Genomic DNA, 56,417 nt, shown 5'->3' with positions numbered 1-56,417 from the left:
GTCACCGTGAACACCGACAACCGTTTGATGAGCGGTACGAGCATGAGCCGGGAATTCGAGCGGCTGACCGAGACCTTCGGATACACGCTCGACGACATGCAGTGGTTCACCGTCAATGCGATGAAATCAGCGTTCATTCCTTTCGATGAACGTCTGGCGATGATCAATGATGTGGTGAAGCCCGGATATGCGGAGCTGAAATCCGAGTGGCTGTTTCGTCAGACAGCTGTGACCAGTGCTTCCTCTTCCATGGCGGGCTGAACAGGGTGATTTCTCGGCGGCCGGGAGCGCGTGCTCCCGGCCGTTTTCCGTGTCGCCGCGTGTTTGCGGGAGAAGCGTCGGGCTGACTACGTTGCAGAGCCGCTCCCATCCCTCTCCCCAAGGATGAATTTCACATGAAGCAGTCTGCTGTCAGGACCCTCGGTGTCGCCGCTCTCGGTGCCGCTTTCGCCGCCGTCGGTGCCGGAAGCGCCTCCGCCGTCGCGGTGCCCGTCGACGCCCTGGCCGGAGGCCTGCCCTCCAACATCGCCCTCGACTCGGTCACGGAGGCGCTGCCCGCGGTCCAGGAGGCCGCCGGAAGCGCTCTCGACCAGCAGCAGCAGCGCGGTGGCAGCGACCTCTCCGCCCCCGGTACCAACCTGCTCGGCGGGATGCCCGCCGGCGGCCTGACCGGTGTGCTCCCGATCGGCGGCTGACCGGCGGCACACAGTTGGGGCGCACACCCGGACCGGGTGTGCGCCCCACTGCTCTGTCCCCGTGATCCCCCCGGTCACCAGGCCGTCGTGGCCGGGCTCTTCCGGGAGGGGAGAAGGACCCACAGCGCCAGATAGAGCAGGAACTGCGGTCCGGGAAGCAGGCACGACGCCAGGAAGATGACGCGCATCGTCCCGGCGGAGGTGCCGAAGCGGTGTGCCAGCGCCGCGCACACCCCACCGATCATGCGTCCTTCGCTCGGGCGGACAAGTGCGGCCATGGGAAGCTCCTTCGTGAACGGTCCGGGGAGCCGCTCCGTCGCGCTCCCGGTACGTCCATGGTGGCTCCGGGAAGCGGGGCGAAGCGTCGCTCTACGGGGCGATGCCGACCCTGGAAATCGTCGGGGTGGCCCCCTGAGACGCCTCTCGCCGGGACAGCGGGACCCCACCGCCCGGATGCGACAGATCGCCGGCACCCGCCCGGTTGCCCCGGCGCAGCCGCGCCCGCGACAACGGCACGACCAGCAGATGGGCCAGCGCCACACCCACGGTGTTGAGGAGCAACGAGTCGACGTCGACTACCTGGCCGGGTACACCGGTCTGCGCCAGCTCGATGGCCATCGAGATCAGGGCACCGGCGGCGACCGTACGGGCCAGGGAGGCCCAGGGCGAGACGAGCAGCCGGCCCCCGGCCATCGGCAGCAGTATCCCCAGGGGCGCCAGCAGGACCAGGCCCTCACCGATCCGGCGCCCCGCCTCGGCGGGGCCCAGCGCGAGGTCCGCCTTGATGCCGTCCAGCGGATGGAGGTTCGCGGCCGTCATCCAGGGGACGTCCAGCGGGCGCAGCGTCAGCCAGCCGACGAACAGGAGATGCGCGACGAGGAGGAGTACTCCCGCCGCACGGAAGCGGATGACGGCATGGCCGTCCGAACTGTGGCGCACGTGCACCAAGACGCCACGACCGGCAGGATCGGTTCCGCGCGGTCGTGCCGCAGCGCTGTGACCCGCCCCACGGGCATCCCGCCGGGAGCGCGCGTGGGCGCGGCGCCCGGTCGCGGGCTCAGCGGGACCGAGCGCCGGGGGCGCGAAAACGCCGAGGTCCCGAGCGCCGGGGGCCGGAAAACGCGGAGGTCCCGAGTGCCGGAGCCCGGGACATCGAGGTCCGGAACGCCGGGGCCCGGGACATCGGAGCCCGGAGCCCGGGGGGCTCGTGGGCGCGGCGCCCTCAGGGCTGCTCCTCCGTCCCGAGCGTCGGCACGTCCGAGGGCCGGCTCTTCGTCTCCGATGTGCAGAGGTACCCGCGAGGGGCGTAGTTCCCCGGACCGCCGAGCGTCACGGACCCGCCGGAGCCGAGGGTGTCGCTGTCCCCGTACGTGCACACCACCTGGGCCAGCGCCTCGGGGGGCAGGTCGTCCGGCTGCTCGCTGAGGCGCAGCGTGCCCTCCGGATCCCCCTTGCGGGCATCCGAGACCCGCAGCCCCATCGGCACGTTCGTGGAGAACCCGGCCCGCCGCTCCGCGCCGTCCGGCTCCCGCTGGAGCTCGCTCAGCAGCGTCTGCGCGACCAGCAGCCGGTCGGACCGTGTCTCGTCCACCTCGACGGACCGTTCCACGGTGACCAGCTGCGAGGCGCACGACAGGTAGATCCGCAGCGGGACGGTGTCCGCCGGGGCCGTCGCCCGGGCCGGTGCGGTCCGGCACGGCATCCTGGACGGCGCCGCCCCGGCGTCGACGGGGACCGAGGTGGTGCGGATTCCGCACCCGGACAGCAGCGCCGCGCCCGTCGCGAGGGCCGCCAGCGCGACGACCGCCCGCCACGGGGCCCGCGCGGCCCGGGCCCGTTCGCCGGACATCACTTCGCGTCGCCCCTCTCGTCGCCGTTCCCGTCCTCGTCCCTGCCGTCCGGGGAGCCGGCCAGAGCCTCCGCGTCCCGGGGGAGACGCAGCACGAACACCGCGCCCTGGCCGTCCGGCAGGTTGGAGGCGGTGATGTCACCACCGTGGATGTGGGCGTTCTCCACCGCGATGGAGAGGCCGAGACCGCTGCCGTCGGAACGCGGTCGCGACGCGCTGGCCTTGTAGAAGCGGTCGAACACGTGGGGCAGGACCTCCTCGGGGATGCCCGGGCCGTGGTCGCGCACCTCGATGACGAGCTCGTCCTCGTCGGTCCGCACGGACACCCGCACCGGTGAACCTCCGTGCTTGAGGGCGTTGCCGATCAGGTTGGCGAGGATCACGTCGAGCCGGCGCGGATCCAGCCGCACCATGATTCCGCGCTCCGCGTCCAGGTCCACCGCGTCCAGCCAGGCACGGGCGTCGATGCAGGCCGTCACCTGGTCCGCCACGTCGACCGTGTCCAGGACGAGCCGGGCCGTCCCCGCGTCGAAGCGGGTGACCTCCATCAGATTCTCGACCAGGTCGTTCAGCCGCCGCGTCTCGCTCACCACCAGGTGCACCGCGGGGGCGATCATCGGATCCAGGCTGTCCGCCTCGTCCTCCAGCACCTCGGCGACCGCGGTGATCGCGGTCAGCGGGGTGCGCAGCTCGTGCGACATGTCGGCGACGAACCTCCGGCTCGACTCCTCCCGGGCGCTCATGTCCGCGACCTTCTTCTCCAGGGAGCTCGCGGCCTTGTTGAACGTATGGGAGAGGTCGGCGAGTTCGTCGTTCCCGGAGACCACGAGCCGGGTGTCCAGCTTGCCCTCGCCGAGCTTGCGGGCCGCGTCGCCCAGCCGCTGCACCGGCCGCAGCACGGTCGTCGCCGACGCCTGGGCGAGCAGTGCGGAACCGACGAGCGCCAGGGCCGTGGCGATGCCCAGGGACCAGGCCAGCGAGCTGAGGTCCTCGCGTTCCTGTTCCAGGGACTTCAGCATGTACCCGGCCGGGCCGCCGCCGATGATCTTCGTCCCGGCCACCAGGTAGGGGGTGCCGCCACGGGCCGTGCGCTGCCAGAACAGGTGGTACTCAAAGGTGTTGCCGGAGGTGAGCGGCTGCTTCTTGTTCACCTGCCGCTGCAGCGAGGACGGTACGTCCACCTTGGTGAAGGCGTCGATGTCGGAGGACCCGGTGACGGGCTTGCCGTCATGGGTGCCGATCAGCAGCACGTGGTACCCCGGGCTGCTGTCCGACATCTGCTCGGCCGTCTCCCGCAGTTCGGCCGCGGTGGGCTGCAACGGCAGTGACGCCGCCCGGGTCTGCATCTGACGGCGGAAGTCGCCGAGCGCCGCGTCCTGCGTACGGGTCAGCACGGCCTCGCGGTTGAGCCAGTAGGCGATGCCCGACGCGGAGACCGCGGCGGTCAGGGCCACCAGCGCGAACACGATCAGCAGGCGCAGCCGCAGACTGGTCCAGCGAAGCCCCGCGAGTACGGAGCGCTTCGCGGTACGGCTCACTGAGGCGAGTCCAGCCGGTAGCCCACACCGCGCACGGTACGGATCAGCGTCGGCGAGGACGGTACGTCCTCGACCTTCGCCCGCAGCCGCTGCACGCAGGCGTCCACCAGGCGCGAGTCCCCGAGATAGTCGTGCTCCCACACCAGGCGCAGCAACTGCTGCCGGGACAGGGCCTGTCCGGGCCTGCGGCTCAGTTCGAGGAGGAGCCGCAGCTCGGTCGGGGTGAGCTGCAGGTCCTCGCCGTTCTTGGTGACGGTCATGGCCGACCGGTCGATGACCACGCTCCCGAACGTCGCCGAGTCGGTCGACTCCCTCTCGCCGCGGCGCAGGACCGCCCGGATGCGGGCGTCGAGCACCCGGCCCTGCACGGGCTTGACGACGTAGTCGTCCGCGCCCGACTCCAGGCCCACCACGACGTCGATGTCGTCGCTGCGCGCGGTCAGCAGGATGATCGGCAGCTGATCGGTGCGGCGGATGCGGCGGCACACCTCGAAACCGTCGATCCCGGGCAGCATCACGTCCAGCACCACCAGATCCGGGCGCTGCTCCCGGAGCAGTTCCAGGCCGTCCTCACCCGTCGCCGCGGTGGCCACACGATGGCCCTGGCGCGACAGCGAGAGTTCCAGGGCCGTGCGGATGGCGTCGTCGTCCTCGATCAGCAACAGGAAAGGCACGGAGGTCATTCTGGCCCATGGTGGTGCCACGTTTCGACCTTCCGTCCGACTTGATCGGCCGACATGCCCTGTGACAGGCCTGTGACAGTCGGGGGACAGGGCCATGAAACTGCCCCGGCAAGCTCGTTGGCACACGGAACGAACGGACTCCACCGATGGGGGGCGCCACATGAACGCACTGCACAGCACGACCTCAAGCGCAGTTGTCACGCGGCTCCACGACCTCGGGCGGAGCACGGAGAAGTCCGGTGCCGGGACGCGGGGGAGAGTGCGTGGCGCGAGCCGGTCGCACGCGTCGTTCCTGGCGATGGTCGGCCCGCGCACGGGGGACGACGGGGGAAGCGCGTACGGGGAGGTACCGGGGGCGCGGAAGCCCCTGGACGACGCGGAGGACGCCGAAGCGGCGTTCACCGCCTACGTCCAGGAGCGCCGTGCCTCCCTGTACGCGACCGCCTACCACCTGACCGGTGACCGGTACGAGGCCGAGGACCTGCTGCAGAGCGCCCTCTTCTCGACGTACCGCGCCTGGGACAGGATCAGCGACAAGGCGGCGGTCGGCGGCTACCTCCGCCGCACCATGACCAACCTGCACATCAGCGCGTGGCGCAGGCGCAAGCTCAACGAGTACCCGACCGAGGAGCTGCCGGAGACGGCGGGCGACACGGACGCGATGCGGGGCACGGAACTGCGGGCGGTGCTCTGGCAGGCGCTCGCACGGCTCCCGGAACTCCAGCGGACCATGCTGGTGCTCCGCTACTACGAGGGCCGTACGGACCCGGAGATCGCATCCATACTCGACATCAGTGTCGGCACGGTGAAGTCGAGCATCTGGCGGTCGCTCCGCCGGCTGCGCGAGGACGAGGTCCTCAGCTTCGGCCGTGACGAGGAGGAGTCCTTCGGCGAGCTGGTGGCCTGAGGTCTACGGGGGACACGGGGGAACAGAGGGGGGTACGGGGGAAGGGCCGCGGCTTCGGGGGAGGCTGCGGCGCGGGGGGAACACGTGGCGGGGGCGGACGGGCCGGGGGGTCTTGTCCGCCCCCGCTCGTCGTGTCCGGCCCACCCGTCGTCGCCCCGCCGGCGGCGTCGGGCCGGAGCCGCGGCTTCCGGCGGCGGCCGACCGCACCTGAGGCGCGGACCCGTCCCCGGTGGCGGCCCGCTCCGGTGCCGGGGCTCCCGTGGGAGCGACGGCCGGCCTACTTCGTGACCGCGGCGCCCGCCGGTACCCTGCGGCAGCGTCCCGCCGCCGCGGCGGCCAGCCGGCCGAGGGCCTCCTGCCGGCCGCAGGGATACGCGCCGAGCGCGGTCTGGCGGGCCACGATGCCCCGCTCGGCCCGCATGAGCCGCCAGCCCCGTCGCACCAGGAAGGGCACGGACTTCCGGCCCTCGCGCAGATCCCGCATCAGTCGCCGCCGGAAGGTCGTCGAGGGCCTGCCTCGCAGACACAGGGCGTCCGCGAGGAGCCCCAGTTCCTGGCAGCGCTCCACTATGTCCGCCGCGAAGATGCCCTCCGCGACGAACAGGGGCGTGCGCTCGATGGCGAACGTCTCGCGGCCCGTCCTCGAACTGGTCGCGATGTCGTACACGGGTATCGTCGTCCGCCCCGTGCGGCAGAGCTCCGCGACGGCCGCGACCGCGCCGTCCGCGTCCCAGGAGAGTGCCGAGTCCCAGTCGATGTCCGCGCTGCCGGTGACCCGGGGCAGTGTCGGATCGTTGCCCTCCTTGTAGAAGTCGTCCAGACGCAGCACCGGCAGACCGCTGAGGGCCGCGAGGGACGACTTGCCGGAGCCGGACGGACCGGCGAGCAGTACGACGCGCGTGGGGATCGCTTGGGAACTCACAGAACAGAAGTGTGAGGCATTGACCCGCGTAGGGGATCCCCGGGAGGTCCTGTGGTATCCAGCATCACACCTCAACTACTCTGCGCGCACGGATGATTACCCGACACGTCCCGATCAGGTGGGAAAACATGGCACGTCATGCACTGACCAAGCCCCGGCGCCGCGCCCTGCTGCGCGCCGGGCTCACCCTCACCGCGCTCGGAGCGGCGCTCGGCGCCGGAGGTGCCGCCGCGCAGGCGGCGACGCTCCCGGCCGCGCCCGCCACCGGCTCGGACACCGCGGACAGCACGCTGGGGGCGGTCGGTGAAGCCGCGGCGCCCGCGCTGACGAGCGCGCTCGGTTACGGCCTCGCCGGTGCGGTCAAGCCCATCACCGACCTGCAGATCGACCCGCTGGCCGGGACGGGCGTGGACCCGCTGGACAACGCCGTGGGTGCCCAGATCGCCGACTTCAAGCCGGTGACCACGGCGCTGGTCACCGACCCGCTGACCAGCGGGGCCGCGCTCGGCGACCTGCCCGTGATCGGACAGGTGACCGGTCTGATCACGCCCGATCTTCCGTGACGCGCCCGTGGGGCCGCCCGGCGGCGGCCCCACGGATGCCGGGTGTCAGTACGAGGAGCCGGAGGCTCCCAGTGCGCCCGTCGGGTGCCAGACCGTCTTGGTCTCCAGGAAGGCCGTCAGGCGCCGCGTGCCCGGGTCGGCCGTCCAGTCCTCGTCCACACCCTGTGGGCGCAGGACCCGCTTGAGGTTGTCGGCCGCCGAGACCTCCAGTTCCCCGGCGAGCGCGGGGTCGCCCGCCGCGCCCGTGAGGTCGATGGCGTTGACGTCCTGGTGGGCGGCGAGCGGCGCCGACAGCTCGGCCGTCGCACCCGACAGGACGTTGACCACACCTCCCGGCACGTCGGACGTCGCGAGTACCTCACCGAGCGACAGCGCCGGCAGCGGAGCGGCCTCCGAGGCGACGACCACAGCCGTGTTGCCCGCGGCGATCACCGGGGCGACCACCGACACCAGCCCCAGGAACGACGACCCCTGCGGCGCCAGGACCGCGACCACGCCGGTCGGTTCCGGGGTGGAGAGGTTGAAGAACGGGCCCGCCACCGGGTTGGCCCCGCCCGTCACCTGGGCGATCTTGTCGGTCCAGCCCGCGTACCAGACCCACCGGTCGACCGCCGCGTCGACCACGGCCGCGGCCTTGGACTTCGAGAGCCCCTCGGCGTCCGCGACCTCCCGGACGAACTGCTCCCTGCGGCCCTCCAGCATCTCCGCGACGCGGTACAGGACCTGGCCGCGGTTGTACGCCGTCGCCCCCGACCAGCCGCCGAACGCCTTACGTGCGGCGACGACCGCGTCGCGGGCGTCCTTGCGGGAGGACCGCGGCGCGTTCGCGAGCCACCTGCCCTTGGAGTCCGTCACCTCGTACACCCGGCCGCTCTCGGAGCGGGGGAACTTGCCCCCGACGTACAGCTTGTAGGTCTTGAATACGCTCAGACGCCGCTCGGCGGAGCCGTTGGTCGATTCGCGCTCAGACATCGAGGTACGCCTCCAGGCCGTGGCGGCCGCCCTCGCGGCCGAAGCCCGACTCCTTGTACCCGCCGAACGGCGAGGCCGGGTCGAACTTGTTGAACGTGTTGGCCCAGACGACACCCGCGCGGAGCTTGTTCGCCACCGCGAGGATGCGGGAGCCCTTCTCCGTCCAGATGCCGGCCGAGAGGCCGTACTGACTGTTGTTGGCCTTCGCCACGGCCTCGTCGGGCGTGCGGAAGGTGAGCACCGAGAGCACCGGGCCGAAGATCTCGTCCCGGGCCACGGTGTGGGCCTGACTGACCCCGGTGAAGAGTGTCGGAGCGAACCAGTATCCGGAGGAGGGGAGTTCGCACGGGGCCGTCCAGCGCTCCGCTCCCTCCGCCTCGCCGGTCTCCACGAGCGCGCTGATCCGGGCCAGCTGCTCCCCGGAGTTGATCGCGCCGATGTCGGTGTTCTTGTCCAGCGGGTCGCCCAGCCGGAGCGTGGACAGCCTGCGCTTGAGCGCGTGCAGGACCTCCTCCTCCACGGACTCCTGGACCAGGAGGCGTGAACCCGCGCAGCAGACCTGGCCCTGGTTGAAGAAGATGCCGGTGACGATGCCCTCGACGGCCTGGTCGACCGGGGCGTCGTCGAAGACGATGTTGGCGCCCTTGCCGCCGAGCTCCAGCGTGGCCCGCTTGCCCGTGCCCGCGATCTGACGGGCGATGGCCTTGCCGACGGCGGTGGAACCGGTGAAGGCGACCTTGTTCACGTCCGGGTGCTCGACGAGCGCCGAGCCCGCGTCGCCGTACCCCGTCAGGATGTTGACGACGCCCTTGGGCAGGCCCGCCTGCCGGCAGATGTCCGCGAAGAACAGCGCGGACAGCGGCGTGGTCTCCGCGGGCTTCAGCACCACGGTGTTGCCGGTGGCGAGCGCCGGGGCGATCTTCCAGGCGAGCATCAGCAGCGGGAAGTTCCACGGGATGATCTGGCCCGCCACACCGAGCGGGCGCGGGTTCGCCCCGTACCCCGCGTGACCGAGCTTGTCCGCCCAGCCCGCGTAGTAGAAGAAGTGCGCGGCGACCAGCGGCAGATCCGCGTCACGGGTCTCCCGGATGGGCTTGCCGTTGTCCAGCGTCTCCAGGACGGCGAGCTCGCGTGAGCGCTCCTGGATGATGCGGGCGATCCGGAAGAGGTACTTGGCGCGCTCGGAGCCGGGCAGCGCCGACCACTTCTCGAAGGCCTTGCGGGCCGCCTTCACGGCGCGGTCGACGTCCTCGGCGCCGGCCCTGGCGACCTCGGAGAGGACCTCCTCGGTCGACGGGCTGACGGTCTTGAAGACCTTGCCGTCGGCGGCCTCGGTGAACTCGCCGTCGATGAACAGCCCGTACGAAGGGGCGATGTCGACGACGGAGCGGGACTCCGGCGCCGGTGCGTAGTCGAATGCGGATGCCATGGCGTATCAGTCCACCGTCACGTAATCGGGGCCGGAGTAGCGGCCTGTGCTGAGCTTCTGGCGCTGCATCAGCAGGTCGTTCAGCAGGCTGGAGGCGCCGAAGCGGAACCAGTGGTTGTCCAGCCAGTCCTCACCCGCCGTCTCGTTGACCAGGACGAGGAACTTGACCGCGTCCTTCGAGGTGCGGATCCCGCCGGCGGGCTTCACGCCGACCTGCACGCCGGTCTGCTCGCGGAAGTCGCGTACGGCCTCCAGCATGAGCAGGGTGTTCGCCGGGGTGGCGTTCGTGCCGACCTTGCCTGTCGAGGTCTTGATGAAGTCCGCCCCCGCCAGCATCCCGAGCCAGGACGCCCGCCGGATGTTGTCGTAGGTGGAGAGCTCGCCGGTCTCGAAGATCAACTTGAGCCGGGCGGAGCCGCACTCGGCCTTCACGGCGACGATCTCCTCGTACACCTTGAGATAGCGCCCGGAGAGGAAGGCGCCCCGGTCGATGACCATGTCGATCTCGTCGGCCCCGGCCGCCACGGCGTCGCGCACGTCCGCGAGCTTGACGTCCAGCGCGGCGCGTCCGGCCGGGAAGGCCGTCGCGACGGACGCCACCTTCACCCCGGAGCCGGCCAGGGCGGCGACGGCGGTCGCGGCCATGTCGGGGTAGACGCAGACGGCCGCAGTGCGCGGGGTCGTGCGGTCGGTGGGATCAGGGTTGACCGCCTTGGCGGCCAGGGCCCGGACCTTGCCAGGGGTGTCCGCGCCTTCCAGCGTCGTCAGGTCGATCATCGAGATGGCCAGGTCGATGGCGTACGCCTTGGCGGTCGTCTTGATCGACCGGGTACCGAGGGAGGCGGCACGCGCTTCGAGGCCGACGGGGTCGACGCCCGGCAACCCGTGCAGGAAGCGGCGCAGCGCCCCGTCGGACGCGGTGGCGTCGGCGAATGAGGGAGCAGTGGTGGGCATGGTCACCAGGTGAGCATATCTACGCGCGTAGCGACCTGTACAGGGCCCCGTTCGTTCCGGGTCCTTCACCGACCGCGTGAGGCCGCGCCCCGCCGTGGGCGCCGCTTCAGGCAGAATCGGGACCATGACGAGCCCCACGCCCCCCGCCGAGCCCGCCCACGCCGAACGAACCTACCGGTCGGGTGCCGGGCTGGCCGGCGGCGCGCTGCTCCTCCTGCTCGTCGGCTGGATCGGTGTCGACGCGGTGATCCAGGGTGAGGGGCGGACGCCGTGGCTCGCCCTCGCGGCACTGCTCCTCGTCGTCCCGCTGGTCGTGGCGTTCACGCTGCGGCCGGCGGTCTTCGCCGACGAGGCGCGGATCAGGATCCGCAACCCGTTCCGCACGATCGTGCTGCCCTGGACGGACGTCTCCACGGTGCGGGCCGCCTACTCGAGCGAGGTCTTCACCCACGACGGCGCCAAGTACCAGCTGTGGGCCGTCCCCGTCTCGCTCCGCGAGCGCAAGCGCGCCGCCCGAAAGGCGACCCAGCAGGCCCACGACGACCCCTACGGCCGGGCCTCCGTGCACGCCGACGTCCGCGACTCCCAGGCCCGGGCCGCGGCGGCCGACCGTACGGTGGGCGACCTGCGGGAGCTGGCCGAGCGGGCGGAGGCCCGCAAGGACGCGGGCGCGGGCGCGGCCTCGGTGCGCTGGGCCTACGAGCTCATCGCCCCCGCGGTCGTCGGCGCCGTGCTCCTCGTGGTCCTGCTGGCGATCGGCTGACACGGGCGGCAGGACCCTCCCGTCCGCGTCCGGGGTGGGGCCGGTCGCGTGCCCGGGCCGGATCCTCCAGGCCCCCCGCCCGGCAGCGGGGAAACGCTCCTCCCGCCCGGACGCACCGGCACCGCCCGGATGTACGGGGTGTGCCCAAGGGGCTACATCCCGATGAAAACAGACCGCCTGGCCTGTTCGTCCCCCCGCCGTTCACAGCTGTCTCCATAGATTGCGCTTGCCGCCCCGACGTCCGGACGGGGCGCGGGGGTGGGGGCGAACATGACGGATGCCGACGACGGCGGAGCGGGCGCCACGGGCGTGCGCTGCCGGATAGACATGGACGCGGAAGGCCGTTACGGGTGGCGGGTGATCGCCCAGAACGGGCGTGCCGTCGCGGTCTCCCCGCGTGCGTTCGGTGCGTACGCGGACTGCCGGGCCGCGTTCGACGACCTGAGGAAGGAGTTCACCGGGCAGACGGGAGTGGTGCAGCACACCGCGACCGGCAACGGCTGGGTGTGGCTGCTGCGACGCGCGGACGGCCGCCCGACGGCGATCTCGGCGCGTGCGTACGAACGCCGTTCGACCTGTCAGGCGGCCTTCGAGCGCTTCCTCCGGCTCCTCCGCGAGGCGGGGGAGGTCACCGGAAGTTGCCTTTAGGGTGCCCCTCGTTCACATCACCGGGCGCAGCGGTTCATCGCTCACCGTGAGCGTCGTCCGCGTGATGATGCGAACAGGAGAGCGGACGTCGCCCGCCGAGGCGGCCGGTGCCGCATCCGACGCCCCCCGGCGACTGCATGCGGACCCCGGCATACCGGACCGGGTGTTCCGTACGGTGGCCCGGGGCGGCGGGGGGCTGGTGCTGGCGGTGATGCTGCTGGTCGGCGGATTCCTCCTCTTCAGGGCCTGGCAGGCGCTGGAGAGGGCGGGCTGGTCCTTCCTGACGACCGAGGCGTGGGAACCCGACGCCGGACGGTTCGGAATCGCCGCCGTGCTCATCGGCACGATCCTCATCGCCCTGACGGCGATCGTGGTGGCCGTGCCGCTGGCGCTGGGCTCCGCCCTCTACATCTCCGAGTACGCGCCGCCCGGGCTGCGCCGGACGCTGGTCAGCGTCGTCGACCTGATGGCGGCCGTACCGTCCGTGGTCTACGGACTCTGGGGCCTCTTCTTCTTCGAGGGCGCGATCCTGCCCACCGCACGGTGGATCGCCACCTACCTGGGCTGGATCCCGCTCTTCGCGGTGGACGGGGCGGACCCGAGCGACCCGCTCGCACCCGAGACCGTCTACACGTCGTCGACCCTGGTGGCCGGCATCGTCGTCGCCCTCATGGTCGCGCCGATCATCTGCTCGATCATGCGGGAGGTCTTCTCCCAGGCACCCGCCGGTGAACGCGAGGGCGCCTACGCCCTCGGCGCGACCCGCTGGGGCATGATCCGAAGCGTCGTCCTGCCCTTCGGCAAGGGCGGCATGATCGGCGGCACCATGCTCGGCCTCGGCCGGGCGCTCGGCGAGACCATCGCCGTCTACCTGATCATCTCGCCCGTCTTCGAGATCCAGTGGCACGTCCTGCAGAACGGCGCCAGCTCGGTGTCCGCGCTGATCGCGCTGCGCTACGGCGAGTCCAGTGCCTTCGGGATGTCGGCCCTGATGGCCGCCGGCCTCGCGCTCTTCCTCATGACCCTCGTCGTCAACTTCGCCGCCTCGTCGTTCGTCGCCCGCAGCCGCTCCGGCGCCTCCACGTAGGGCCTGTGCGGAGTGGCGGGCGGGCTCACGACGCCCCGCCACCCCCGCGCCGGCTCCAGGGCCCCGGCCGCCCAGCACCCCGATCCGCCTGCCACGTCCCAGGGACACCGCCTGCCATGACACTTGCCCCCGAACCACCGCCGAAGACCGACGGCGCCCGTACCCCTCCCGCGTGGAACGCCGCGCCCGGGCCGGGCGGCACCACCCCTCCGGCCGCACCGGCGCGCCCCGCCTCGCGCACCGTGCTGCCCGCCCTCGGCGGCCGCCCCACCGGGCCCGCCGGTGAGGAGCGGCGCACCCTGGCGGCCACCCGGATCTCGGACCGGTTCGCCCTGCTGGGCGCCGCCGCGGCGGCGCTGAGCGTGACCGGGCTGCTCTTCGGGCGGATCCTGCCCTTCGACGGCACGGTCGGGTTCGTCGTCGTGGCGTACGTCCTGTTCCTCGGCGTCTACGCCCTGCTGGTCTCCTTCGACGAGGACGGGCCCACGATCGTGGACCGGGTGGCCGGCGTCGTCGTGCGCACCATGGGCCTGATCCTGCTGGCCGCCCTGGTGTTCGTGGTCGTCTTCACCCTCTGGCGGGGCCGCGAGGCGCTGCCGCACGCCAACTTCTTCACCCAGGACATGCAGTTGGCGGGCCCGCTCGACGGACTCGGCGTCGGCGGGGTGCTGCACGCGGTCGTCGGCACCCTCCAGCAGATCTCGCTGGCCCTCGTCGTCACCGTCCCGGCCGGCCTGATCTGCGCCGTCTTCCTGAACGAGGTCCCGGGCCGCTTCGCGCGGCTGGTCCGCACCATCGTCGAGGCGATGACCGCGCTCCCCTCGATCGTGGCCGGCCTCTTCGTCTACGCCACCGTCATCCTGGCCCTCGGCCTCGACAAGTCCGGTCTGGCGGCCTCCCTCGCGCTGGCCGTGATGATGCTCCCCATCATCATCCGGGCGTCCGACGTCGTGATCCGCCTCGTCCCGGGCAACCTGCGCGAGGCGTCGTACGCGCTGGGCACCTCGCGCTGGCGCACCGTCTGGCACGTCGTCCTGCCCACCGCGCGTTCCGGGCTCACCACCTCCGTCATCCTCGGCACCGCGCGCGGGGTCGGCGAGACGTCGCCGGTCCTGCTCACCGCCGGTTTCACCGCCGAGCTCAACGCCGACCCGGTCTCCGGCCCCCAGGTGTCGCTGCCGCTGGCCACCTTCGAATTCGTCAAGTCACCCGAACCCGACATGATCGCCCGCGGATTCGGCACGGCCGCCACCCTCATGGCCCTCGTCCTGCTGCTCTTCGTGATCGCCCGGGTCATCGGCGGACGCGACCCGGGACAGCTCACCAAGGGGCAGACGCACCGCCGGGTGCTCGCCTCCCGCCGCGACGCCGAGCGCTTCGACAGCCGTGCCGCCGCCCGCACACCCTCCTCACCGCCGCACGCCGACACCACCATCACCAGGAGTACCCCGTGAGACCCGTGACCGTGTCCCGCCTGGCCATGGGGCTGGCCGCGCTGCTGTGCGCGCTGCCGGCCGCCGGCCAGCCGACCGCGCAGGCAGCCTCGTACAGCAAGATCACCGGTGCGGGCTCCACCTGGAGCTCCAACGCCCTGGACCAGTGGCGCCGCAACGTCGCCTCCAACTTCGGGATGACCGTCAACTTCGCGGCCACCGGCTCCTCCAACGGCCGCGAGCAGTTCAAGAACGGCACCGTCGACTTCGCCGTCTCCGAGATCCCCTACGGGCTCACCGAGGGCGGCGTCCGGGACGCCCCGCCCAAGCGCGGCTACGGCTACATGCCGATCGTCGCCGGCGGTACGGCCTTCATGTACAACCTGAAGATAGGCGGCAAGCGCGTCACCAACCTGCGCCTGTCCGGCGACGTGCTCGCCAAGATCTTCACCGGCAGGATCACCCGGTGGAACGCCCCGGAGATCAAGGCCGACAACCCCGGGCTGACGCTTCCCAGCCGGGCGGTCATCCCCGTCGTGCGTTCCGACGGATCGGGCACCTCGGCCCAGTTCACCACCTGGCTGGCCAAGGAACACGCCTCCACCTGGAACGACTTCTGCCGCCGGGCCGGCCGGTCCACACCGTGCGGGATGACCTCCTACTTCCCGAACGTCCCGGGCTCCGCCCAGATCTCCAAGTCCGGCTCCCTGGGGGTCTCCGGCTACGTCCGGCAGAACCACGCCGAGGGCGCCATCACCTACGTCGAGTACTCCTACGCCCTGAAGGCGGGCTTCCCCGTCGCGAAGGTGCTCAACGCCGCGAACTACTACGTCGAGCCGACGGCATCCAGTGTCGCCGTCGGCCTGCTGGGGGCGCGGATCAACAACGACAGGAACTCCGCCGACTACCTCACGCAGATCCTCGACGGCGTGTACCGGTCGAAGGACCGCCGGACCTACCCGCTGTCCAGCTACAGCTACATGATCGTGCCCACGTCGCTCGACGGCGCCGACAACCCGATGAACGAGGCGAAGGGCGCGGCGCTCGCCACCTTCTCCAACTACTTCCTCTGCGACGGCCAGCAGCAGGCCGAGGAACTCGGCTACTCACCGCTGCCCAAGAACCTCGTGCAGGCCGGGTTCGAGCAGGTGCGCCGCATCCCCGGAGCACCCGCCGGCAAGGTGAACATCAACGACTGCCGCAACCCCACCTTCTCCTCCGACGGCACCAACACCCTCGCCAGGAACGCGCCCCAGCCGAAGGACTGCGACAGGAAGGGCACCACGCAGTGCGCGACGGGCACCGCGGGCGCCAAGCAGACCACCCCGGTCAGCCGGAACGCCGACGGCGGCTCCGGCAGCGGCACCGGGACCTCGGGCGGCGGCAGCGGACCGGCCACGGGCGGCTCCGGCGGCCGGGGAGGTGCCGGCAATTCCGGCGGCACCGACACCGACGGTGACGGCACCCCCGACGCCCAGCAGGCCGGGACCGGCGCCGGGGGCGCCACCGGCGGTGTGATCGACCCGGACACCGGCGAACTGATCGGCGACGGCTCGGGCGGCGACTCCTCGGTCGTCGCGAGTCCCGTCAGCCTCGCCGCCGACGACGCCCTCGGGCTGAGAGGCGCCCTGATGATCCTCTCCGCCCTGCTGCTGGTCGGTGTGGTCGTCGGCCCACCGCTCACCGCCCGCGCCCTGGCCGCACGGTCCGGCCGCCGCAAAGGAGACCTGACATGAGAGGCATACGCGGCCTCCTGGGCGCCCGCCGCACCGGAACCCGCCCCGCGCGACGCGTCACGGCCGGCGTCACGGCGCTCCTCGCCGCCCTCGTCGTCGCCCTCGTGCCGCTGCCGCGGGGACTGGACCGCGCGCAGGCCGCCGAGGCGGACAGCTCGGCGATGACGCTCTCCGGCACGAAGGGCCCCTACGACGACTTCTCCGGCCTGGAGGTGACCGTCCACCAGACGAAGCACCTGCGCCAGCAGGGCCTCGAGGTGAGCTGGACGGGAGGGAAGGAGACACCGCTCGGCACCAAGTTCGTCAACTTCCTCCAGATCATGCAGTGCTGGGGGGACGACCCGGCGGGCCCGGAACGCGAGCAGTGCGTCTTCGGAGGCACCGCGCCGGGCGGATTCCTCGTGGACACGTGGAGCCGCCAGCTGGTGGCGGGGACGGACCCCGGGGAGACCGAGTACACCGAGGCGGACGGCTTCGACAGCCCCTTCGTCCCGTTCAGGCCGGTCGAGGGGGAACCCACCGACAGCGCGTACGACACCACCTACTTCGGTCCGAACGACTCCAACGCCGAACCGATGCGCAAGACGCAGGCCGACGGCACCGGTGAGGCGGTCTTCGAGGTGCAGACCGCGCTCCAGGCCCCTCACCTGGGCTGCGGAGCCGTGGACGCCGGTGGCGACCCGCGCGGCTGCTGGCTCGTCGTCGTACCGCGCGGAGACCACGAGATCGAGCCGCATCACGACGGAAGGCTCGACACCTCGCCGCTGAGCCGGACGAACTGGGACCGGCGCATGGTGTTCCCCCTGGACTTCGACCCCGTGGGTGACACCTGTGAGCCGGACAAGGCCGAGCGCCGGGTCATCGGCTCGGAACTCCTGACCGACGCCATGTCGTCCTGGCAGACGGTCCTGTGCTCCGGCGCGGCGACCCGCTTCAGCTTCACCCAGGCGGGTGAGGAGCGTGCCCGCGAGGCCGTCACCCGGCCCACCGGCACCTCACCCGGCCTCGCCGTCACCGTCGAGCCCGTCGAGGCGGCCGAGGACGGGCCACCCGTGGTGCACGCCCCCCTGGCGGTGAGCGGGCTCGCCATCGGCTTCCTCTGGGAGGTCGACGGACGGCCCGAGCCCTGGGTGCGAGATCTGAGACTGACCCCGCGCCTGATCGCCAAGCTGCTCACCCAGTCCTACATCTCGAGTGTCAGGCACTGGAACCAGGGGACGGAGGGCCCGCCCGATCATCTGGCCGGCAATCCGGAATCACTGACGAGAGACCCCGAGTTCCTGGAACTCAATCCGGTCCTCGACGGCACCGCGGCGCGGTCCACGCCGTTCGGGATCGCCGTTTCCGGAGAGAATTCCGACCTGACTCGCCTGATGTGGCGCTACCTCCAGTCGGACAAGGACGCCCGGGAATTCCTCGCCGGGAAGGAGGACCCCTGGGGCATGAAGGTGAACTCCTACTACACGGACCTGGCGCTCGGCACCGACGCCCTCGACTACTTCCCCAAGGCCGACCCCACGGAGACCCGGAGCGAGGGGGTCAGCGGCATGTGGGCCGTCTACACGGGGGCCGAGGTCGTCCCCTACGCCGAGAACCTCCACGACGCGGCGCAGCGGGTGCGACGGGGCTACGGCGGCATGACGATCGAGGTCGGCGTCTGCCAGGAGTGCCCCTCCGGGGGCAAGCTCACGGGCGAACGCAGGCCGCAGGGCGGACGGACGGTGATGGGCCTGGCCGACGTGGCCTCGGCGGACCGCTTCCTGCTCGACGTCGCCGCACTGCCCAACGCCGACGGGGAGTTCGTCAAGCCCACCAGCGCCTCGCTGCTCGAGGCCGTGGCCGGGATGAAGGACTCCACGGTGCCCGGCGTGAAGACCCCGGATCCCGCACGTGCGACGGACGGCGCCTACCCGCTCACGGCCGTCGCCTACGCGGCGGGGTCGCTCGACCGCGCCGCGGCCGAACGCAAGGACTACGCCCGGCTGATCCGCTACGCGGCCGGAGCGGGCCAGACCCAGGGCCTGAACCCCGGCATGCTGCCGCCCGGGTACGCGCCGCTGCCGGCGGCGATGCGTGAACAGGCGGCCGAGGCCGCGACAGCCCTGGAGAAGGGCCTCCCCGCGGAACCGGGCACCGGCGCCGACGGAGGCGTGGGCGCGGGCGGTTCAGGGACCGGTGGGAGCGGAGCGGACGGCGGCGTGTCGCAGACCGGTGCGGACGGCACGGGCACGGCAGGCGGCCCGGACGCGCCGGACGGCGGCCCGGCGGCCGGCCCGGCGGGCTCGGCACCACCCGGTGCCACCGGTGCCACCTCGGGCCAGGAGAAGACGGTCGCCTCCTCCGGCGGGCTCACCCCCGCCGAGATCCTCGGAGCGATCCGCTGGGTGCTGCTCGGCGTGCTGGTGGCCGGAGCGGCGGCGGCCCTCGCCGGCCCCGTGATGCTGCGCATGTCCTCCCGGAAGGCCCCGGCCGCGGCGGACTGACGGGCTGGACAGCGAATTTCCCCCGGACTTCGCACCTGGAAGTCCGGGGGATTTTCCCGGGGTTCGGAAAATCCCCTTGGTGGCACCTAGGAAATCGATTCGTAACCTGATCAGAAACTGGATGCGGTGGTCGCGGCGGAGCGCCTGAGGAATTGTTTGCGGTGGCCGGGAGAGTTTCGGTCGTACGGAGAATTCGAATTGTGTGTGCGCGTCCATTGCTTGCGTTTCGTCCTTCATGGAGGAGAACAGAGATGAACGTCAAGACCAGTGTTCGGATCGGGGCTGTCGCGGGTGCCGTCGCCCTGGGCCTCGGCATCATGTCCCCCGTCGCCTCGGCCGACCCGGCCGTTCCCACCGACTACCGGGTGCTCGCCGGAGTCGGCTCCGACACCACCCAGGATGTCGCCAACGGCCTCGGTGAGGAGATCGACGGCGGTGACCTGATCGCCTCCTACGACGCGACCGGCTCCGCCACCATCAAGACCCGCGCCACCGGTTGTTCCATCACGCGCCCCAACGGTTCCTCGGCCGGTATCAGCGCGCTGGTCGCCGACATCGCCAACGGCACCGGCTGCATCGACTTCGCGCGTTCCTCGCGCGGCATCAAGACCGCCGGCTCGAACCTCACCTTCATCCCCTTCGCCGAGGACCAGGTCACCGTCGCGGTCCGCGACGACAGCCCCCTGAACGACGACCTGGACCTCACCTCGGCCCAGCTCAAGAGCATCTACGAGTGCAACACCACCACGCTCGACGGTGTCGCCCTGACCCCGCTGGTGCCCCAGGCGGGCTCCGGCACCCGGACCTTCTTCCTGGAGTCGATCGGCAACCCCGTCCTGGGCACCTGCGTCGGCGAGATGCAGGAGCACAACGGTGTCCAGCTCGACACCGCCGGCGACATCGCCCCCTACTCCGTCTCCCAGTACAACGCCCAGGTCGGCGGTGTCATCACCGACCGGCACGGTGACACGGTGCTCGGCCTGATCGACGGCGGCGTGTTCAGCCGCGACGTCTACAACGTCGTGCCCACGGCCGAGCTCACCGACTCCGTGATCGCCTCGACGTTCGTCGGCTCCGGATCCGACGTCTGCTCCGCGACCGACACGATCGAGGGCTACGGCTTCACCACCATCAGCAACTGCGGTTCGACCGCCCTCAAGGGCAACAGCTGATCACCAGCATGCCGTGAGCGCGACAGCCGGGCACCCCTCAGGGTGCCCGGCCCCACGGCGTATCCGAGAAGAGAAAACGATCCCCAGGGGGACACGCACATGAACGGCCTCGCACCACTCCGCTCACCCGTGGCACTGCTCGGCGCCTTCGCGCTGACCTGCGCGCTGTCGGCCACCACGCTGGCCGTCCTCGCCCCGGAGGCCAGGGCGGCCGAAGGAGCCCAGCTCACCATCAGCCCCACGAGCGGCGACCTCCTCACGAAGCCGGTGTACACCACGGGCGAGTTCACCGGATCGTGCCCCGAGGCGTTCCGGCCCGGCGAAGGCAAGCCGTTCGCCGTCCTGCCGCTCCTGGAGAGCCCGGACGGAAACACCACGACGCTGGGCTCGGCCACCAAGGTCCTCACCGAGGACGGCACCGAGCAGACGTTCTCGATGGCCGGCGGTATCAACTTCGCCCTGGGCGTCCGTCTGTCGTCCGACCAGCCGGTGGGCAGGTACGCGCTCGTCGTGCGCTGCGCCAGGTCCACGACGAACACACTGCGCGGCCAGGACTACCGGGTGCCGATCGACGTCACCCCCACCGGGTGGAGCGTCGCCGCACCCGGTGCGGCCACGGACGTCCAGGTGGCCACCGGGTCCGTCGCCGTGCCGGACAGCGCCGAGGTGAAGGTCAAGGCGACCGTGACCGTCACGCCTGCCACGCTGGAGGGCACCGTCAAGGCCTACATCGGCGGCAAGGCCGTCAGCGCCCCGGTCACCGCCGGCAAGGCGGAGTTCGTCTCCGAGGAGCAGTACGCCGTCGGGACCGAGGTCAGGGTGGAGGCCATGGTCAACCCCGCCGACCGGGTGGCCCACGAACCGTCGACCACCTGGACGGCGTACACCGTCACCGCACCCGCCCCCACGAAGACGGCGACCCCGACGAACACGCCCACCGACGGCACCCAGGAGCCCACGAACACACCGACGGGCGAACCGGCTCCCGACCCGACGGACGAGCCCACCGAGCCCGCCGACCTCGACGTCAGCGACGAGGAGGGCAACGTCCTGGACGCCGACCCGGTGCTCGAACCCGGCCAGAAGGTCCTCGTCACCGCGCGCGGCTACAGCAAGGACGCCACCGTCAAGGCCGTCCTGAGCGACAGCGAGGCGGAGTTCGCGGACGCCACCGCCGATGCCGAAGGCACCGTCGAGGACTACGAGTTCACCGTCCCCGAGGACATCGCGGACGGCGACCACACCCTCACCCTGACCGAGGACGCCACCGACGGCCACAGCGTCGAGTTCGCCTTCGCCACCGGTGACCGGGAGAACCCCACCCCGGACCCGAGCGACACCACCGGCACGGACGCCGGGACCTCCGGCGGCTCCGACGCCGGGAGCACGGGCGGCGGCAGCGGCGACACGGGGGGCTCCGGCTCCACCGGCGGCCTCGCCGCCACCGGCAGCCGGATCGCGGCCGTCGGCCTCGCCTCCCTCGCCCTGCTCAGCCTCGGCGCGGCCTGCGTGATCCACGTACGGCGCAAGGGCCTGCTGAGCTTCGGCGCCACCGCGGGCCACTGACCGGCCGGGCTCCGGGGGCGGGACCGCCGCCCGCCCCCGGAGCCCGCCGCGCAGCTCCCTTCCTCCACCGTCCACGAGCCTGTCAGGAGTGCAGCGACCGTGACCGTCCTGAGCCCGCCCCAGCCCGCCCCCGAGGCGCGGGCGAAGGCCCCCGAACCACCGGGACCCCCGGTCCCCGGCACCCCGCTCCCGCCCGCCCGTCCCGGTCTCGCCCTGGCCGGGGCGGCCTTGTGCGTCCTGGCGGCGGTCCTGCTCGGCTTCGCCGCCGACCTCGCCCTCCTCGGCCACCTCCGGCACTCACGGGACCAGCAGACCGCCTACGACGAGCTGCGCAAGCAACTCGCCCTGGGCACGGCCCCGGTGGGCCAGCGCACCTTCGACGACAAGCCGCTGGAGATGGGCGCCCCCGTCGCACTCCTGCGCATCCGGGCGCTCGGCCTCCGCGAGGTCGTCGGGGAGGGCACCACCTCCGGGGTACTGATGTCGGGCCCGGGCCACCGCCGCGACACCCCGCTGCCCGGCCAGTCCGGCACCGCGGTGATCATGGGCCGGCAGTGGGGCTACGGAAGCCCCTTCCAGGCGCTGCACAAGCTGCCCGTCGGCACACCCATCGAGATCACCACCGGCCAGGCCAGGTCGGTCTACCGGGTCACCGGAGTCCGGCGCCCCGGCGACGACCTGCCCGCGCCCCGGGCCCAGGGCCAGGGCAGGCTGACGCTGATCACCGCCACCGGAGGCCCGTACACCCCGGCCGACATCCTGCGCGTGGACGCGGAGCTCACCACACCGGTGCAGCCCAACCCGCCCCGTGAGATGCGACCCGGGTGGATCGGCCCGGCCGAGGAACCGCTCGCCGGGGAGAGCGGCGCCTGGCTCGAGGTCTTCCTCTGGGCCCAGGGCCTGCTCCTCGCGGCCCTCCTCGCCACCTGGGCCCTGCGCGTCTGGGGCCGGTGGCAGACCTGGATCACCGCCGTCCCCGTGCTCGGCGCCCTCGGCGTCGCCCTGGCCGACGCCGCCACCCGGCTCCTGCCCAACCTGCTGTGACGCTCTCACGCCCCGAACGAGGAGTACCCGCCCCATGACCGACACCGCCACGGACACACTCACCCTGCCCCGGACACCCACGCGGGGGCCGGCTCCCTCCGCCCCCGCGTCGCTCGAAGCCGACGCGATCTCCGCCTGGTTCGGCGACCACAAGGTCCTCGACCGGGTGTCGCTCACCATGCCCGCCCGTGAGGTCACCGCCCTCATCGGCCCCTCGGGCTGCGGGAAGTCGACCTTCCTGCGCATCCTCAACCGGATGCACGAGCTGATCGGCTCAGCCTCCCTCGCGGGCCGGGTCCTCCTGGACGGCCAGGACATCTACGACCGCGGCCGGCGGCTCACCCACGCCCGCCGCGAGATCGGCATGGTCTTCCAGAAGCCGAACCCCTTCCCCGCGATGTCCCTCTACGACAACGTCCTGGCCGGCCTGAAACTCAACGGCGTGAAGGCGTCGAAGGACAGCCGCGACGGCCTCGTCGAGGAATGCCTCACCAAGGCGGGACTCTGGAAGGAGGTCAAGGACCGGCTCCGCCAGCCCGGCGGCGCCCTCTCCGGCGGCCAGCAGCAACGCCTGTGCATCGCACGCTCGCTGGCGGTCCGCCCCCGGGTGCTCCTGATGGACGAGCCGTGCTCGGCCCTCGACCCGACCTCCACCCGTCGGATCGAGGAGACGATCCACGACCTCAAGGAGGAGGTCACCATCGTCATCGTCACGCACAACATGCAGCAGGCCGCCCGCGTCTCCGACAGCTGCGCCTTCTTCCTCGCCGAACAGGGCACCCCGGGCGTGATCGTCGAACACGGGCCCACCACCGACATGTTCGAGGCGCCGCAGGACTCCCGTACCTCCGACTACGTCAACGGCCGCTTCGGATGAGGCCCCGCCGGTCCGCCGCCCTCGCCGCCACCGTGCCGCTGCTCGCGCTCCTCGCGGCCTGCGGCGGCGCGGGGCGGGAGCCAGGGGGAGCGGAGGCACGGCAGCCGCCGCCCTCCTCGGCCCCGGCGGGCGCGACCGGCACACCGTCATCCCCGCCGCCCGCCACCGCACCCCCGCCCGCACCCGCACCGGCGGTCCCGAGGACACCCCCGTCCGCGTCCGCCGGGCCCGTGGAGATCACCGGACCCGACCTCTCGCGCACGGACGCCCGGGCCCCGCGGGCCGCCCCGGAGGCGCGAGACGCGGGCACCACGAGCCCGGCCACCGGCGCCCCGGAGATCCCGTCCGGACCCCCGAGCGCGGCGGTCCGCACCACCGTGACCACGCTCCGGATCGGCGCGTGGTCCGCCAGGGTCGTCCGGGGCGGCCAGGAGGAGGTCGACGCCTGCCAGGACGCCGTGCAGTGGGCCGGGCCGCCGTTCGGCGCCGAGAGCGGCTACAAGATGCGCACGATCGTCGTCGTCGGCCACGACCACTGCGGCTTCCAGCAGTTCGCCACCCTGGCCACCGGCACCGTGGTCACCGTCGACACCCCGGGCGGCACGCTGACGTACAAGGTCTACGACCGGTACCTCACCCCGGGCCGGGGCGCACCCGCCCACGGCCTCTACTGGGGGGACCTCACCCTCCAGTCCTGCGTCGGACCGGACACCGGCTTCACGTACCTCACGCGGGTGTGACCGCCCGTACCGCCGCACGGCGGTACCCGCTCCCTCTCACCCCCGAGGCGTCAGCGCCGCGTAGGCGGCCTCCGCGTGGCGGGAGCCCGGCGTACCCGCCGGAGCGTGACCGAGGAACCCCTGGGTCGTGCCGTCGAAGCCGACGCGCCCCTCGGACAGGACGGTGACGCGGTCGGCGTCGTCGGCGAGGTCCGCCACGTCGTGGGTCGACATCAGGACGCTGAGTCCGCCGGCGTCCACCGCGGCCTTCAGCAGATCGCGGAACACGCGCCGTTGGGTGGGGTCCATGCCCGCCGTCGGCTCGTCCAGCAGAAGCACCTCGCAGCCGTGCACCAGCGCGGCGGCCACCCCCACGCGGCGCAGCTGGCCCCCCGACAGCGTCCTGGTCCTCTCACCCGCCCGGTCCTGGAGACCGACCCGGCCCAGTGCCCCCAGCGCCCCGTCCCAGGCGTCCCTCCGGTTCATCCCCTTCAGCCAGCCGCAGTAGGCGACCTGCTCCCTCGCGGTCAGGCCGGCCATCGCGACGATCTGCTGGGGCATCCACGAGACGAGCCGGCGGTACTCCCGTGCCGTCGAGGGCACCGTGCCGCAGCTGATCCGGCCCGTCTGCGGCCGCGCGACGGACGCCCCGAGGCGGAGGAGGGTCGACTTGCCGGCCCCGTTGGGCCCCAGGAGGACCGTCAGGCCCTCCCGGAGCTCGTACGAGAAGCCGGTGAGCACCGGACGGCTCCGGCGCTTGTACCGGTAGGCGCAGTCGGTGAACGTGATGCTCATGCGTGTGATCCTTGCCGAGACGTCATGTAGTGGTTGACCGCGACACCGGCGAGCGACATCGCCCCCGCGGCCAGCGCGGCGGTGGGCGACGCGAGTGCGAGCCCGGTGAACGCCCAGGGGAAGAAGTCCTCCGCCGTCCGGTGCCCCACGAGGACGACGAGGAAGATCCACGCCGTGGGCAGCACGACGCTCGACCTGCCCAGCCGGCCGCGCCCGCACAGGGCCAGCCCGGTCAGGAAGAGGGTGTTGCGTCCTGCCATGGCGACCCCGGGGGAGTCCAGGAGGACCGCTCCGGACGCGGTGAGCGCCACGACCGCGGCCAGAACTCCCAGGACGAGTCCCGTGTCCAGCCTGGCGACCGGGCGGACACCGGCCGCCTCGGCAGCGGTGAGCCGGGAGTCGAGGCACTGGACGAGGGCTCCCACGACGAGGAGCGGGCTGAATCCGGACAGCAGGACCGAGTTGCCCGCCGTGACGCTGATCGCCGGGAGGACGATCGTCCCGTCCTGGAACAGGAAGGTCAGCAGGACGAAGACCGCGAGGCCCGGGGCGAGCACCGTGTGGGCCAGGCGGGTCTTCAGCCACCAGATCACCGGGACTCCTCGCACGCCGAGCGGGTGATGGTCCGGTACCAGGCCACCTGTTCGGCCGTGGACTTCCCCGACACCTCGGCCACACCCTTCAGGACCTCGCGGTGCTGCGCCCTGGAGTAGAAGGGATCTCCGGCCGCGATCTGCTCGTAACCCGACATGGCACCCGTCTTCCCCTCCAGCCAGAGCAGGACGGCCCGCCGGAGTGTCGGCTGCGGCGCCTCGCAGGGGAACTTCACGTAGGTGCTGATGATGTCGGCCTGCACCCGGTGCTCCCGGTGGGCCGTGGACAGCAGGAGGTACACCGAGTCCTCCGTGTCCTCCGGGGTGAACCTGCCGTAGCTCAGGGCCTCTTCGACACGCTTCGGCGGCTTGTCGACGACCTGGTACTTCTTCAGCACGGCGAACGTGCCCTCGACCTCGGCGCCGATGCTCCCGGCGTCCTTCTCCGCGCTCGCCGGGAGGCACACCTCCGGGGCCGTACCCGTGCATCTGGTGCCCACGGAAGTGACGTGGACGCCGGGGTTGTAGTTCCAGTCCTTCACGATGCTGTACGAGGCGAACGTGGCGCCCGCGCAGACGGCTACCGCCGTCACGATGCGCAGCAGGACGTGTCCCCGCACCCTGAGCAGGCAGACCGCGACGGCGAGTCCCAGGGTGGGGAGGAGGTGCCCCGCCATCGAGGAGGCGGTCGCCGTCTCGGCGTAGCCGAGGTGCGCGAAGTACTCGCCCGACATGTGCCGCAGGTAGAAGGGTTCGAGGGCGTGCGGGTAGGACACCAGGAGGAAGACCGCGCACGCCATGACGGGAACGGCCAGCGCGGGCTTCAGCCACTGCCCGACGACGAAGCCGATCACCCCGTGCGCGGCGCAGAGCGCCATGCCGAGAAGCAGTGGGGGAAGGCTGTCAGGGGTCGGCCAGGTGGGCCGTTCGGCGAAGGCGAGGACCACCGGGACGAGGAGTACCAGCCAGCCGACCGCCACCACGGGCGCCAGGGTCCAGGAGACGACCGCCCAGTCGCGCCGGTAGGGGGCCAGCTCACGGACGCGCGACTCCTTGAACCGCGCCCCCTGCCAGGCCGAGGCCGCGGAGACCAGGGCGTAGGAGAGGGCGTAGACCTGCTCGATGGACCGCTGGACGAGGGCCGGGGCGTACGGGTACGGCCAGTAGACGACCTGGTCGTGGGTGGAGAAGACGTAGAAGGAGAGCGTCAGCGCGAGGGCCGGCACCAGGGCGGCGAGAGCGGTAGACGATCGTATGAGGGTCGGTATGCGCACGTGTTCTCCGGCGAAAGTCCATGGTGGCACCCGTGGGGAACCGGGTGCCACCATACGGTCGTTCCAGGCGGCAGGACGCCCGGGGCGGCGCCCGGCGGATCATGGCCGGGCCGCTCCCCGATCCGGCCTGATCCAGGCGAAAGACCCTAGTCGGCCTTGGAGGTGTCGACGGAGACGGTGGCGACGTTGAGGAGACAGCAGGATCCGCCCTGGGCGACCTTGTCGGCCTCGAACTGCAGCGTGTTGGTGCCGCTGGGGACGTTGGTCCACTCGCCGTTGCTGGTGCCGCCGCTGAAGCAGGCGGTGAACGTCTTGCTGCCGAGGCTCTCGTTCGGGAGGACCGAGTAGTAGTGCCAGAGCTTGACGACGACCGACTTGGTCGTGCCGTACTGCGCGAAGCAGTCGGTGAAGCGGATCTGGGAGTAGGTCCCCTGGTCCTCCCAGGTGCGTGACTTCTCGCCGTCGGTCCAGCTGTTGATGTAGCTGGACCAGTTGGCGGAGGCGGTCGTCGGGTTGACCATGACCAGTGCCGCGGTGGCGGCCAGGGCGGCCCCGGCTCGCTTCGCGGATCGTGACAGCTGCATGAATTTCTCCTGTTCATCAGACGAACAGATGGAGAATATGAAGATCACAAGAAGGGCTCCAGGCTGTTTACGGCCATGATCACTTCCGTTTTGGCGTGGTCATGGCTGGAAGCTGCCGGTCCCTGGCCGCAGCCGAGGGGCGGGGCCGTGGCCGTACGGCCGCACCGCCCCTCGCGGCCTCCGTGAGCGGCCGTCAGATCCCGGCGGCCGCCGCGAGGTCACGCTTGAGGGCGGCGAGCAGTTCCTCGCCCTTCGCGCGGGCCCCGGGGAGCGCCTCGACGCCGCCGACGGGGACGACGACCTCCAGGTAGCACTTCAGTTTCGGCTCGGTGCCGCTGGGACGGACGATGACGCGGGCGCCCGTCAGGTGGTAGCGCAGGCCGTCGGTGGGCGGCAGGAGGTCCGTGCCCTGCGACAGGTCCTCCGCCGAGGTCACGGGGAGGCCCGCGAGGGTGGCGGGCGGTGTCTCGCGCAGACGTCGCATGGCGTCCGCGATGACCGTCAGGTCCTCGACCCGGACCGACAGCTGGTCCGTCGCGTGCAGGCCGTGTTCGAGCGCGAGGTCGTCGAGCAGGCCCAGCAGGGTGCGGCCCTTCTCCTTGAGCGCGGAGGCGAGTTCCGCGATCAGCAGGGCGGCCGTGATGCCGTCCTTGTCGCGCACGCCCTCCGGGTCCACGCAGTAGCCCAGGGCCTCCTCGTAGCCGTAGCGCAGGCCCTCGACGCGGGCGATCCACTTGAAGCCCGTCAGCGTCTCCTCGTGGCCGAGGCCCGCCTTGCGCGCGATGCGGCCCAGCAGCGACGACGAGACGATCGACTCGGCGAACACGCCCGTGACGCCCCGGTCCACCAGGTGCGCCGCGAGCAGCGCCCCGACCTCGTCGCCGCGCAGCATCCGCCAGCCGCCCCCGGCCGACGGGTCGGGCACGGCCACGGCGCAGCGGTCCGCGTCCGGGTCGTTGGCGATGACGATGTCGGGCCGGGTCCGCCGCGCGGTCGCGAAGGCGAGGTCCATCGCCCCGGGCTCCTCCGGGTTGGGGAAGGCCACCGTGGGGAACGCCGGGTCCGGTTCGGCCTGTTCGGCCACGAGCACGGGCGCGGGGAAGCCCGCCCTGGCGAAAGCGGCCGTCAGCACGGAGGTGCCGACGCCGTGCAGGGCGGTGTGGACGGTCCGCACCGTACGGGGCGACCCGGGGGCGAGGACCGCGTCCGTGCGCGCGAGATAGGCCTCCAGGACCTCGTCCCCGAGGGTCTCCCAGCCCGAATCGGGGCGCGGCACGCCGGTGAGCGGTCCCACCGCGCCGATCGCGGCGGCGATCTCCGCGTCGGCCGGGGGCACGATCTGCGAGCCGTCGCCGAGGTAGACCTTGTATCCGTTGTCACGGGGCGGGTTGTGGCTCGCGGTGACCTCCACACCCGCGACGGCACCCAGGTGCCTTATGGCGTACGCGAGGACGGGCGTGGGCAGAGGCCGGGGGAGCACCGCCGCGCGCAGGCCGGCGCCGGTCATCACGGCAGCCGTGTCGCGGGCGAAGTCCGCGGACCTGTAGCGGGCGTCGTAGCCGATGACGACCAGGCCACCGGACCGCCCCCGCGCGTTCAGGTACGCCGCGAGCCCCGCGGCGGCCCGGATGACCACCGACCTGTTCATCCGCATCGGCCCGGCGCCGATCTCGCCGCGCAGGCCGGCCGTGCCGAACTGGAGCGTGCCGGCGAAGCGGTCGGCGAGCGCTCCCTCGTCACCGGCCTCGATGAGCCCTTCGAGCTCCGCACGGGTCTCGGGGTCCGGGTCCTCGGCCAGCCAGGCCTTGGCGCGGGTGAGGAGGTCCTGCTGCACGGTGTCCGCCTTTCTGCGGGTGGTGGTGCGGGGTGCGGTTGGTGGTGCGGGGTGCGGGTGCGCATGCGGCGGGCTGTTCCCCTGCCCGCCCCTTCCCGAACCGGGCTCCGCCCGGACCCGCTCCGGGGCTCCGCCCCCGAGCCCCCGCGCCTCAGACGGCGGCGGGGCTGGAAGAGGGCTTCCGAGAGGGCTTTCCGCGCCTCGATCGCCGGGGCCGGAAGGCGGCTTCCGTGGGGGCTTCCCGCGCCTCGGTCGCCGGCGGGGATGGGTCGCCGGAGGGCTGGAAGGGGGAGGGCACCGTGTTCAGGCCGGGGCTCAGATCCGTTCCAGCACCTGGGCCAGCAGGGCGCCCATGCGGGTGGCCGAGTCGCGGCCCGCCTGCAGGACCTCCTCGTGGTTGAGGGGTTCCCCGCTGAGGCCGGCGGCGAGGTTGGTGACCAGGGAGATGCCCAGGACCTCCGCGCCCGCCTCGCGCGCCGCGATGGCCTCCAGGACCGTGGACATGCCGACGAGGTCGCCGCCCATCGCGCGGACCATGCCGATCTCCGCCGGGGTCTCGTAGTGCGGGCCGGTGAACTGGACGTACACGCCCTCCTCCAGTGACCCGTCGATCTCCTTGCACAGCGCGCGCAGCCGGGGCGAGTACAGGTCGGTGAGGTCCACGAAGTTCGCGCCGACGATCGGCGAGGCCGCCGTCAGGTTGATGTGGTCGCTGATGAGCACGGGCTGGCCGGGGGTCATGCCCTCGCGCAGGCCGCCGCAGCCGTTGGTCAGGACGACGGTCCGGCAGCCCGCCGCGACCGCCGTGCGGACCCCGTGCGCGACCGCGGCGACCCCGCGGCCCTCGTAGAAGTGCGTGCGGCCCAGGAAGACCAGGACGCGCTTCCCGCCGATGCGGTACGAGCGGACCGTGCCACCGTGGCCCTCGACGGCGGGGGCCGGGAACCCGGGCAGCGCGGTGACCGGGAACTCGGCCTCCGGGACGCCGAGCGCCTCGCCCGCGGGGGCCCACCCGGAGCCCATCACGAGAGCGACGTCGTGGGTGTCGACGCCGGTCAGCTCGCGCAGGCGGGCGGCGGCGTCGGCTGCGGCGGCACGGGGGTCGCCCTGGATGTGGTCCGGAATAACAGATGCGTTCACGCGGATGAGGGTAACCGCTGATTTCCTACGCGCGTAGATGCGTCCGCGAAGAGTCTGTCCGGACTCATTCGTACGTTCGTACAAAGGGGGTCGGCGGGGCGCCTCTCAGCAGGGACGCTTCCGCAGGCCCATCACGTAGTCGTGCGGAGCGCCCGCCGACTCGGCGGCGTCCGCCACCTCGCCGAGGTAGCGGGCGGAGGGCAGGCCGCCCTCGTAGCCGTTGAGGACGTAGATCCAGGCCGGCTCCTCGCCGTCCAGGGTGTGCACCCGCACCCTCATCCGCCGGTAGATGTCGAGGCCGACGCCCTCCCAGCGGTCCATGGAGTCCTCGTCCATGGGAGCCAGATCGTAGAGCGCCACGAAGACCTGCTCGCGTGGGGCCTCCACGACCGTGGCCAGCGCGCCCTCCCAGCCCATCTGCTCGCCGCCGAACGTCAGGCGCCAGTCGTTGAGCCAGCCCGTGCCGCGCAGCGGGGAGTGCGGTGCGCGGCGCGTCATCAGCCGCGCGTCGAGGTTGCCGGCGTACGCGGCGTAGAGCGACATGGGGTCGAGGGTACGGGAGGGGCGCGGTGAGCGCCGGTCATGGCGGGGAGCGGAGCCCGGCGCGGGGCGCCGGCCGCCCCCGGACGCCCCGGCTCCGCCGGGCCCGTGCCCGTATGGAGGGCCCCGGGGCGAAGCCGCTTGTTGCGTGCGGGACAATGAACTACGTACTGCATACGCCGGGGCGATCCCCCGGACCCCCGGCCGGGGCGGCAGACGGCCGTGGGATGACACCACGCGAGGCGGACTTTTCGTGACCCGGATCGTGATCATCGGCGGCGGCCCCGGCGGCTACGAAGCGGCACTGGTCGGCGCCCAGCTCGGCGCGGAGGTGACCGTCGTCGACTGCGACGGTCTCGGCGGCGCGTCGGTCCTGACCGACTGCGTACCCTCCAAGACCCTGATCGCGACGGCCGAGGTGATGACCACCTTCGACTCCTCCTACGAGGAGCTCGGCATCATCGTCGCCGACGACACCCCGCACATCGAGCAGGCCGCCCGGGTGGTCGGCGTGGACCTCGGCAAGGTCAACCGGAGGGTCAAGCGCCTCGCGCTCGCCCAGTCCCACGACATCACCGCCTCGGTCACCCGCGCGGGCGCCCGAGTGGTGCGCGGCCGCGGCCGGCTCGAAGGGCTCCAGGCCGCCGACGGATCGCGCCAGGTCGTCGTGACCGCCGCGGACGGCACCGAGGAGCGGCTCACCGCCGACGCGGTGCTGATCGCGACCGGCGGCCACCCCCGGGAGATCCCGGACGCGCAGCCCGACGGCGAGCGCATCCTCAACTGGACGCAGGTCTACGACCTGGACGAGCTCCCCGAGGAGCTCATCGTGGTCGGATCGGGTGTCACCGGCGCCGAGTTCGCCGGCGCCTACCAGGCGCTCGGCTCGCGGGTCACCCTCGTGTCCTCCCGCGACCGCGTGCTCCCCGGCGAGGACCCGGACGCCGCAGCGGTCCTGGAGGACGTCTTCCGGCGCCGCGGCATGAACGTCATGGCCCGCTCCCGCGCCCAGGCCGCCAAGCGCGTCGGCGACCGTGTCGAGGTCACGCTGGCCGACGGCCGGGTCATCACCGGCACCCACTGCCTGATGGCGGTCGGCGCGATCCCCAACACCGCGGGGATGGGACTGGAGGAGGCGGGGGTCCAGCTCAAGGAGTCCGGCCACATCCGCACCGACCGGGTCTCGCGTACCAGCGCCCCCGGCGTGTACGCGGCGGGCGACGTCACCGGGGTCTTCGCCCTGGCCTCCGTCGCGGCGATGCAGGGCCGGATCGCGATGTACCACTTCCTCGGCGACGCGGTGGCGCCGCTGAACCTGAAGACGGTCTCCGCGAACGTCTTCACCGACCCGGAGATCGCCACCGTCGGTTACAGCCAGGCCGACGTCGACTCCGGCAGGATCGACGCACGTGTCGTGAAGCTGCCGCTCCTGCGCAACCCGCGCGCCAAGATGCAGGGCATCCGGGACGGCTTCGTCAAGATCTTCTGCCGGCCCGGCACCGGGATCGTCGTCGGCGGCTGCGTCGTCGCCCCGAGGGCCAGCGAGCTGATCCACCCGATCTCGCTCGCCGTGGACAACAACCTGACGGTGGAGCAGATCGCGAACGCCTTCACGGTCTATCCGTCCCTCTCCGGCTCGATCGCCGAGGTGGCCCGCCAGCTGCACACCCGCAAGACGGCCGACGAGGCGTAGCGCCCGTCCGGCACACACCGGCCGCAAGGCGACGGGGCCCCTATACCACTAGGGGGCCCCGTCCATGCACAACTTCTCTTATTCGGCGCAAACTGCTGAAAAGCAACGTACGGCCAGGTTACTGTCAGTTTCGTGTTCGCTGCAGAACGTCGTCAATTGATCCTCGAAATGGTGCGCGCCAACGGGGCGGTATCGCTCCGTGAGCTCGCCCGCGTCGTCCAGACCTCCGAAGTGACCGTACGGCGGGACGTGCGGGCACTGGAGGCAGAAGGACTCCTCGACCGCCGGCACGGCGGTGCGGTCTTGCCGGGCGGTTTTACGCGGGAGTCCGGCTTTCCGCAGAAATCCCATCTCGCGACCGCGGAGAAGACGGCCATCGCCGACCTGGCCGCCGGGCTGGTCGGTGAGGGCGAGGCCATCGTGGTCGGCGCCGGCACGACCACCCAGGAGCTGGCCCGCCGGCTCGCGCGGGTGCCGGGGCTGACCGTGGTCACCAACTCGCTGCTGGTCGCCCAGGCGCTGGCCCACGCCAACAGGGTGGAGGTGGTGATGACGGGCGGGACGCTGCGCGGGAGCAACTACGCGCTCGTCGGCAGCGGTGCCGAGCAGTCCCTCCAGGGGCTGCGGGTGACCCGTGCCTTCCTGTCCGGGAGCGGGCTGACCGCCGAGCGCGGGCTGTCCACCTCCAACATGCTCTCCGCGAGCGTGGACCGGGCGCTGGTCCAGGCGGCCGCCGAGGTCGTCGTCCTGGCGGACCACACCAAGCTCGGTTCGGACACCATGTTCCAGACCGTGCCGACGGAGCTGATCACCCGCCTGGTGACGGACGAGCCGCCGGTGCACGACGAGCGTGCGGCCACCGAACTCCAGGCGCTGGCCGACCAGGGTGTGGAGATCACGGTGGCGGGCCCGGAGGTGGAGTCCGCCGCCGGTGAGGCCATGCCGGCGGGACGGCAGCCGCGGCAGGACATGCCGCTGCCCGGCCAGCGCCGCACCCAGGGCGGCCACGGAGGACCGGGCGGCCTCGGAGCGCAGCTGCGGAGCGCGTCGGCCCTCTCGGACGGTCCGGTGGGCCGGGTCGCGGACATGCGACGCCGCTGACGGGCCCCGTCGGCCCGTCCCGCCGCCGGACGGGTTCCACGGGGCCGCCGGGCCACGGGTTCTACGGGGCCGCCGGGCCACGGGTTCTACGGGGCCGCCGGGCCACGGGTTCTACGGGGCCGCCGGGCCACGGGTTCTACGGGGCCGCCGGGCCGGGCTGATCGGCCTTCAGGCCGCGGAGCGTCAGCCGCAGCAGGCGGTCGGCCAGGGCCGGATCGGCCGGGGTCTGCTCGGCGGCCAGCGCGATGGCGTTGGTCAGCTGGAGCAGGTCGTCGATCGACACGTCCGGCCGCACCGAGCCGCTCGACTGCGCCCGGGCCAGCAGCCGTGCCCCCGCCTGACGCAGCGGCACATGACAGGACGTCAGCGCCGAGTTCGCGTCCCCGGGGGCCGACATGAGGGCCTGGGCCAGGCCGCGGTACTCGCCCGCGTGGGTCACGATCGCGCCCAGCCACTCCACGAGCGCGGCGCACGGCTGAGCTGCCCGCGCCAGCTCGCGGGAGCGGTCGAGCAGCGCGGAGAGCGCCTCCTGGAACACCGCGTTCATCAGGGCCTGGCGGTTGGGGAAGTGCCGGTAGAGCGTGCCGATGCCGACGCCCGCGCGCCGCGCGACGTCCTCCAGCGAGGCGTCCGTGCCGTGCGCCGCGAAGGAGGCGCGGGCCTCGCGCAGCAGCCGGTCGTGGTTACGGCGCGCGTCGGCGCGCATCGGCCTGGCCGGTGTCGATGCCGTGCTCATCGCCGTCTCCTCCTGGTCCTCGCTCCGCGTCCCAGGATGCCACCGGGGGCCCGGCGTGTGCCGGGCCCCCGGTGGGTGAAGGGCGGGGATCAGTCCTTGATCTCGCAGATCGCCGCGCCGGAGGAGACCGACGTGCCGACCTCGGCCGAGAGGCCCTTGACGGTCCCGGAGCGGTGCGCGTTGAGCGGCTGCTCCATCTTCATCGCCTCGAGGACGACGACGAGGTCGCCCTCCTTGACCTCCTGGCCCTCCTCGACGGCGATCTTGACGATCGTGCCCTGCATCGGGGAGGCGAGGGTGTCGCCGGAGGCGGCGGAGCCGGCCTTCTTGGCGGCACGGCGCTTGGGCTTGGCACCCGCGGCGAGGCCGGTACGCGCGAGGCTCATGCCGAGCGAGGACGGCAGGGAGACCTCGAGGCGCTTGCCGCCGACCTCGACGACGACGGTCTCGCGGCCGGACTCCTCGTCGGCGTCCACGTCACCGGGCACGGTGAACGGCGGGATCTCGTTGACGAACTCGGTCTCGATCCAGCGGGTGTGGACCGTGAAGGGGTCGGCCGAGCCGGTGAGCTCCGGTGCGAACGCCGGGTCGCGGACCACCGCGCGGTGGAAGGGGATCGCCGTGGCCATGCCCTCGACCTGGAACTCCTCCAGCGCGCGGGCGGCGCGCTGCAGGGCCTCCTGGCGGGTGCGGCCGGTCACGATCAGCTTGGCCAGCAGGGAGTCCCAGGCCGGGCCGATGACGCTGCCCGACTCCACGCCCGCGTCCAGGCGGACGCCGGGGCCGGTGGGCGGGGCGAAGGTGGTGACGGTGCCGGGCGCGGGCAGGAAACCGCGGCCCGGGTCCTCGCCGTTGATGCGGAACTCGAAGGAGTGGCCGCGCAGGTCCGGGTCGCCGTAACCGAGCTCCTCGCCGTCGGCGATCCGGAACATCTCGCGCACCAGGTCGATCCCGGCGACCTCCTCGGTGACCGGGTGCTCCACCTGGAGGCGGGTGTTGACCTCCAGGAAGGAGATCGTGCCGTCCATGCCGACGAGGAACTCGACGGTGCCGGCGCCGACGTAGCCGGCCTCCTTGAGGATGGCCTTGGAGGCGGAGTACAGCTGCTCCACCTGAGCCTCGGACAGGAAGGGGGCGGGGGCCTCCTCCACGAGCTTCTGGTGGCGGCGCTGGAGCGAGCAGTCACGGGTGGAGACGACGACCACGTTGCCGTGCTGGTCGGCCAGGCACTGGGTCTCCACGTGGCGGGGCTTGTCGAGGTAGCGCTCGACGAAGCACTCGCCGCGGCCGAACGCGGCCACCGCCTCACGGACCGCGGAGTCGTAGAGCTCCGGGACCTCTTCGAGGGTGCGGGCGACCTTCAGGCCGCGTCCGCCACCGCCGAAGGCAGCCTTGATGGCGATCGGCAGGCCGTGCTCCTTAGCGAACGCCACGACCTCCTCGGAGCCCGAGACGGGGTCCGGGGTGCCGGCGACCAGCGGGGCACCGGCGCGCTGCGCGATGTGGCGGGCGGCGACCTTGTCGCCGAGGTCGCGGATGGCGTGCGGCGGCGGGCCGATCCACGTCAGCCCGGCGTCCAGCACGGCCTGGGCGAACTCGGCGTTCTCCGAGAGGAAGCCGTAACCGGGGTGGACGGCGTCCGCACCGGAGTCCTTGGCGGCCTGGATCACCTTGGCCATGTCCAGATAGCTGGCAGCCGGGGTGTCACCGCCCAGAGCGAACGCCTCGTCGGCCGCGCGTACGTGCAGAGCGTCCCGGTCCGGATCGGCGTAGACGGCTACGCTCGCGATTCCGGCATCCCGGCAAGCCCGAGCAACGCGGACAGCGATTTCGCCACGGTTGGCGATGAGCACCTTGCGCACGATGACTCCCTCCTTGAGAACAAGCTGAGTTTAGGGACTACCGACACGGCCGTACGACCCGTCCCCAATAGTGAACTTGCCCACACGGAGTGTGATTCGAGGGTTGCTCGAGTCGCGAAATCCCTTGTCGCACCACGGTACGCCGGGTTCCTCAACCGCACAGTAGCCATGAAGTGTGGCTCAAGTCTCTGTCTGTACGGTCAACGGCGCGCGACGTTTCTTTGTGGACTCCCTACGAACGGCCGATGGAATCTTTGCCTCGGCCGCCGGTGCGCCGCGGGCGGTGCGCAGCCCCTTGTCCGGAGCATTACCGTCCCCCGGGCTCTTCACGAGCAGGGGGTACCCCCATGTAGGGTCCGCGCTACCTACCGTACGTACTGCAGGTAACAGGGGGTGGCGCCGTGCTGCGCAGACCAGTGGCCTTCGTGACCGCGATCGTTCTGTTCGTGGAGGCCGTGGGCATCGTGCTCGTCAACGGCGTCCTCGCGACGGTCGCCGGCAACCAGAGCATGTCCCTGGCGGGGATGGATCCTGACGCCATGGTCACCGGCACCTGGGTGATGGGCGGTGTCTCCGGGGCGCTGCTCCTGCTGTGCGGGCTGATACCCCTGCTGGCGGGCATACGCGACCGGGCGCCTGGCCGGTTCGGCCGGATCGCCCTCATCGCCTGCGCGGTCGTCCACGGGGTGCTGGGCGCGCTGGCGGTGGGGCTGATCGGCTGGGCGGCCTTCGCCTTCCTGATGGTCGTGCTCGCCCTCATCGTGCTGACCCTGATGGCGTTCGACCGGCGCGAGCCGGCGGCGGTGGCCGGCGGGCAGGGCGCGGAGAAGGCCCCCGCAGCGGCGTGAGCGGGCCGCTCACACCCACAAGTCGGTGATGGAGACGTCCAGTTCACCCAGAAGCCGGCGCAGCAGGGGCAGCGAGAGCCCGATGACGTTGCCGTGGCTCCCCTCGATCGCCTCGACGAAGGGGGCCGAGCGTCCGTCCAGCGTGAACGCCCCCGCCACGTGCAGCGGTTCGCCCGAGGCGACGTAGGCCGCGATCTCGGCGTGGGTCGGCTCGCCGAAGCGGACGACGGTGGACGCGGTCGCCGAGACCGTACGCCCCGTGGCGGTGTCGACGACGCAGTGGCCCGTCTGCAGGATGCCGGACCTGCCGCGCATGGACTTCCAGCGGGCGGTGGCCTCCTCGGCGTCGGCGGGCTTGCCGTACGCCTCGCCGTCCAGCTCGAGCACCGAGTCGCAGCCGACGACGAGGGCGCCCGCCGCCTCGGGGCGCTCCGCCACCGCGGCGGCCTTGGCCTCCGCCAGGACGAGCGCCAGCTCACCCGGGGTCGGGGCGGTGATCGCGTCCTCGTCCACGCCGCTGACGATCACCTCGGGGGCGAGTCCGGCCTGGCGCAGGAGGCCGAGACGGGCGGGGGAGGCGGAGCCGAGCACGAGGCGGCGCTGATCAGTCATACCGCCATCGTAGGCGCGTCCGGGCGCCCCGGAGGCCCGGATACGGAACGGCGGGACGGGGCCCGGCGGCGGCGTCAGCGGGTCCCCAGGACGAACATCGCCACCACCATGGCCAGTGCCAGCAGCAGCCCCGCGCGGCGCATCATGTCCTGGGCGTCACGCAGTTCCTTCGGCGGTTCGTTCTCCGGGTCGGACCACAGCATGGTTCCGATGGTGCTCCCGGCGCGGGAGCGGCGCCTGAGTACGTGTACTCAAGCGCCGCCCCCGCGTCCGCCGCCCTCAGGAGGGCCAGTACGTCCGCGCCCAGGACCTGGGGCCCGGACGGAGCGCCCCCCGGCGGGCGATCCGCCCGGGGTCGGACCACTGCTCGGGCGGCAGCGGGGCACCCGCGGGCACGGCTGCCGCCGCCGCACGCGCGCGGACCACGGCGAGGGCCGCGGCGAGCTCCTCAGGGGTCGGATTTCCCCGGACGACCTTGATCATGGTGACTCCCGGTGGTGGTCGGGTCGGGCGGATCAGAGCGGGATGTTGCCGTGCTTCTTCGGGGGCAGCGACTCGCGCTTCGTACGCAGCTGGCGCAGCCCCTTCACCAGGTGGGCCCGGGTGTCCGAGGGCATGATCACCGCGTCGACGTAACCGCGCTCGGCGGCTACGTACGGGTTGAGGAGGGCGTCCTCGTAGTCGGTCATCAGCTCGGCGCGGGTGGCGTCGGGGTCGTCGGCGGCGGCGATGGTGCGGCGGTGCAGGATGTTCACGGCGCCCTGCGCGCCCATCACCGCGATCTGCGCGGTGGGCCAGGCCAGGTTCAGGTCGGCGCCCAGGTGCTTGGAGCCCATGACGTCGTAGGCCCCGCCGAAGGCCTTGCGGGTGATGACCGTGATCAGCGGGACGGTCGCCTCCGCGTAGGCGTAGATCAGCTTGGCGCCGCGCCGGATGATGCCGCCGTACTCCTGGTCGACGCCCGGCAGGAACCCCGGCACGTCCACGAAGGTGATGACGGGGATGTTGAACGCGTCGCAGGTGCGGACGAAGCGGGCGGCCTTCTCGGACGCGTCGATGTCCAGGCAGCCGGCGAACTGCATCGGCTGGTTGGCGACGATGCCGACGGGGTAGCCCTCGACGCGCCCGAAACCGGTGATGATGTTCGGCGCGAACAGGGCCTGGGTCTCCAGGAACTCCGCGTCGTCGAGGACGTGCTCGATGGCGGTGTGCATGTCGTACGGCTGGTTCGCCGAGTCCGGGATGAGCGAGTCGAGCTCGCGGTCCTCGTCCGTGGTCGCGAGGTCGGCCTCCTCCGGGAAGGCGGGAGCCTCGGAGAGGTTGTTCGACGGCAGGTAGGACAGCAGCGACTTCACGTACTCGATGGCGTCCTTCTCGTCGCCCGCCATGTGGTGGGCGACCCCGGACGTCGTGTTGTGGGTGCGCGCGCCGCCCAGCTCCTCGAAGCCGACGTCCTCGCCGGTGACCGTCTTGATGACGTCGGGGCCGGTGATGAACATGTGCGAGGTCTGGTCGACCATGACCGTGAAGTCGGTGATCGCGGGGGAGTAGACCGCCCCGCCCGCGCACGGCCCGACGATCAGTGAGATCTGCGGCACGACACCGGAGGCGTGGACGTTGCGGCGGAAGATCTCGGCGAACAGGCCGAGCGCCACGACACCCTCCTGGATGCGCGCGCCGCCGCCGTCGTTGATGCCGATCACGGGGCAGCCGGTCTTCATCGCGAAGTCCATGACCTTGACGATCTTCTCGCCGTAGACCTCGCCGAGCGAGCCGCCGAAGATGGTGAAGTCCTGCGAGTACACGCAGACGGGACGGCCGTCGACCGTGCCGTACCCGGTGACCACCCCGTCCCCGTAGGGGCGGTTCTTCTCGATGCCGAAGTTGGTGGACCGGTGCCGCGCGAACTCGTCGAGCTCCACGAAGGAACCTTCGTCGAGCAGCAGCTCGACCCGCTCACGGGCGGTCAACTTGCCCTTCGCGTGCTGCTTCTCGACGGCGCGGGCGGAACCTGCGTGCGTGGCCTCTTCGATACGGCGCTGCAGGTCCGCGATCTTGCCGGCGGTGGTGTGGATGTCGCTCTGCGGCTCGGACATCGGGTGGCGGCTCCCTGCCTGGGGACGACTGGTACATCCGGCCGAACTGCCGGGCCGGTACGTGCTCGACGGCGGCCCGCCGGTCCGCGGCCGGCTACTGACCCGTAGCGTATCGGCGCCGATACGGTTCGGCAGTGCGTCGTTGGCCACACCTAATCTGGGTTTCATGACACCTCCCGATGTGCCGCACAACCGCTGGTCGGACCTCGACCGGCCCCCGCTGAACGTCGCCGCGCTGCGTCGCGGACTGCTGCGCCCCGACGGTCTGTGGACCTCCCTCGACGTCGTGGAGGCGACCGGCTCCACCAATTCGGACCTCGCGGCCCTGGCCGCCCGAGGAGAGCCGGCCGAGGGTGCCGTACTCGTCGCGGAGGAGCAGACCGCGGGGCGCGGGCGGCTCGACCGGACCTGGACGGCACCGCCCCGCTCGGGCATCTTCCTCTCCGTCTACCTGACCCCCGGTGACGTACCCGTCCACCGCTGGGGCTGGCTGCCGCTGCTGGCGGGCGTCGCGGCCGCCACGGGCCTCGCGCAGTCCGCCGGCGTCGACATGGCACTGAAATGGCCCAACGACCTGCTGGTCACCATCGACGGCACCGAACGCAAGACCGGCGGGATCCTCGCCGAGCGCGCCGGGAAGGGCGTCGTCGTCGGTATCGGCCTCAACGTGTCCCTGCGCGCCGCCGAGCTGCCCGCCCCGCACGCCGGCTCGCTCGCGCTCGCCGGAGCCGTCTCCACCGACCGCGAGACGCTGCTGCGGGCCGTCCTCCGGTCACTGGAACAGTGGTACGGGCAGTGGCGGGACGCCGACGGCGACGCCGCCGAGAGCGGCCTCCAGGCCGCCTACGCCGCGGGGTGCGCCACGCTCGACCGCACGGTCCGCGCGGAACTCCCGGGTGACAGGTCCGTCGTCGGCGAGGCCGTCGCCATCGACGGTGACGGGCGGCTCGTGCTCGCCACGGGCGACGGACTCCAGGAGCCCGTCTCGGCGGGCGACATCGTCCACCTGCGCGGGAAGGACGGAGGCCTCACCTGATCCCGGCCTTCGGCACATACGGGTGATGTCACGTATGACGGATCCGCGACCGGCCCACCGGGGACGTGAGCCACGGCACATCTGCCGTATCGTTGAGGCGATCCAGCGACAGATCGGCAGGGCAGTGCGCACGGAACGGGCAGGAGGCGGCCGGTGACCGTCGACGACACCAACTCCGGCGACGGCGCGGAGCCCTCGCCGGAACGGTCGGTCCACTCGACACCGCATCACGAGGTCGACCACACGGCGGAACCGACGGACGACCCCCTGGCCATCCGGCTGGAGGCTCTGATCCTGGGCGCGGACCGCCGCTACACGCCGTTCCAGGCGGCGAGGACCGCCGGGGTCTCCATGGACCTCGCGTCCCGCTTCTGGCGGGCGATGGGCTTCGCCGACATCGGGCAGGCCAAGGCGCTCACCGAGGCCGACGTCCTGGCGCTGCGCCGCCTGGCCGGCCTCGTGGAGGCCGGACTGCTCAGTGAGCCGATGGCGATCCAGGTGGCCCGCTCGACGGGGCAGACCACCGCCCGGCTGGCCGAATGGCAGATCGACTCCTTCCTGGAGGGCCTGACGGAGCCCCCCGAGCCGGGCATGACCCGGACCGAGGTCACCTACCCCCTGGTCGAGCTGCTCCTGCCCGAGCTGCAGGAGTTCCTCGTCTACGTGTGGCGGCGCCAGCTCGCCGCCGCCACCGGCCGGGTCGTGCAGGCCGCCGACGACGAGGAGATGGTGGACCGGCGGCTCGCCGTGGGCTTCGCCGACCTCGTCGGCTTCACCCGGCTGACCCGCCGGCTGGAGGAGGAGGAGCTCGGCGAGCTCGTCGAGGCCTTCGAGACGACCTCCGCGGACCTGGTCGCCGCCCACGGCGGGCGGCTCATCAAGACCCTGGGCGACGAGGTCCTGTTCGCCGCCGACGACGCCGGCACGGCGGGCGAGATCGCGCTCCGGCTGGTGGAGGCGATGGCGCAGGACACCACGATGCCCTCGCTGCGGGTCGGTATCGCCTTCGGCACCGTCACCACGCGCATGGGCGACGTATTCGGCACGACGGTCAACCTGGCCAGCCGGCTCACCTCGATAGCGCCGAAGGACGCCGTGCTGGTGGACGGCGCCTTCGCCGAGGAGCTCAAGCGCAACGGCGACGCCCCCGCCTCCGAGGCCCAGGCGGCCGAGGACCTGGCGGCCGCGGCCGAGCGGGCCCGGCTGGCGGAGAAGGAGGGCCGCGCCCCGGACGAGGAGCCGCCCCCGCCCGCGTACCGCTTCGGCCTCCAGCCGATGTGGCAGCGGCCGGTCCGCGGCCTGGGCGTCGTCGAGCCCTGGCTGCTGGCCCGCAGGGGCAAGCCCGCGTCCTGAGCCGCCACCGAGCGGCCCGCTGCCCGGACACCGGCGCCCTTCCGGTCCACCGGGCCGTTGAGGGCGGGAGCCCGGCTGCCTAGGATCCCGGTAACGCTCGTTAACCGGAGGGGTGCAGCCATGGGTGTCGCGTCGGAGCAGAGGTTCGGGGAGTTCGTCGTCGTACGGCGGCACGAGGGCCAGGAGTACGTGGCCGAGCTGGTGCTCGACCGTCCCAAGGCGATGAACGCGGTGAGCACCGCCATGGCGCGGTCCCTCGTGGAGGCGTGCGACGCCCTCGGCGCGGATTCGGGGGTGCGGGCGACCGTGCTCACCTCCAGCCATGAGCGCGCCTTCTGCGTGGGCGCGGACCTGAAGGAGCGGAACTCCTTCACCGACGCCGACCTGCTGCGCCAGCGTCCCACGGCCAGGGCCGCGTACACCGGCGTCCTGGAGCTGCCGATGCCGGTCGTCGCCGCCGTGCACGGCTTCGCGCTCGGGGGCGGCTTCGAGCTCGCGCTGTCCTGCGACGTGATCGTGGCCGACCGCACCGCCGTGGTGGGCCTGCCCGAGGTTTCCGTCGGGGTCATCCCCGGCGGCGGCGGTACGCAGCTGCTGCCGCGCCGGGTGGGCGCGGCGCGCGCCGCCGAGCTGGTCTTCACCGCCCGCAGGGTCGAGGCGGTCGAGGCGCGCGAGCTGGGGCTTATCGACGAGCTGGTCGAGGAGGGCCGGGACCGGGAGGCTGCGCTCGCCCTCGGCGCCCGGATCGCGGCGAACTCCCCGGTGGGGCTCCGGGCCGCGAAGCGGGCGCTGCGGCTGGGGCAGGGGCTCGATCTCCGGGCCGGGCTGGAGGTCGAGGACGCCGCCTGGCGTTCCGTGGCCTTCTCCGGGGACCGGGCCGAAGGAGTGGCCGCCTTCAACGAGAAGCGGAGGCCGGACTGGCCGGGTGAGTGAGCGGCCGGCGAGGGCCTGAAGATCATCAGCGCGGCCAGTTGATCAAATCATCGCAAAACTACCTAAGCTGGTGCGATGGGCGGTGAAGATGCGCGGCTGCGCGCCGTGGTTGCGCTGGCACAGACGATGGCGGCGGCCTACACCCCGCGTGAGTCCTGGCGCGCGGCGGCGCTGGGGGCGTGCGAGGCGCTGGGCGGCAGCTTCGCCGCTCTCTCGGTGTGGGAGCGGGAGCAGGGCAGGCTGCGCGTACTGGTCAACGTGGGGGAGCTGGCCGAGGGCGAGGAGGAGTTCCCCGACGGCGAGTCCTACCCCGTGCACCAGTTCCCGGAGATCACCGAGTTCCTGCACGAGCGCTGGGCCGGCGGCGGTGAGCCCGACGCCTGGGTGGAGACCGTCGACGGGGCGCCGGCCCAGGGTGCGCCCGCCCGGGGAACCCGCCCCTACTGCCACCAGCGTGTGGCGGCGCTGCGCCGGCGCGGACGCGGCTGCTGCGTGGTGGCGCCGATCGTGCTGCACGGCCGGGCCTGGGGGGAGCTCTACGTGGCCCGCCCGGCGGGGGCGCCGGTGTTCGGCCGCGACGACGCCGACTTCGCGACCGTGCTGGCCGCCGTCGTGGCCGCCGGCATCGCGCAGACCGAGCGGCTCGAGGAGGTCCGCAAGCTGGCCTTCACGGACCCGCTGACCGGCCTGGCGAACCGGAGGGCCGTCGATCTCAGGCTGGACGAGGCGGTTGACCTGCACCGTGCCGAGGGCGCTGTGGTCAGCCTGGTCGTCTGTGATCTGAACGGCCTCAAGACGGTGAACGACACCCATGGCCACGCCGTCGGCGACCGGCTGCTGGAACGATTCGGCTCCGTCCTCTCCCTCTGCGGGGCGATGCTGCCGGGAGCGCTGTCCGCGCGCCTGGGAGGGGACGAGTTCTGCCTGCTGGCCGTCGGTCCGGCGGCCGACGACGTGGTCCGGGTCTCCGAGGAGCTGTGCGCCCGGGCCGTGGCCCTGGAGCTCGGTGACGGGGTGGCCTGCGGCGTCGCCTCCACCGGCGACGACATCGGCCCCGTCCAGTCCGCCCGGCGCCTCTTCCGGCTGGCGGACGCCGCGCAGTACCAGGCGAAGGCCGCGCACTCCCGGCGTCCGGTCGTCGCGGGCCGCGACGGCGAGGTGATCCGTCTCGCGGACTCCCCGCCCCGCTCCCCGCACGACCGCCGGAGGCTGCGCGGGAACCCGCCCGGTGGCGACCGGTAAGGGGTCAACCCCGGGACCACTGGTGACATGAGTGGTTTCAGTCCGTACGCTTCTGAATATGGATATGCACACAGTCGTGGTGGGGACGTCCGGCACCACCCCCGAGGACGTCATCGCCGTGGCCCGCGAGGGAGCCCGGGTCGAACTCTCCGCAGCCGCCGTCGAAGCGCTCGCCACCGCCCGGGAGATCGTCGACGCGCTGGCCGCCAAGCCGGAGCCGGTCTACGGCGTCTCGACCGGCTTCGGGGCCCTCGCCAGCCGGCACATCGGCCCCGGCCTGCGGGCACAGCTCCAGCGCAACATCGTCCGCTCGCACGCCGCCGGCATGGGGCCCCGCGTCGAGCGCGAGGTCGTCCGCGCGCTGATGTTCCTGCGCCTGAAGACGCTGGCCTCCGGCCACACCGGCGTACGCCCCGAGGTCGCGCGGACCATGGCGGACGTCCTCAACGCGGGCATCACCCCCGTCGTCCACGAGTACGGCTCGCTCGGCTGCTCCGGCGACCTCGCGCCCCTCTCGCACTGCGCCCTGACCCTGATGGGCGAGGGCGACGCCGAAGGACCCGACGGCACCGTGCGGCCGGCCGGGGAACTCCTCGCCGCCCACGGCATCGCCCCGGTCGAACTCCGCGAGAAGGAGGGCCTCGCCCTCCTCAACGGCACCGACGGCATGCTGGGCATGCTCGTCATGGCCCTGGCCGACCTGAAGAGCCTCTACACCAGCGCGGACATCACCGCGGCGCTCTCCCTGGAGGCGCTCCTCGGCACCGAGAAGGTCCTCGCCCCCGAGCTGCACGCCATCCGCCCCCACCCCGGGCAGGGCGTCTCCGCCGCCAACATGCTGCGTGTGCTCGCCGGTTCGGGCCTCACCGGTCACCACCAGGACGACGCGCCCCGGGTCCAGGACGCCTACTCGGTCCGCTGCGCCCCGCAGGTCAACGGCGCCGGGCGGGACACCCTCGCGCACGGCCTGCTCGTCGCGGAGCGCGAACTGGCCTCGGCCGTCGACAACCCGGTCGTGCTGCCCGAGGACGGCCGGGTCGAGTCCAACGGGAACTTCCACGGGGCGCCCGTCGCCTACGTCCTCGACTTCCTGGCGATCGTCGCCGCCGACCTCGGATCCATCACCGAGCGCCGCACGGACCGCCTGCTGGACAAGAACCGGTCGCACGGCCTGCCGCCGTTCCTCGCCGACGACGCGGGGGTCGACTCGGGGCTGATGATCGCCCAGTACACCCAGGCCGCGCTGGTCAGCGAGCTGAAGAGGCTCGCCGTCCCGGCCTCGGTGGACTCGATCCCGTCCTCCGCGATGCAGGAGGACCACGTCTCCATGGGCTGGTCCGCCGCGCGGAAGCTGCGTACCGCCGTCTCGGGCCTCGCCAGGATCGTCGCCGTCGAGCTGTACGCCGCGGCCCGCGCGGTGGAGTTGCGCGCCGCCGAAGGGCTGACCCCGGCACCCGCCTCGCAGGCCGTCGTCGCGGCACTGCGGGCGGCCGGCGTCCAGGGGCCGGGACCGGACCGGTTCCTCGCTCCGGACCTGGCCGCCGCGGACGCCTTCGTGCGGGAGGGGCGGCTGGTCTCGGCAGTGGAGGCGGTGACGGGCCCGCTGGACTGAACCCCGGGGCGCCGCACGCGGGCCGCCGTACCCCTTCGGGGGCCGCGGCGGCCCCGGCGCTCAGATGTACCGCCCCGCGGAGGCGCCGCGGCGCGCCGAGTGGGCGACGAAGCCCGCACCGACGCACAGGAAGGCCGTGCCGCCGATCAGGTAGGGGGTCGTGTCGATGCCCGTGCCGGTGTCGGCCAGGGTGTCCCGGGCGGTCAACTCCCCCGCCGCGGAAGCCTGCCGGTAGTCCGCCGGGTCCTTGGCCGGGCCCGTGTCGCCCGTCGCGTTGGCGGAGGGGACGAACCAGAGGGCGCAGAGCAGGGTGCCTGCCGCCGTGGTGGTCAGCAGGGTGCGACGAGCGACGGACACGGAATCGATCCCCTTGCGACGAACATCAGTTGGCCCCCGTGGGCCGATGCTAACGGCCGGACCCCCCGGTTGTCAGCGTCGTCGCGGCAGCCGGAACGCTCCCCTCCGCCGCCGATCGCGGGCACGCGCCGGCCCGTGCAGCGGGTCGGTGGAAACCCACCGCTCCCGCGGCCTTACTCTCCGGCGTATGAGCACTTCACAGACACCTTCGTACGTCCGGCTCCAGGTGGAGCTCGTGCTGGAGGTCAGCGACCCCGACGCCCTGACCGGAACCGCGCTGGAGAGCATCGCGGCCGACTTCACCGCGGCCGGCGCCGCCGCCGACGAGTCCGCCGAGGAACGCACGCATGCCGAGGAGACCGTCAGGGAAGACGCAGCGGAGGCCCTCGCCTCGCTGATCGACCCGTTCGACCTGGTCAGCCAGGTACCCGGGGTCGAACTGGCCCAGGCCTCCTGGAGCAGCGAGACCATCGACTACGACCCCGAGGACGAGGGCTGGGCGGCAGGAGAGGACGGGGACGAGGCCTACTACGGGATCGAGGACAATGAGACCGACGACGAAGAAGGCGGAGGCCGTACGGAACGCTGACGCCCCCGGGGCACTCCTCACAGGTGGCGGGAACCGCCGTGGCCCCCGGAGCGTCGATGAGTGGTGTTCCCCACATCTCCGGTGGATGTGGAACGGAAGACCCGGTCACGGTGTTCTTGGAACATTGACGGGGAAACGCCGTCGGGCGACCCTGTCCGGGGATCTTGGGGAATCGGCAACGATGGAGAAGCGTGTGATGACGGACAGCAAGCGGCGCAAGGGCCTCATGGCCGCGTCCGCACTGCTCGGCGGCGTGCTGGTGCTTTCGGCCTGCAGCGACGACGGCGGCAGTGCCCCGGGTGCGAGCGCCGAGAGCTCCAAGGCGTCACAGGCCCAGGTGGACGAGGCCGCGGCTAAGGACACCTCCGAGGCGCAGATAACGATCGCGCCGAAGAACGGGGCGACCAACGCCAGCATCAACAACGCCGCGATCGTCACCGTCGCCAAGGGCAAGCTGACCTCGGTCACCATGACCACCGCGGACGGCGACGCCGTCGACGGCACCCTCGCCGCGGACGGCTCCAGCTGGAAGCCGAGCGGTCAGCTGGAACGCTCGACGACGTACAAGATCAGCGCCACGGCGGCCGACTCCGACGGCCGTGAGGCGCACGCCAACAGCTCGTTCACGACGGTCTCGCCGGAGAACAGCTTCATCGGGAACTTCACCCCCGAGGACGGTTCCACCGTCGGCGTGGGCATGCCCGTCTCGATCAACTTCAACAAGCCGATCACCGACCGCAAGGCGGTCCAGGACGGCATCAAGGTGACGTCGAGCAGCGGCCAGGAGGTCGTCGGCCACTGGTTCAACAACCAGCGTCTCGACCTGCGCCCCGAGGACTACTGGCAGGGCGGCTCCACCGTCACCCTGAAGCTGGCCCTGGACGGCGTCGAGGGCTCCGACGGAGTCTTCGGCGTGCAGCAGAAGACCGTCACCTTCAAGGTCGGCCGCAACCAGGTCTCCACCGTGGACGCCAAGGCGCACACGATGACCGTCACGCGTGACGGCAAGACCGTCAAGACCATCCCGATCTCCGCCGGTTCCTCCGACAACCCGACCTACAACGGCCAGATGGTGATCTCCGAGAAGTTCAAGGAGACCCGCATGGACGGTTCGACGGTCGGCTTCACGGACGACGACGGCAAGGGTGAGTACGACATCAAGGACGTGCCGCACGCCATGCGGCTGTCGACGTCGGGCACCTTCATCCACGGCAACTACTGGGGCGCCAAGTCGATCTTCGGCAGCGCGAACACCAGCCACGGCTGCGTCGGCCTGTCCGACACGAAGGGCGCGGACGACCCGAACACCCCGGCCGCCTGGATGTACAACAACTCCATGATCGGCGACGTGGTGGTGGTCACCAACTCCCCGGACAAGACCATCGCCCCCGACAACGGACTCAACGGCTGGAACATGAGCTGGTCGGACTGGACCGCCGGCTCCGCCGTCTGATCCACCCGAACACGCCCCATCCCCTCCGAAGGCGGCGGCACCCGGAAACCACCGGGCGCCGCCGCCTTCGGCGTCCCCGGGTTTCTCATCCCGCTCTCATCGCGCCCTTAACTCCCCATCACACCCGCTCCATACCTTCGCGCCATGTTCTTCACCTACCTCCGGCGCGAGCTGCGCCGCCGCAGAAAGGCGGCGCTCGTCGTCGCCTCGGGGCTCGCCCTCGGCATCGCGCTGGTCATCATCGTCAGTTCCGTCTCCACGGGCATGAGCAAGGCCCAGGACAAGGTCCTCGAATCGCTCTACGGCCTGGGCACGGACATGACGGTGACCAAGGCCGCGGCAGCACCCGGCTCGGGCGGCACCGAGCGGCCCCGGTTCGAGTTCGACGCCAAGGACGACGAGGACGAGACCCAGAGCACCGACCGGGTCATGGTCCAGGGCTTCCAGACCCTCGCGGCCACCACCGTCGGCAAGGTGGGGCAGACCGACGGCGTCGCCGACGCCGTCGGCGGGCTGAGCCTCACGGTCATGAAGGTCGACGGCCAGTTCAGGCGCGGTGAGTTCAAGCAGGACCAGAGCTCGGGACAGGGCGGGCAGGGCGGGCCCGGCGGCGGCCAGGGCGGCGGCAACGGGCAGCCGCAGGGCCGGGTCGAGGGCGGCGGCGCCTCCTTCGACGTGAACTCCTTCACCGTCTACGGCACCGACGTCACCCAGCAGGACCTCGGCCCGCTGACCTCCTCGAAGATCACCAAGGGCCGGACCTTCAAGGCCACCGAGACCGACGCGAAGGTCGCCGTCGTCGACTCCGCGTACGCCAAGGAGAAGGAACTCGCGGTCGGCAAGACCGTCACCGTCTCCGGCACGAAGTACTCGATCGTGGGCGTCTCCACGGCGGACAGCGGTGACGCGGCCGCCAACGTGTACATCCCGCTGAAGCAGGCGCAGACCGTCGCCGACTCCAAGGACAAGATCACCACCGTCTACGTCCAGGCGTCCGACTCGCAGGCGATCGACACCGTCAAGGCCGCCATCCAGAAGAACATCTCCGGCACGACGGTCACCACCTCCGCCGACCTCGCCGACACGGTCTCCGGCTCCCTCTCCACCGCCTCCGACCTCGCGTCCAGCGTCGGCAAGTGGCTGTCCATCGTGGTCCTGGCCGCCGCCTTCCTCGTCGCCGGCCTGCTCACCTCGTCCGCGGTCAGCCGCCGCGTGCGGGAGTTCGGCACCCTCAAGGCGCTCGGCTGGAAGAGCGGCCGCGTCACCCGGCAGGTCATCGGCGAGGCCCTCGTCAACGGCCTGATGGGAGGAGTCCTCGGTATCGCGATCGGCCTCGCGGGCGCGTACATCGTGACCGCCGTCAGCCCCACCCTCACCGCCCAGCTCGGTTCCACCGGCGGCGGCCGCGGCGGCATGGGCGGAGGCCCGATGGGCGGCGGCGGCCCCGGCCGGCAGGCCGCGTCCAAGACCCTCGACATCGCGCTGACCGCGCCGGTCTCCCTCACCACGATCCTCGTGGCCGTCGCCCTCGCGGTGGCGGGCGGACTGATCGCCGGAGCCTTCGGCGGCTGGCGGGCCTCCCGGCTGCGGCCCGCCGACGCCCTGCGCCGCGTCGCCTGAGAGCTGCCCCCGGCCGCTCCACGACCGCACCCGGACCGGCCTCGGCGGGCCGCGTCAGGACGAGGCGGCCCAGCGGCGGCCCCACCCCACCCGTACGTACAGCAGGAGTCCACTCGTGTACCAGCTCAAGGGCGTCACCAAGCGCTACATGCGCGGCAAGAACCCCGTCGACGCGCTCGCCGGTGTCGATCTGACCATCGAGGACGGCGGACGGCTCGTCATCCAGGGACCCACCGGCGGCGGCAAGTCGACGCTCCTCCAGATGCTCGGCGGGCTGGACCGGCCCACCGCCGGCACCATCGAGCTCGACGGCGTCGATCTGGCGAAGCTCCCCGAGTCCCGGCTCACCAAGGTCCGGGCCGAATCCATCGGCTTCGTGTTCCAGAGCTTCAACCTGATCCCCACCCTCACCGCCCAGGAGAACGTCGAGACCGCCCTCGTCCCCCTCGGCCTCGGCGCGAAGGCCCGCCGCGAACGCGCGGCGGAGGCCCTGGAGTCGGTCGGCCTCGGTGACCGCCCCACCCACCTGCCGAGCGAGATGTCCGGCGGCCAGCAGCAGCGCGTCGCCATCGCCAGGGCACTGGTCAAGCGGCCCAAGGTGCTGCTCGCCGACGAACCGACCGGCAACCTCGACGAGTCCATGCGGGACGAGATCATGGACCTGCTCGACGGGCTGTGGAAGGAACACGGGCTGACCTTCGTGATGGTCACCCACGACAGCTCCCTCGCCCGCAAGGCGCCCAGGGTCGCGACCATCCGCAAGGGCAGGGTCACCGTCACGGAGAACGCGGCGGCCTGACCCGCCGTCCGGGTACCGGGCACCCCTTCCGGCCGGTCCGCCGGCCCGGCCCTCCCGGACCGGGGCCTCACAGCCGTCCTCCTCCGGCTGTGAGGTCCCTCACCCGTGGGTACCTCACGAGGCGGGCCATACCCGGCCCCTTGAGGACGGACGTAGGGTGCAGAGCCGCCCCTACCGGGCGAACAACCCCGCCGTCCGCGCGGATGTCGCCGGGGCGAGGACGGATCGCACTGCGAGACTTGCCGGGTGCACCGGTGAAGGCGCCTCCAAGGGCAGGGAGCGCCGACACCAAGAGCCCATCCACGGAAGGTCTTGATCAGATGCCGGCCAGTTCCGACTCCCTCACCACGCGCACCGCCGAGAACCGCGTCATCGAACCCCTCTACGCGGAGATCCTCCGCCGCAACCAGGGCGAGGGCGAATTCCACCAAGCGGTGCGCGAGGTCCTCGAAACCCTCGGCCCCGTGCTGGCGCGGCGGCCGGAACTCGTCGATGCCCGCATCATCGAGCGGGTCACCGAGCCCGAACGCCAGCTCATCTTCCGGGTGCCGTGGTCCGACGACTCCGGAGACATCCACGTCAACCGCGGCTTCCGCGTCGAGTTCTCCAGCGCCCTCGGCCCGTACAAGGGCGGACTCCGCTTCCACCCCTCGGTCAACCTCGGCATCGTGAAGTTCCTCGGATTCGAGCAGATCTTCAAGAACGCCCTCACCGGCATGCCCATCGGCGGCGGCAAGGGCGGCGCGGACTTCGATCCCAAGGGCAGGTCGGACGCCGAGGTCATGCGCTTCTGCCAGTCCTTCATGACCGAACTCCACCGCCACCTCGGCGAGTACACCGACGTACCCGCCGGCGACATCGGTGTCGGCGGCCGGGAGATCGGCTACCTCTTCGGCCAGTACAAGCGGATCACCAACCGCTACGAGTCCGGGGTGCTCACCGGCAAGGGCCTCGGATGGGGCGGCGCCCAGGCGCGCACCGAGGCCACCGGCTACGGATGCGTCCTGTTCACCGACGAGATGCTGCGCGCCCGCGGCGAGTCCCTCGACGGCCAGCGGATCGCCGTCTCCGGCTCCGGCAACGTCGCCATCTACGCCATCGAGAAGGCGCAGCAGCTCGGCGCGACCGTGGTGACCTGCTCCGACTCGGGCGGCTACGTCGTCGACGAGAAGGGCATCGACGTCGCCCTGCTCAAGGAGATCAAGGAGCACGGCCGCGGCCGTATCTCCGAGTACGCCGAGCGGATCGGCGACCACGTGCGGTACGTCCCGGGCCCCGGTGTCTGGAACGTGCCCGTGGACGTGGCCCTGCCCTGCGCCACCCAGAACGAGCTCCACGAGGCCGACGCCGTGGCCCTCGTACGCAACGGCGTCAAGGCGGTCGCCGAGGGCGCCAACATGCCCACCACCCCGGAGGCCGTCCACGTCCTCCAGGAGGCCGGCGTCGCCTTCGCCCCCGGCAAGGCGGCCAACGCGGGCGGGGTGGCCACCAGCGCCCTGGAGATGCAGCAGAACGCCTCCCGCGACTCCTGGACCTTCGCCCACACCGAGGAGCGGCTCGCGCAGATCATGCGCCACATCCACGACTCCTGCCACACCACGGCGGAGACGTACGGGAGCCCGGGCAACTACGTGGTCGGCGCGAACATCGCCGGTTTCGAGATCGTCGCGGACGCGATGCTGGCGCAGGGCCTGATCTGACCGAACCGCTGGTGAGGCGCCGGAGCCCGGCGCCTCACCAGCGGGCCGTCACCGTCGGCGGAAGTACTCCGCGCACCCCGTGTTGACCACCAGGACCACGGCGAGGACGGCGGCCCCCGCCGGGTGCCCCGCCCCGTACACCGCGGCGGCGCCCCCGCCGAGGACCAGGGTCTTCACGGCGAGCACCCCGGCGAGGGGCAGCGTGAACCGGGCGCGAGGTGCGGCGAAGAGTCCCCACAGGACGACGGCCGCCGCGGGAGCCGCGATCCCGAGGGCCACCGACGCCACGGAGCCCTCCGGAGCGGTAAAGCCCCACCAGGCGAGGGCGCCGATCGCCACGAGTTCGAGCACGAACGCGAGTACCTCGTTCGCGGCGAACCAGGGCCGGCCGCGCAGCGCCGTGAGATCCCCGTGTCCTTCGTCCGTCGTCATCGTCACGTCCCCCCGTACGGATGTCCTCCCCTCAGAATGCCCCACCCGCCGACTCCATGCGGGCTCCCGGTGCCCTTCGGACGCGGACAGGAACGAAGTCCCGGGCAGGGTCGCGTCGACCGCCCGCAGCCCTTCGGCGGACGACGCCCCCGCCGTCCCAGCTGTTGCCTTCGGGCCGGGAGGACTCCGAGAGCACCGCGTCCTTCCCGCCGCCTCTGTCCAGCGCCGCGCCGGCGTTCAGCACCGCGCCGGCGTTCAGCACGGCGGCTGCCGTGGGCAGGTGGAAGCCCGTGCCGTTGCGGAAGGCGGTGGTGCGCGTCAGCGTTCCGGCAGCTGCGGCAGCCGCGGCAGACGACGACGGCGGGGCGGCCGCTTCGGGGAGAGCCGCGCGGTGGCGTCACCACCGGACGGAGGGGGCCGCTCGCCACGGGCTGAGCAGGGCGAGGGCCGGGGTGGAGAAGCCACGGGCCTCCGCTCTCCGGACGTCGGCGAGTGTACGCAATCGTGTGTACACTTTTCATATGACTGACACCGTGACCGTACGTGAGGTTCGCACCCACCTGGCCGACGTCATCGACAGGGCCGAGGCCGGGCAGACGACCGTCGTCACACGCAACGGCAAGCGGGTCGCCGCACTCGTGCCCATAGAGGTACTCGACGCGCTGGATGCCGCAGCCGACGAGCTGGCCGCGCGCGAAGCCGAGGCACACCGGCACGACCCGACGGTCGGCATGGCCGAGCTCCTCGCGGACCTGTTCGAGGGTGGAGATCCGGCCGCGTGAAATACGCCTTTCGATTTACCGCTCACGCTCAGCGCCAGCTCCGCTCGATCGACCGGCAGGACGCCCTCCGGATTCTGACCGCCATCACGCCTCTCGGCGACGACCCATGGCGTGAGGACGCGGACGTGAAGAAGCTGGCCGGTCATGACGGCCTGTACCGCGTGCGCGCGGGAGACTTCCGTGTCGTGTACGAGGTGCAGGGCGAGGTTCTGGTCATCCTGGTCGTCCACCTCGGTCACAGGAGCGACGTGTACCGCAGGTTCTGACGGCGGAGCAGCGCAGGGGCGTTGACAGGGCGGTCCATTGGGGCGGCGGCATCAGGATGGGTCCGCCACGGCCGTCATGCGGGCACCGGGTGCCGTTCCGGACGTGGCCAGGAACGAAGTCCTGGGCAGCGTGGCGTCGTCCGCGCGACGCGCCTCGGCGGTCGACGGGTCGGTGGTCGTGAACGTCGGCGGCCCGGCGCTCCCGCCGTCCCAGGTGTTGCCGTCGGACCGGGAGGACTCCGAGAGCACCGTGTCCCTCCCGCCCTCGCTGCCCACCGCCGCGCTGGCACTCAGCACCGCGGCCGCCGTCGGCAGATAGAACCCGGTGCCGTTACGGAACGCGGTGGTGCGGGTCAGACGGATCGCGCCCGGGTTCCCCTCGTCGTTGAAGCCCAGCCCGGCGTTGTCCCAGGCCGCGTCGTCGAGGAGTACATGCGCCACGGACGCCGTGGTCCTGCCGCCGCCGAGCGTGAAGCCGTTCCCGTTGCGGTACGACCAGGAGTCCCGAACCGTCACCGGACTGGTGAAGCCCCCCAGGTCGAACCCGTCGGCGCCGTTGCCGAAGGCCCGGCAGCCCCGGACGGTGTTCCCCCCACCCGAACCGAACTTGACCGCGAGGCCGACCCCGCCAGCCTCTCCCGGCCCGTTGGCGTAGAAGTCGCTGTCCAGCACCGAGTTGCCCTCCGTGCCGGCGTCGCGCAGGGTGAGCCCGGATTCCGCGTTGTCGTGCAGCGACAGCCCCCGGAACACCGTGTTCCGGCAGCTGACGCAGACATACGCGTGGCTCCCGGACCCTCGTATCTCCAGCCCCTGCACCGTCCAGTCGTCCGCTTCCTGGGTGACGGCCCAGGAGCCGGCCGGAACACCGGACGCGTCGATCACGGGCCGCTCCCCGCGGTAGTTGCTGAGCGTGATCCTGCTGCCCGCCGTGCCGTCGGTCGTCAGCGTCGTGCCCTCGGTGGGCCGGTAGGTCCCGCCCCGCATCGCGATCGTCTGCCCGGGGCGCACCACGGACGCCGCCTTGGCGAGCGTGGCGTAGGGACGCGTACGGCTGCCGTCCCCGTCCAAGTCGGAACCGCCGGGCGCGAGGTAGACGTCCGCGGCGGTCACACCGATGGCCGTGACCCCACCACGCGCCACCGACACGGCAGGGGAGGCGGACGGTGACACCGAGGCGGACGGACTCGGGGAGGGCCGCGCCGACGTCGGGGCGGCCGACGGCGTGGGGCGACTGCTCGCCGCGGGTGGTGCCGAGCGGGGGGACGGAGCGGGGGAGTGCCACAGCGGATAGGTCAGCCCACCGGCCACGACGGCCAGCACGGCGGCCGCCGCGGTCACCGAGGTGGCGGTGAAGTGGTGGAGCACATCCCGGATCCCCCCGGTGGCCGCCGCGTGCCCGGACCACGAGGCGGCCTCCACGGACTGCCGCACCCCGTCCGCCAGTCCGCCCGGCACGGGGATGAGGCCGAGACCCGGCAGCAGCTTCTCGGGCGCGACCAGACCGGCCCCCTGGGCTCCGCACGCCCGGCAGTCCCGCACATGGCGGGTCAGCCGCTTGCGCCACAGCGCGCTCGTACCGCCGTCCCACCCGTGCGCGGCGTCGGCCAGCCCAGGGCAGCGGGGTTCGGCGGCCAGGGCCCGGACGACCGTACGGGCCTCCTCCAGCCGCAGCTTCATCCTCCGTACGCGTACGGCGGTGTGGCGGGCCTTCAGCCCGAGGGCCCGGGCCACGTCGGCGCGGCCGAGCCGACCGGCCTCCTCCTCCCACCACAGGGCGAGGAGCCGCCGGTCGTCCTCGTCCAGCCAGCGCGCCGCACGGGCCAGATCCTTGCGCTGACCGGTGAGTTCCAGCTCGGCCACCGTGCGTTCGGCGAAGTCGGTGAGCGGATCGGCGACGGCCTCCACCTCGTGCTGCTGAAACCTTTCACGAGACGTCCGCCGTTGATGCTGCTGGATCTCCCGGTAGGTGATGGCCACCGCCCACGAACGGAACCGCTCCGGGTCGCGCAGGGACGGCAGGGCGTGCACGATCCGCAGCATCACCTCCTGCACCAGGTCGTCGACGTCGGCGTGACCGTTGAGCGCGCGGCCCACGATTCCGTATACCAACGGCAGGTGGGCGGAGAGGAGTTCCTCCAGGGCTCGGGCGTTCCCCCGCCGGGCCTCACCGACCAGAGCGGCCGTGTCCCGCGCCGGCCCACCGGTCCCGATGTCCCTCATCCCGCCACGGCTCCTCACTCGCTTCGGGGCCGGTCAGCGGCACCCCCGTGGAAGTGGTCGCACCGGCCCGGGGCCCAGAGGCAGGCATCGTGGCACAAGGGTGATGACCCGTAAAGACGCTGTCCTAGGGCGTGTTTCGAAAGTCCCGCCTGCTCGGCGACGCCTGGCACGCCCGCTCGCCGCGTTGTCGGGATCACCCCGATACATCCAGTATCGGGGCGACCCTCCGCCTTGCGATCGCACGCACCAGACGCCGCCGAGCCCGCCCTCCGGGC

55 protein-coding genes (1 of these 55 running past the window's edge) are annotated in these 56,417 nt (G+C 72.1%); 30 read left to right on the top strand and 25 right to left on the bottom strand.

Annotated features, from left to right (window positions below; genetic code table 11):
- Together ACFXOA_RS05395 and ACFXOA_RS05390 are read left to right on the top strand one after the other, a co-directional pair.
- On the top strand, positions 1–261 hold the 3' end of the coding sequence (locus ACFXOA_RS05395) for an adenosine deaminase (protein ID WP_385022860.1). Its footprint begins 927 nt before the window's first position; 261 of the gene's 1,188 nt are visible here — the last part of the coding sequence; its start codon lies off the left edge, out of view; its stop codon occupies positions 259–261.
- A 134-nt stretch (positions 262–395) separates the two neighbouring features.
- Complete coding sequence (locus ACFXOA_RS05390; protein ID WP_385022858.1) at positions 396–695, top strand: hypothetical protein; 300 nt, start codon at positions 396–398, stop codon at positions 693–695.
- A gap of 74 nt (positions 696–769) precedes the next feature.
- Here ACFXOA_RS05390 and ACFXOA_RS05385 read toward each other — a convergent pair whose 3' ends face one another.
- From ACFXOA_RS05385 to afsQ1, 5 genes are all read right to left on the bottom strand, one after another.
- Entirely contained in the window at positions 770–973 is a 204-nt protein-coding gene (locus tag ACFXOA_RS05385; protein ID WP_385022856.1) for a PspC domain-containing protein, read from the bottom strand.
- Positions 974–1,064: 91 nt separating this feature from the next.
- Positions 1,065–1,640 carry a VanZ family protein gene (locus ACFXOA_RS05380; RefSeq protein ID WP_385022854.1) on the bottom strand — a complete coding sequence of 192 codons (576 nt, stop codon included), beginning with the start codon at positions 1,638–1,640 and terminating at the stop codon, positions 1,065–1,067.
- Positions 1,641–1,917: 277 nt separating this feature from the next.
- Positions 1,918–2,544, bottom strand: a complete 627-nt coding sequence (locus ACFXOA_RS05375) for a hypothetical protein (protein WP_385022852.1) — start codon at positions 2,542–2,544, stop codon at positions 1,918–1,920.
- Positions 2,544–4,082, bottom strand: coding sequence for an ATP-binding protein (locus ACFXOA_RS05370; RefSeq protein WP_385022850.1), 1,539 nt, complete (start codon positions 4,080–4,082; stop codon positions 2,544–2,546). The genes ACFXOA_RS05375 and ACFXOA_RS05370 overlap by 1 nt, the downstream gene beginning before the upstream one ends.
- Positions 4,079–4,756 carry a two-component system response regulator AfsQ1 gene (gene afsQ1 / locus ACFXOA_RS05365; protein ID WP_015578482.1) on the bottom strand — a complete coding sequence of 226 codons (678 nt, stop codon included), beginning with the start codon at positions 4,754–4,756 and terminating at the stop codon, positions 4,079–4,081. The genes ACFXOA_RS05370 and afsQ1 overlap by 4 nt, the downstream gene beginning before the upstream one ends.
- Positions 4,757–4,925: 169 nt before the next feature.
- On the opposite strand from afsQ1, the gene ACFXOA_RS05360 reads away from it, so the two are divergent.
- Positions 4,926–5,672, top strand: coding sequence for a SigE family RNA polymerase sigma factor (locus ACFXOA_RS05360; protein ID WP_385022847.1), 747 nt, complete (start codon positions 4,926–4,928; stop codon positions 5,670–5,672).
- 277 nt (positions 5,673–5,949) lie between these two features.
- Here the strand turns inward: ACFXOA_RS05360 and ACFXOA_RS05355 are convergent, their stop codons facing one another.
- Positions 5,950–6,594: a uridine kinase gene (locus ACFXOA_RS05355; RefSeq protein WP_385022845.1), complete on the bottom strand. Its 645-nt coding sequence runs from the start codon at positions 6,592–6,594 to the stop codon at positions 5,950–5,952.
- A 128-nt stretch (positions 6,595–6,722) separates the two neighbouring features.
- Here ACFXOA_RS05355 and ACFXOA_RS05350 point away from each other — a divergent pair, with 128 nt between their 5' ends.
- Positions 6,723–7,157 carry a hypothetical protein gene (locus ACFXOA_RS05350; protein ID WP_385022842.1) on the top strand — a complete coding sequence of 145 codons (435 nt, stop codon included), beginning with the start codon at positions 6,723–6,725 and terminating at the stop codon, positions 7,155–7,157.
- 45 nt (positions 7,158–7,202) lie between these two features.
- On the opposite strand, the gene ACFXOA_RS05345 is transcribed toward ACFXOA_RS05350, so the two are convergent.
- From ACFXOA_RS05345 to deoC, 3 genes are read right to left on the bottom strand one after another with little or no spacing between them, the layout of a single operon-like run.
- Complete coding sequence (locus ACFXOA_RS05345) at positions 7,203–8,129, bottom strand: aldehyde dehydrogenase family protein (RefSeq protein ID WP_385022839.1); 927 nt, start codon at positions 8,127–8,129, stop codon at positions 7,203–7,205.
- Complete coding sequence (locus ACFXOA_RS05340; RefSeq protein WP_385022837.1) at positions 8,122–9,558, bottom strand: aldehyde dehydrogenase family protein; 1,437 nt, start codon at positions 9,556–9,558, stop codon at positions 8,122–8,124. The genes ACFXOA_RS05345 and ACFXOA_RS05340 overlap by 8 nt, the downstream gene beginning before the upstream one ends.
- A gap of 6 nt (positions 9,559–9,564) precedes the next feature.
- Positions 9,565–10,512 (bottom strand): deoxyribose-phosphate aldolase, encoded by a 948-nt coding sequence (gene deoC / locus ACFXOA_RS05335; protein ID WP_385023136.1) that lies wholly within the window; start codon positions 10,510–10,512, stop codon positions 9,565–9,567.
- A gap of 124 nt (positions 10,513–10,636) precedes the next feature.
- Here deoC and ACFXOA_RS05330 point away from each other — a divergent pair, with 124 nt between their 5' ends.
- From ACFXOA_RS05330 to ACFXOA_RS05280, 11 genes are all read left to right on the top strand, one after another.
- Complete coding sequence (locus ACFXOA_RS05330; RefSeq protein ID WP_385022834.1) at positions 10,637–11,275, top strand: PH domain-containing protein; 639 nt, start codon at positions 10,637–10,639, stop codon at positions 11,273–11,275.
- 270 nt (positions 11,276–11,545) lie between these two features.
- Positions 11,546–11,923 (top strand): hypothetical protein, encoded by a 378-nt coding sequence (locus ACFXOA_RS05325; protein WP_385022831.1) that lies wholly within the window; start codon positions 11,546–11,548, stop codon positions 11,921–11,923.
- 64 nt (positions 11,924–11,987) lie between these two features.
- Complete coding sequence (pstC, locus tag ACFXOA_RS05320; RefSeq protein ID WP_385023134.1) at positions 11,988–13,010, top strand: phosphate ABC transporter permease subunit PstC; 1,023 nt, start codon at positions 11,988–11,990, stop codon at positions 13,008–13,010.
- 116 nt (positions 13,011–13,126) lie between these two features.
- Positions 13,127–14,464 (top strand): phosphate ABC transporter permease PstA, encoded by a 1,338-nt coding sequence (gene pstA / locus ACFXOA_RS05315; protein WP_385022828.1) that lies wholly within the window; start codon positions 13,127–13,129, stop codon positions 14,462–14,464.
- Complete coding sequence (pstS, locus tag ACFXOA_RS05310) at positions 14,461–16,179, top strand: phosphate ABC transporter substrate-binding protein PstS (protein ID WP_385022825.1); 1,719 nt, start codon at positions 14,461–14,463, stop codon at positions 16,177–16,179. The genes pstA and pstS overlap by 4 nt, the downstream gene beginning before the upstream one ends.
- Positions 16,176–18,662: a hypothetical protein gene (locus ACFXOA_RS05305; RefSeq protein WP_385022822.1), complete on the top strand. Its 2,487-nt coding sequence runs from the start codon at positions 16,176–16,178 to the stop codon at positions 18,660–18,662. Before pstS ends, ACFXOA_RS05305 begins: the two co-directional genes overlap by 4 nt.
- A gap of 251 nt (positions 18,663–18,913) precedes the next feature.
- Positions 18,914–19,834, top strand: a complete 921-nt coding sequence (locus ACFXOA_RS05300; RefSeq protein WP_385022819.1) for a substrate-binding domain-containing protein — start codon at positions 18,914–18,916, stop codon at positions 19,832–19,834.
- Positions 19,835–19,933: 99 nt separating this feature from the next.
- Positions 19,934–21,400, top strand: a complete 1,467-nt coding sequence (locus ACFXOA_RS05295; RefSeq protein ID WP_385022816.1) for a hypothetical protein — start codon at positions 19,934–19,936, stop codon at positions 21,398–21,400.
- Between the two features lie 99 nt (positions 21,401–21,499).
- Positions 21,500–22,444, top strand: a complete 945-nt coding sequence (locus ACFXOA_RS05290) for a sortase (protein ID WP_385022813.1) — start codon at positions 21,500–21,502, stop codon at positions 22,442–22,444.
- Between the two features lie 34 nt (positions 22,445–22,478).
- Complete coding sequence (gene pstB / locus ACFXOA_RS05285) at positions 22,479–23,321, top strand: phosphate ABC transporter ATP-binding protein PstB (protein WP_385022810.1); 843 nt, start codon at positions 22,479–22,481, stop codon at positions 23,319–23,321.
- On the top strand, positions 23,318–24,061 hold the full coding sequence (locus ACFXOA_RS05280; protein WP_385022807.1) for a hypothetical protein: 744 nt from the start codon (positions 23,318–23,320) through the stop codon (positions 24,059–24,061). Before pstB ends, ACFXOA_RS05280 begins: the two co-directional genes overlap by 4 nt.
- A 36-nt stretch (positions 24,062–24,097) precedes the next feature.
- On the opposite strand, the gene ACFXOA_RS05275 is transcribed toward ACFXOA_RS05280, so the two are convergent.
- The 7 genes from ACFXOA_RS05275 to ACFXOA_RS05245 form a co-directional block, all read right to left on the bottom strand.
- Entirely contained in the window at positions 24,098–24,835 is a 738-nt protein-coding gene (locus tag ACFXOA_RS05275; RefSeq protein ID WP_385022804.1) for an ABC transporter ATP-binding protein, read from the bottom strand.
- The gene (locus tag ACFXOA_RS05270) at positions 24,832–25,428 is read right to left on the bottom strand and encodes a hypothetical protein (RefSeq protein WP_385022802.1); all 597 of its coding nucleotides are present in this window, start codon (positions 25,426–25,428) and stop codon (positions 24,832–24,834) included. The genes ACFXOA_RS05275 and ACFXOA_RS05270 overlap by 4 nt, the downstream gene beginning before the upstream one ends.
- Positions 25,425–26,702 (bottom strand): hypothetical protein, encoded by a 1,278-nt coding sequence (locus tag ACFXOA_RS05265; protein WP_385022799.1) that lies wholly within the window; start codon positions 26,700–26,702, stop codon positions 25,425–25,427. The genes ACFXOA_RS05270 and ACFXOA_RS05265 overlap by 4 nt, the downstream gene beginning before the upstream one ends.
- A gap of 146 nt (positions 26,703–26,848) precedes the next feature.
- On the bottom strand, positions 26,849–27,286 hold the full coding sequence (locus ACFXOA_RS05260) for a hypothetical protein (RefSeq protein ID WP_385022796.1): 438 nt from the start codon (positions 27,284–27,286) through the stop codon (positions 26,849–26,851).
- A gap of 193 nt (positions 27,287–27,479) precedes the next feature.
- Positions 27,480–29,120: a phospho-sugar mutase gene (locus ACFXOA_RS05255; RefSeq protein WP_385022793.1), complete on the bottom strand. Its 1,641-nt coding sequence runs from the start codon at positions 29,118–29,120 to the stop codon at positions 27,480–27,482.
- A gap of 315 nt (positions 29,121–29,435) precedes the next feature.
- Positions 29,436–30,260, bottom strand: coding sequence for a purine-nucleoside phosphorylase (locus tag ACFXOA_RS05250; protein ID WP_385022790.1), 825 nt, complete (start codon positions 30,258–30,260; stop codon positions 29,436–29,438).
- A gap of 105 nt (positions 30,261–30,365) precedes the next feature.
- Positions 30,366–30,803: a gamma-glutamylcyclotransferase gene (locus ACFXOA_RS05245; RefSeq protein ID WP_385022787.1), complete on the bottom strand. Its 438-nt coding sequence runs from the start codon at positions 30,801–30,803 to the stop codon at positions 30,366–30,368.
- A 250-nt stretch (positions 30,804–31,053) separates the two neighbouring features.
- Here ACFXOA_RS05245 and ACFXOA_RS05240 point away from each other — a divergent pair, with 250 nt between their 5' ends.
- Both ACFXOA_RS05240 and ACFXOA_RS05235 read left to right on the top strand, forming a co-directional pair.
- Entirely contained in the window at positions 31,054–32,493 is a 1,440-nt protein-coding gene (locus tag ACFXOA_RS05240; RefSeq protein ID WP_385022784.1) for an NAD(P)H-quinone dehydrogenase, read from the top strand.
- A gap of 132 nt (positions 32,494–32,625) precedes the next feature.
- Positions 32,626–33,594: a DeoR/GlpR family DNA-binding transcription regulator gene (locus ACFXOA_RS05235; RefSeq protein ID WP_385022781.1), complete on the top strand. Its 969-nt coding sequence runs from the start codon at positions 32,626–32,628 to the stop codon at positions 33,592–33,594.
- Positions 33,595–33,730: 136 nt separating this feature from the next.
- Here ACFXOA_RS05235 and ACFXOA_RS05230 read toward each other — a convergent pair whose 3' ends face one another.
- Together ACFXOA_RS05230 and ACFXOA_RS05225 are read right to left on the bottom strand one after the other, a co-directional pair.
- Entirely contained in the window at positions 33,731–34,330 is a 600-nt protein-coding gene (locus ACFXOA_RS05230) for a TetR/AcrR family transcriptional regulator (RefSeq protein WP_385022778.1), read from the bottom strand.
- Between the two features lie 89 nt (positions 34,331–34,419).
- Positions 34,420–36,192, bottom strand: coding sequence for an acetyl/propionyl/methylcrotonyl-CoA carboxylase subunit alpha (locus ACFXOA_RS05225; protein WP_385022775.1), 1,773 nt, complete (start codon positions 36,190–36,192; stop codon positions 34,420–34,422).
- Between the two features lie 401 nt (positions 36,193–36,593).
- On the opposite strand from ACFXOA_RS05225, the gene ACFXOA_RS05220 reads away from it, so the two are divergent.
- Positions 36,594–37,040, top strand: a complete 447-nt coding sequence (locus ACFXOA_RS05220) for a hypothetical protein (protein ID WP_385022772.1) — start codon at positions 36,594–36,596, stop codon at positions 37,038–37,040.
- Between the two features lie 9 nt (positions 37,041–37,049).
- Here the strand turns inward: ACFXOA_RS05220 and ACFXOA_RS05215 are convergent, their stop codons facing one another.
- The 4 genes from ACFXOA_RS05215 to ACFXOA_RS05200 all read right to left on the bottom strand — a co-directional run bounded on the left by ACFXOA_RS05215 (position 37,050) and on the right by ACFXOA_RS05200 (position 39,748).
- Positions 37,050–37,652, bottom strand: a complete 603-nt coding sequence (locus ACFXOA_RS05215; protein ID WP_385022769.1) for a nucleoside triphosphate pyrophosphatase — start codon at positions 37,650–37,652, stop codon at positions 37,050–37,052.
- Between the two features lie 74 nt (positions 37,653–37,726).
- A complete protein-coding gene (mmpB, locus tag ACFXOA_RS05210; protein ID WP_362538840.1) occupies positions 37,727–37,855 on the bottom strand; it encodes a morphogenic membrane protein MmpB in 129 nt (42 codons plus the stop codon).
- Between the two features lie 76 nt (positions 37,856–37,931).
- Positions 37,932–38,135, bottom strand: coding sequence for an acyl-CoA carboxylase subunit epsilon (locus tag ACFXOA_RS05205; protein WP_385022766.1), 204 nt, complete (start codon positions 38,133–38,135; stop codon positions 37,932–37,934).
- Between the two features lie 32 nt (positions 38,136–38,167).
- Positions 38,168–39,748, bottom strand: a complete 1,581-nt coding sequence (locus tag ACFXOA_RS05200) for an acyl-CoA carboxylase subunit beta (protein ID WP_385022763.1) — start codon at positions 39,746–39,748, stop codon at positions 38,168–38,170.
- 166 nt (positions 39,749–39,914) lie between these two features.
- Between ACFXOA_RS05200 and ACFXOA_RS05195 the strand changes: the two genes are divergently transcribed.
- The 5 genes from ACFXOA_RS05195 to hutH all read left to right on the top strand — a co-directional run bounded on the left by ACFXOA_RS05195 (position 39,915) and on the right by hutH (position 45,924).
- The gene (locus ACFXOA_RS05195) at positions 39,915–40,784 is read left to right on the top strand and encodes a biotin--[acetyl-CoA-carboxylase] ligase (protein WP_385022760.1); all 870 of its coding nucleotides are present in this window, start codon (positions 39,915–39,917) and stop codon (positions 40,782–40,784) included.
- Between the two features lie 153 nt (positions 40,785–40,937).
- A complete protein-coding gene (locus ACFXOA_RS05190; protein WP_385022757.1) occupies positions 40,938–42,137 on the top strand; it encodes an adenylate/guanylate cyclase domain-containing protein in 1,200 nt (399 codons plus the stop codon).
- Positions 42,138–42,257: 120 nt separating this feature from the next.
- The gene (locus ACFXOA_RS05185) at positions 42,258–43,070 is read left to right on the top strand and encodes an enoyl-CoA hydratase/isomerase family protein (RefSeq protein WP_385022755.1); all 813 of its coding nucleotides are present in this window, start codon (positions 42,258–42,260) and stop codon (positions 43,068–43,070) included.
- Positions 43,071–43,145: 75 nt separating this feature from the next.
- Positions 43,146–44,312 carry a diguanylate cyclase domain-containing protein gene (locus ACFXOA_RS05180; protein ID WP_385022752.1) on the top strand — a complete coding sequence of 389 codons (1,167 nt, stop codon included), beginning with the start codon at positions 43,146–43,148 and terminating at the stop codon, positions 44,310–44,312.
- A 58-nt stretch (positions 44,313–44,370) separates the two neighbouring features.
- Positions 44,371–45,924, top strand: a complete 1,554-nt coding sequence (hutH, locus tag ACFXOA_RS05175) for a histidine ammonia-lyase (protein ID WP_385022749.1) — start codon at positions 44,371–44,373, stop codon at positions 45,922–45,924.
- A 60-nt stretch (positions 45,925–45,984) separates the two neighbouring features.
- Here hutH and ACFXOA_RS05170 read toward each other — a convergent pair whose 3' ends face one another.
- On the bottom strand, positions 45,985–46,281 hold the full coding sequence (locus ACFXOA_RS05170) for a hypothetical protein (RefSeq protein WP_385022746.1): 297 nt from the start codon (positions 46,279–46,281) through the stop codon (positions 45,985–45,987).
- A 187-nt stretch (positions 46,282–46,468) separates the two neighbouring features.
- Between ACFXOA_RS05170 and ACFXOA_RS05165 the strand changes: the two genes are divergently transcribed.
- The 5 genes from ACFXOA_RS05165 (at position 46,469) to gdhA (ending at position 52,442) form a co-directional block, all read left to right on the top strand.
- A complete protein-coding gene (locus ACFXOA_RS05165) occupies positions 46,469–46,870 on the top strand; it encodes a hypothetical protein (RefSeq protein WP_385022743.1) in 402 nt (133 codons plus the stop codon).
- Between the two features lie 181 nt (positions 46,871–47,051).
- A complete protein-coding gene (locus tag ACFXOA_RS05160; protein WP_385022740.1) occupies positions 47,052–48,323 on the top strand; it encodes an Ig-like domain-containing protein in 1,272 nt (423 codons plus the stop codon).
- Between the two features lie 144 nt (positions 48,324–48,467).
- Positions 48,468–49,943 (top strand): ABC transporter permease, encoded by a 1,476-nt coding sequence (locus ACFXOA_RS05155; protein ID WP_385022738.1) that lies wholly within the window; start codon positions 48,468–48,470, stop codon positions 49,941–49,943.
- A gap of 115 nt (positions 49,944–50,058) precedes the next feature.
- On the top strand, positions 50,059–50,742 hold the full coding sequence (locus ACFXOA_RS05150; RefSeq protein WP_385022735.1) for an ABC transporter ATP-binding protein: 684 nt from the start codon (positions 50,059–50,061) through the stop codon (positions 50,740–50,742).
- Positions 50,743–51,062: 320 nt separating this feature from the next.
- Positions 51,063–52,442 carry an NADP-specific glutamate dehydrogenase gene (gdhA, locus tag ACFXOA_RS05145; RefSeq protein WP_385022732.1) on the top strand — a complete coding sequence of 460 codons (1,380 nt, stop codon included), beginning with the start codon at positions 51,063–51,065 and terminating at the stop codon, positions 52,440–52,442.
- 48 nt (positions 52,443–52,490) lie between these two features.
- On the opposite strand, the gene ACFXOA_RS05140 is transcribed toward gdhA, so the two are convergent.
- Positions 52,491–52,874, bottom strand: a complete 384-nt coding sequence (locus ACFXOA_RS05140; protein WP_385022729.1) for a YrdB family protein — start codon at positions 52,872–52,874, stop codon at positions 52,491–52,493.
- Positions 52,875–53,395: 521 nt separating this feature from the next.
- Between ACFXOA_RS05140 and ACFXOA_RS05135 the strand changes: the two genes are divergently transcribed.
- Both ACFXOA_RS05135 and ACFXOA_RS05130 read left to right on the top strand, forming a co-directional pair.
- Positions 53,396–53,656, top strand: coding sequence for a type II toxin-antitoxin system Phd/YefM family antitoxin (locus ACFXOA_RS05135; protein ID WP_385022726.1), 261 nt, complete (start codon positions 53,396–53,398; stop codon positions 53,654–53,656).
- Entirely contained in the window at positions 53,653–53,922 is a 270-nt protein-coding gene (locus ACFXOA_RS05130) for a type II toxin-antitoxin system RelE/ParE family toxin (protein ID WP_385022723.1), read from the top strand. The genes ACFXOA_RS05135 and ACFXOA_RS05130 overlap by 4 nt, the downstream gene beginning before the upstream one ends.
- Before the next feature lie 51 nt (positions 53,923–53,973).
- Here the strand turns inward: ACFXOA_RS05130 and ACFXOA_RS05125 are convergent, their stop codons facing one another.
- The gene (locus ACFXOA_RS05125) at positions 53,974–56,142 is read right to left on the bottom strand and encodes a sigma-70 family RNA polymerase sigma factor (protein ID WP_385022721.1); all 2,169 of its coding nucleotides are present in this window, start codon (positions 56,140–56,142) and stop codon (positions 53,974–53,976) included.
- Positions 56,143–56,417 lie beyond the last annotated feature (275 nt).

This window comes from Streptomyces sp. NPDC059166, assembly GCF_042755185.1.
Classification (GTDB): Bacteria; Actinomycetota; Actinomycetes; order Streptomycetales; family Streptomycetaceae; genus Streptomyces.
Note: the sequence above shows the minus strand (reverse complement) of the source record. Positions and strands in the feature narration are given on the sequence as shown.

Coding starts and splice junctions, on each gene's coding strand:
- ACFXOA_RS05390 (WP_385022858.1), top strand. CDS start 396: ATGAAGCAGTCTGCTGTCAGGACCCTCGGTGTCGCCGCTCTCGGTGCC.
- ACFXOA_RS05385 (WP_385022856.1), bottom strand. CDS start 973: ATGGCCGCACTTGTCCGCCCGAGCGAAGGACGCATGATCGGTGGGGTG.
- ACFXOA_RS05375 (WP_385022852.1), bottom strand. CDS start 2,544: ATGTCCGGCGAACGGGCCCGGGCCGCGCGGGCCCCGTGGCGGGCGGTC.
- ACFXOA_RS05360 (WP_385022847.1), top strand. CDS start 4,926: ATGAACGCACTGCACAGCACGACCTCAAGCGCAGTTGTCACGCGGCTC.
- ACFXOA_RS05350 (WP_385022842.1), top strand. CDS start 6,723: ATGGCACGTCATGCACTGACCAAGCCCCGGCGCCGCGCCCTGCTGCGC.
- ACFXOA_RS05345 (WP_385022839.1), bottom strand. CDS start 8,129: ATGTCTGAGCGCGAATCGACCAACGGCTCCGCCGAGCGGCGTCTGAGC.
- ACFXOA_RS05340 (WP_385022837.1), bottom strand. CDS start 9,558: ATGGCATCCGCATTCGACTACGCACCGGCGCCGGAGTCCCGCTCCGTC.
- deoC (WP_385023136.1), bottom strand. CDS start 10,512: ATGCCCACCACTGCTCCCTCATTCGCCGACGCCACCGCGTCCGACGGG.
- ACFXOA_RS05330 (WP_385022834.1), top strand. CDS start 10,637: ATGACGAGCCCCACGCCCCCCGCCGAGCCCGCCCACGCCGAACGAACC.
- ACFXOA_RS05325 (WP_385022831.1), top strand. CDS start 11,546: ATGACGGATGCCGACGACGGCGGAGCGGGCGCCACGGGCGTGCGCTGC.
- pstC (WP_385023134.1), top strand. CDS start 11,988: ATGATGCGAACAGGAGAGCGGACGTCGCCCGCCGAGGCGGCCGGTGCC.
- pstA (WP_385022828.1), top strand. CDS start 13,127: ATGACACTTGCCCCCGAACCACCGCCGAAGACCGACGGCGCCCGTACC.
- ACFXOA_RS05305 (WP_385022822.1), top strand. CDS start 16,176: ATGAGAGGCATACGCGGCCTCCTGGGCGCCCGCCGCACCGGAACCCGC.
- ACFXOA_RS05300 (WP_385022819.1), top strand. CDS start 18,914: ATGAACGTCAAGACCAGTGTTCGGATCGGGGCTGTCGCGGGTGCCGTC.
- ACFXOA_RS05295 (WP_385022816.1), top strand. CDS start 19,934: ATGAACGGCCTCGCACCACTCCGCTCACCCGTGGCACTGCTCGGCGCC.
- pstB (WP_385022810.1), top strand. CDS start 22,479: ATGACCGACACCGCCACGGACACACTCACCCTGCCCCGGACACCCACG.
- ACFXOA_RS05280 (WP_385022807.1), top strand. CDS start 23,318: ATGAGGCCCCGCCGGTCCGCCGCCCTCGCCGCCACCGTGCCGCTGCTC.
- ACFXOA_RS05275 (WP_385022804.1), bottom strand. CDS start 24,835: ATGAGCATCACGTTCACCGACTGCGCCTACCGGTACAAGCGCCGGAGC.
- ACFXOA_RS05260 (WP_385022796.1), bottom strand. CDS start 27,286: ATGCAGCTGTCACGATCCGCGAAGCGAGCCGGGGCCGCCCTGGCCGCC.
- ACFXOA_RS05245 (WP_385022787.1), bottom strand. CDS start 30,803: ATGTCGCTCTACGCCGCGTACGCCGGCAACCTCGACGCGCGGCTGATG.
- ACFXOA_RS05230 (WP_385022778.1), bottom strand. CDS start 34,330: ATGAGCACGGCATCGACACCGGCCAGGCCGATGCGCGCCGACGCGCGC.
- ACFXOA_RS05215 (WP_385022769.1), bottom strand. CDS start 37,652: ATGACTGATCAGCGCCGCCTCGTGCTCGGCTCCGCCTCCCCCGCCCGT.
- mmpB (WP_362538840.1), bottom strand. CDS start 37,855: ATGCTGTGGTCCGACCCGGAGAACGAACCGCCGAAGGAACTGCGTGAC.
- ACFXOA_RS05205 (WP_385022766.1), bottom strand. CDS start 38,135: ATGATCAAGGTCGTCCGGGGAAATCCGACCCCTGAGGAGCTCGCCGCG.
- ACFXOA_RS05200 (WP_385022763.1), bottom strand. CDS start 39,748: ATGTCCGAGCCGCAGAGCGACATCCACACCACCGCCGGCAAGATCGCG.
- ACFXOA_RS05195 (WP_385022760.1), top strand. CDS start 39,915: ATGACACCTCCCGATGTGCCGCACAACCGCTGGTCGGACCTCGACCGG.
- ACFXOA_RS05185 (WP_385022755.1), top strand. CDS start 42,258: ATGGGTGTCGCGTCGGAGCAGAGGTTCGGGGAGTTCGTCGTCGTACGG.
- ACFXOA_RS05180 (WP_385022752.1), top strand. CDS start 43,146: ATGGGCGGTGAAGATGCGCGGCTGCGCGCCGTGGTTGCGCTGGCACAG.
- hutH (WP_385022749.1), top strand. CDS start 44,371: ATGGATATGCACACAGTCGTGGTGGGGACGTCCGGCACCACCCCCGAG.
- ACFXOA_RS05165 (WP_385022743.1), top strand. CDS start 46,469: ATGAGCACTTCACAGACACCTTCGTACGTCCGGCTCCAGGTGGAGCTC.
- ACFXOA_RS05160 (WP_385022740.1), top strand. CDS start 47,052: ATGGAGAAGCGTGTGATGACGGACAGCAAGCGGCGCAAGGGCCTCATG.
- ACFXOA_RS05155 (WP_385022738.1), top strand. CDS start 48,468: ATGTTCTTCACCTACCTCCGGCGCGAGCTGCGCCGCCGCAGAAAGGCG.
- gdhA (WP_385022732.1), top strand. CDS start 51,063: ATGCCGGCCAGTTCCGACTCCCTCACCACGCGCACCGCCGAGAACCGC.
- ACFXOA_RS05140 (WP_385022729.1), bottom strand. CDS start 52,874: ATGACGACGGACGAAGGACACGGGGATCTCACGGCGCTGCGCGGCCGG.
- ACFXOA_RS05135 (WP_385022726.1), top strand. CDS start 53,396: ATGACTGACACCGTGACCGTACGTGAGGTTCGCACCCACCTGGCCGAC.
- ACFXOA_RS05125 (WP_385022721.1), bottom strand. CDS start 56,142: ATGAGGGACATCGGGACCGGTGGGCCGGCGCGGGACACGGCCGCTCTG.